Genomic DNA, 57,671 nt, shown 5'->3' on the forward strand with positions numbered 1-57,671 from the left:
TACCTGCTGCGCTCCGGCCATCGGCGGATCGGCTATATCAACGGCGAGCCGTGGCAGGACGCCTCGAAAGACCGTCTCAAAGGCTATCGCACCGCGCTCGCCACCGCCGACCTGCCGTACGCGCCGGAACTGGTGCGCGACGGCGACTGGAGCTCGGGGGTCGGCTTCGAAATGACGCTGTCCCTGATGCGCGAGCCCCATCCGCCGACCGCCATTTTCTGCGCCAACGACCTGGCCGCGCTGGGCGCGATCGAGGCGCTGAAGCAACTCGGCCTGCGCGTGCCCGAAGACGTTTCCGTGCTTGGCTACGACGACCAGGAAATTGCCCGCCACACGCATCCGCCCCTGTCGACGGTGGTGCTGCCGAACTACGAACTGGGGCGCTGGGCCGTCGAAACCTTGCTGCAGGAAGAGCACAACCGCGCGGCCGGCGCACCGGTGCGTCATCGCCTCGTGAAGCTCGACGGACCGCTCGTCGAACGCGGCTCGGTGAGGGTAATTACCGAGGCAGAAAAGCCAATAATTAATATTATTAGTGATTGACCGATAATAATTCCCGGTGGAATAATCGGCACGTCCGGTCAGGGTGAAAGCGCTCGACCGACAGGAGAAACACTAAAAAGCAAATACACCTCACCAGGTACTGGAGGAAGACAATGGCGTCGCTCAACACGCAGTCGCGCAGGCACGCGCGCAAGCAACAGATTCGTCCGCTGGCAGGTTCACTGCTGGCTCTGGCAATCGGGTTCGGCGTCGCCACGGCGCACGCCGACGACGCGCTGCCGAAGTTGCCCAACAAGACGCCGCTGAAGGTCGGCTTCGCGCAGACCGAAAGCAACAATCCATGGCGCCTCGCGGAAACCAGGAGCTTCAAGGAAGTTGCCGCGAAGTGCGGCTGGCAGTTGGTCATGACCGACGCCAACAGTTCGAACGCGAAACAGGTATCGGATATCCAGAACATGATCGCGCAGCACGTCGATCTGCTGGTGTTCCCGCCGCGCGAAGAAAAGCCGCTTGCGCCGGTCGTGCTGCAAGCTAAAAAAGCCGGCATCCCGGTGATCCTGGTCGACCGCGACGTCGATCAGTCGGTGGCCAAGGCGGGCCGCGATTACATCACCTTCATCGGCTCGGACTTCATCGATCAGGGGCATCGCGCAGCTGACTGGCTGGTCAAGGCGACCGGTGGCAAGGCGAAGATCATCGAACTCGAAGGCACCACCGGCGCATCCGCGGCGAACGACCGCAAGAAGGGTTTCGACGAAATCATCGCGAAGAATCCGGGCATGACGATCATTGCGTCGCAAAGCGGCGACTTCGCGCGCGACAAGGGCCGTCAGGTGATGGAAACGCTGTTGCAGGCGCATCCGGAGGTGACCGCCGTCTACGCGCATAACGACGAGATGGCGCTTGGCGCAATCGCGGCGATCAAGGCGGCCGGCAAGCAACCGGGCAAGGACATCCAGATCGTCACGATCGACGGCACCAAGGGCGGCATGGACGCGATCGCGGCCGGCGAACTCGGCGCAAGCGTGCAATCAAGCCCGTTCTTCGGCCCGCTCGCCTGCGACGTCGCCCAGCGCTACGCCAAGGGCGAAAAGATCCCGACGTGGGTCAAGGTGTCGGACCGCTTCTACGACAAGAGCAACGTGCAGCAGAGCATGCAGTACGGCTATTAAAAGCGAACCGTTGCTGTACGCGCAGTTTTGAAGCTCGAGGGCAGTGCCTTGGCGGAATGTCCACGCATTCCGCGCCTCAAAGGCTGTCCCTCGATCACCAAGGAAGTCCCCTTGGTGATCGGGGTTCGGGGGCAGCCTCGCAGGACGTCCCCGCCCCGAATCGGTCTCCTCGGGGGGCGGGTGACGGGAAGGGTTCGGAGCGACGCGTTCGTGGCAGCACGGACCGTCGCTTCGCTTTTATGCGGCGTAACATGATTCGGCGACACCGCCTGCATAGCGCCCGAACGCATGGCCACCGCGGCTCGCACGTGCAACGCTTGCAGCGCACGCAGCACATGAAGCAGCACACGCATCAGGAGGACACCCGTGACGGAATCCGGCAAAGAGACGCCACACGCTCCCCTCACCCGTTCGCCACTGCTGGAGATGCAGGACATCGGCATCAGCTTCGGCGGCGTACCCGCGTTGCGCAGCGCCAATCTGAGCGTGGCAGCCGGCGAAGTGCACGCGCTGATCGGCCAGAACGGCGCCGGCAAATCGACCATGATCAAGATCCTGACCGGCGCCTATCGGCGCGGCTCGGGCAGCGTGCGCTTCGAAGGCCGCGAAGTCGATTTCCGCACGCCGAAGCAGGCGCGCGAAGCCGGCATCAGCACGATCTATCAGGAGATCAACCTGGTGCCGTTCCGCTCGGTGGCGGAGAACATTTTCCTCGGCCGCGAGTCACGCCGCTTCGGCCTGATCGACTGGCGCGCGGTACACCAACGCGCCGCCGCCCTGCTCGACTCGTTCGGCTTGCAGATCGATGTGAAGAAACCGGTCAGCCGCTATTCGACCGCGATCCAGCAGATGGTGGCGCTGGCGCGCGCCGTTTCGTCGGATGCGAAGATGGTCATCATGGACGAGTCCACCTCGTCGCTCGATGAGCGCGAAGTGGAACTGCTCTTCACCGTGGTGCGCAAACTGCGCGACGACGGCCGCGCGGTGATCTTCGTCTCGCACCGCCTCGACGAACTCTATGCGCTATGCGACCGCGTCACGGTGATGCGCGACGGCCAGACGGTCGCGCAAAGCACGATGGCGGAGATGGACAAACTGCAACTCGTCACGACGATGCTCGGCCGCACGCTTGCCGCCGTCGTGCAGGAAGACGCCACGACGCGCGAAGCGAATCTCGCGCGGCGCGGCAAGCAGGCGATCGCCGCGACGCATCTGAGCGCCCATCCGAAAGTGAGCGACGTGTCGCTCGAAGTGCATGCGGGCGAATCGGTGGGTCTCGCGGGCCTGCTCGGCTCGGGCCGGACCGAAACCATGCGTCTGATGTTCGGCGCCGATCCGCTCGAACAAGGCGCGTTGTCGATTGGCGGCGAGACGGTGGCGTTGAAGTCGCCGCAGGACGCCATCGCGCGTGGCCTCGCGTACCTCACCGAGGACCGCAAAGCCGAAGGCATCGTCCCCGAACTCTCAGTGCGCGACAACCTCACGCTCGTCTGCTTGCGCACGCTGGCGAAGAACGGCGTGGTCGACGTGAAGAAACAGCAGGCGATTGTCGACCGGTTCATTGCGTCGCTCGGTATCAAGCTGCGTTCGGCCGACCAGCCGATTCGCGAACTCTCCGGCGGTAATCAGCAGAAAGTCCTGCTCGCGCGCTGGCTCGCGGCCGAACCGTCGCTGCTGCTGCTCGACGAACCGACGCGCGGCATCGACGTCGGCGCCAAAGCCGACGTGGCGAAGATCGTGCGAGAACTGCGCGATGCGGGCCTCGCTGTGCTGCTGTCCGCATCCGAACTCGAGGAGCTGACGGCGGTGGCCGACCGCGCGGTGGTGATCCGCGACGGCCGGACTGTCGCCGAACTGAACGGCGCGGACATGAGCGAGACCGCAATCATGGACGCCATCGCCTACGGCAGTGAAGGCCAGTCGCAACTGGCCGAAGCCGCCCAGACCGCACATATCGAAGACGCGTTGGAGGGCGACCGTCATGGCGCTTAAGTTGCACACTGAGTCGTTGCACACCGAGCCGCTGCAACCCAACACCGCGCCGCCAATGCCGGATGCCGCCGCGCCGCGCGCCACGGCCGCATCGACGGGGAAGCGATGGCGGCACCTCGCCATGCAACGCGAAGTGATCGTGTTGCTCGCGATGGTGCTCTTCAACCTGATCTTCACCCCCCACTTCTGGTCGCTGCAAACCTTCAACGTCAACATGACGCAGGTGGTGACGATCGTGATCGTCGGCATCGGCATGACGCTGGTGGTGGCAACGGGCGGCATCGATCTGTCGGTGGGCGCGTCGATGGCGATCTCGGGCGCGCTCGCGCCGATGTTGTTCCTGAACATTCCAGGGCCGGGCGGCATCGCGCTCGCGTTCGTGCTGCCGGTGCTCGCGGCCGCGGCGTGCGGTGTCTTTAACGGCTTGCTGGTGACGAGGCTATCCGTCCAGCCGATTGTCGCGACGCTGGTGCTGTTCATCGCCGGACGCGGCATCGCCCAGGTCGTCACCGATGGCAGCTTGCAGGCGTTCAACACGCCCGCGTTCCAGTGGATCGCTTTGGGCAAGGTCGCCGGCGTGCCGTTCCAGGTGCTGCTGATGCTTGCGCTGGTCGCCGTGTTTGCGTGGGTCGTGCGCAAGACCTTGTTCGGCCAGTATCTGCTGATCACCGGCGGCAACGAAAAGGCCGCCTATCTGTGCGGTGTGCCGACGGCCACTGTGAAGCTGATCGCTTACACGCTGTGCGCCGCGCTCGCGGGGCTGGCGGGGCTGATCTCGATCTCGGTGAATTCGTCGTCGGATGCGAATGTAGTGGGGCTCGGCGTCGAACTCGATGCGATCGCCGCGGTGGCGGTCGGCGGCACGGCCCTGACGGGCGGCAAGGCGTATATCGGCGGCACGCTGATCGGCGCGCTGATCATCCAGTTGCTGCGCTATACGCTGCTCGCGCACGGCATTCCCGACGCGGCGGCGCTGGTGGTGAAGGCCGGCATCATCGTCGCCGCGGTTTATGTGCAACGGCGCTCACGGTAACCGTAACGCTTCAGGGACACGTACGTCGGACTCGATGCGATGAAAAAGAACCTTCCTATCCTGCTTGCTCTCGTCGCGCTGATCGTGCTCGGCCTCGTGCGCTACGACCACTTCGGCTCGGCCTACAACATCACCTCGTTCTGGCGCTACAACTCGATGTTCGCGCTGATCTCGATCGGCATGGCCTTCGTGATCATCACGGGCGGGATCGACTTGTCGGTCGGCACAGTGGCCGCTTTGGCGAGCGTCGTCGCCGCGTTGACCAGCGCGTATGGCGGCTGGGTCGCCGTCTTGGCCGGCTGCGCAGCGGGCATGGCCGTCGGCGTGCTCAACGGCCTGATCATCACTCGGCTGAAAATCCTGCCCTTCATCGTAACGCTCGCGACCAGCCTCGGCGCGCACGGCGTCGCGCTGCTGCTCGGCAAGAACGATGCGGTGTCGATTGCCGCCGACTCGAACTTCGGCAACTTCGGTCAAGGCGATCTGTTCGGCCTGCCGATTCCAGGCATCGTCGCGGTGGTCGCCGCGGTAGCCGGCTGGCTCGCGCTGCGCAGCACGCGCTTCGGGCGGCATTCGCTGGCCATCGGCGGCAGCGAGGAAGCTGCGCGGCTGATGGGTCTGAACGTCGACCGCACGCTGGTGATGGCTTACGCGGTAAGCGGCCTGCTCGCCGGCATGGCGGGGGTGATCCTGGCCGCGCAATTCGGTGCCGGTCAGCCGAACGAAGGCGTCGGCTGGGAGCTGTTCGCGATCTCGGCGGTGGTGCTCGGGGGCACCTTGCTGACCGGCGGCGAAGGCTCGATTGCGATGACGATTGCCGGCGTGTTGCTGCTCGGGCTGGTGTTCAATCTGCTGAACTTCGAAAACGGCCTAGGGTTCATCAGCCTCTCGGCGTACTGGCAGTCGGTGATTCGCGGCGTGTTTCTGCTGCTGGTGATCGTGTTGCAGGCGAGAGTGTTGAAGCAGCGCGGCAAGAAGCGTGTTGCTGCTGCAGCGTAATCCGCAATGAGCTGGCGGCCCGGCGGGCCGACTGCAGCATGGCATACCGGAGATCCGGGCAATTGCCGCTTCTTGCCGACTGCGCCGGCGTTACCAAAACACAACGCGCGACGCGCCTCGGGCAACACGGGATTGCGGCGGATAGGGAGATAGCAACCTCGCCCGGGCGCCATCCGGAGTGATCACGATGTGACGCGCCACTCTCCGCACATAGACTGGGATTCAGGCTGTTTAAGCGTCCACCAATTCCTGTCTGTGTACCAACACTGCACGCCAAACCGGCGCTAATAAAGGCCGCTGCACATCCCGCCCCTCCACTGCGCCTCTATCAACTTCCACACCGATTGCCCCTGCTTTTGCCAGTTTTATCAGCAGGGTCAATGCTGCGGCGCACGGCGGGTTTCGGTATCATCTTGAAAATGTTGCTTGTGCGACGCGCCTATCCGGCGCATGCCGGGCAACCGATGGCAGCCGCCCTGCGCGGTTTTCGCCCATCGCCGTACCCTTGCTGAAGCGCGGCTGCAGCCACGCCAACGTACTTCGCGGCGCCGATCGTAACGACGCCGGCGCCGACGCTTCCAGGTCCGGTAACCCGCTTCACCACGCTCAACCGCCGCGCCGCAGCCCTCAGGCAGCGGGCGCGGTAAAATAGCGGATTGCGCGTGATTCCCGATCTCGGGTTAGCGCAGCATCGCCCTTGCCGTGCCGGCCGGCTCAAACGACTGGCCGCCTTTGTTTTCGCACTATCCAAGAAGCCATGAGCAACCTGAATTCACAAACCGTCCTGAGCGTCCATCACTGGACCGATACGCTTTTCAGCTTCACCTGCACGCGCGATCCGTCGTTCCGTTTCGAAAACGGCCAGTTCACGATGGTGGGCCTCGAAGTCGATGGCAAGCCGCTGATCCGCGCCTACAGCCTGGCGAGTGCGAACTACGAAGAGCACCTCGAATTCCTGAGCATCAAGGTGCAGGACGGCCCGCTCACGTCGCGCCTGCAGCACTTGAAGGTCGGCGACGAAGTCCTGATCGGCAAGAAGCCGGTCGGCACGCTGATGGCCGACAACCTGCTGCCGGGCAAGACGCTGTGGCTGCTGTCCACCGGCACGGGTCTCGCGCCGTTCATGTCGATCATCAAAGATCCGGACATTTACGACCGCTACGAACGCGTGGTCCTGACGCACACCTGCCGTTTCGTCGACGAACTGGCGTACAAGGAATACATCACGGATCACCTGCCGGCGCACGAGCATCTCGGCGAGCTGGTGCAGGAAAAGCTGCTCTACTACCCGACGGTGACGCGTGAAGCGTTCCAGAACCGCGGCCGCATCACCGAACTGATCGAAACCGAAAAGCTGTTCGCCGACCTCGGCGTGCCGGGCTTCTCGCTCGAAGACGACCGCGTGATGCTGTGCGGCAGCCCGCACATGCTGCGCGACACGCGTAAGCTGCTCGACGACCTGGGCTTCCAGGAAGGCAGCAACAACGCGCCGGGTCACTACGTGGTCGAAAAGGCGTTCGTGGGTTAAGCGGACGCGTGGATTGAGCGGCTAACGCCGCGTACTCAGCAAAAAGGAGCCTTCGGGCTCCTTTTTTGTTGCTCAGTTACAAATTGGCGCCATCGTCCTGACATTTGACGTCAGCATTTTTCCTACAAAACCGGCATTGCAAAACATCAACCATTGCGTGAAATGTACGCGCTAACCCTTGGTGTGCCTGCATTTTTTCTTTTTTTAAGATATCATCGCGGCGCACGATCGGTCGGTTTACATGCCCGCCATGGTACGACCGGCATGTTACTGAATGTAAATTTCGTTACGCCGCACCGTAGCAATTTGTCTGTCGCGCACATCGCGTAAAGAACACCACTGGAGGCCAGAGACTCGCATGCGTTCTTTTGTCTTCGCGCCGCCGATGCGCACCCGCTTCGCTGTCCACACTGCTTCCTGAGAGGGAAAGTCATGGATACGTCGACTGTCGTCCCGTTTAGCCCCCACATTCCGCCTTCGCTTGCCCACGCCGCGCCGCAATCCGCCGCTGAGCGTGAACTTGCGCAACTGCGCGCCCGCGTGCGTGAACTGTCGGCTGAACTGGTTCAGGCGCGGGAAGCTGCCTGCCGCCATGTGGCGCGCGAGCTGCACGACGGCGTGGGTGCCGAGCTGACCGCGACGCGTTTCGCCCTTGCCGGCGTCGAAACCTGGCTGCCCGCCGACGCGCCGCCGCAATGCGCCGCCGCGCTCGCCGTCGCGAATCGTTCGCTCGACGCCGCGTGCGCCGCCAGCCGCCAGGCCGTCGCGGAACTGCATGCACCGTCGCTCGAGGCGGGCATTGTCGGCGCGCTGGCGCATTGGACCGGCGACTTCGCCACACGCACGCAACTGCGCACGAGTTTCGTCTGCCCGGCCGACGTGCGGCTCACCCGGCTGCCCGCCGACGCGGCGCTGGCCGTGTTCCGGGTCGCCCAGGAAGCGCTGAACAATATTGCCAAGCACGCGCGCGCCGAATCCGCCGACGTGCGGATCGAAACCGGCCGCCACCACCTGACGCTGATCGTCAGCGACGACGGCATCGGCATGACACGCAGCGCCCGCAGCCGTCGCGGTCATTTCGGCCTGAGCGGTATGCAGGCGCGCTGCGCCGCCTTCGATGGCACGCTGCACGTCAGCGCCCGGCGAGTCGCCTCTCGTCGCGGCGAGAGCGACAAAGCGTCGCGCGGCACGCTGGTGCGTGCCCGCTTTGCGTGGGAGGCGATGCTGGCGAGCGCACGGGGCGCCGAGCGTCGCGCGCTGCAATCGTGAGCACGCCACCATGAGCCTGCGCATCCTGCTCGCCGACGACCACGCGGTGGTTCGTCAGGGCGTCCGCCAGTTGCTGCTCGACCGCGGCGTGGCGCGCGAAGTCACAGAGGCGCAAAGCGGCGCCGAAGCGCTCGAGGCCGTCGCCCAGCACAGCTACGACGTGGTGCTGCTCGATATTTCGCTGCCCGACATGAATGGCGTCGAAGTGCTCAAGCGTCTGAAGCGCAAAGCGCCGCGCGTGGCCGTCCTGATGTTCTCGATGTACCGCGAGGACCAGTACGCCGTGCGTGCGCTAAAGGCAGGCGCCGCCGGCTACCTGTCGAAAACAGTCGACGCCGCGCAGATGATCGGCGCGATCCAGCAGGTCGTGGCGGGCCGTAAATACGTCAGCCCGGCCATGGCTGAAGCGCTGGCGGACTACGTCTCGTTCGACGGCGAACAATTGCCGCACGAAAAGCTCTCGGACCGCGAATACCAGACGCTTTGCATGCTCGCGTCCGGCAAGCGGCTGACGGATATCGCCATGGCGTTATCGCTCTCGGTGAAGACGGTCAGTGTGTACCGCACCCGGCTGCTCGAAAAAATGAAGCTGCGCAATAACGCCGAGCTGACCTTCTATGTGATGAGCAACCGTCTCGTCGATCTGAATCCGGCGATGGCCGGCTGAAGCCATTTCTCTGCGCTCACTGAATAGCGTGCGATCGTCGCCGAGGCAATCGCGAGAGAGCAATTCCCACCCGGATTGAGGGCGCCTCGGGCGAAAGCTTCGCAACCAGCTTGAAATCCGCAGACAAACGTCACATCCGAATCGCCTCCGCCCGGCATTATCCGCCCTCCCAACAGACGGTAAAGACATCGTCCCAAAATGGTGCAGAGGCGCGGTTCCGTTAAAATCGAGGGTTTCCCCGACATTCGGCGCGCAAGATGCGTGCACAACTGGAGACCCACCGCCAATGTCCCTGTTTCGCAAAAAGAGCGTCGAGCACATGATCGCCGCGAGCGCCCAGAACGCCGGGCTGAAGAAAGCGCTTGGCGCGCTCGATCTGACTTTCCTCGGCGTCGGCGCCATTATCGGCACCGGCATTTTCGTGCTGACCGGCACGGGCGCGGTTCAGGCCGGCCCGGCGCTGATGGTCTCGTTCCTGATCGCAGCGATTGCCTGTGGGTTCGCCGCGCTCGCCTATGCCGAGTTTGCGTCGACGATTCCGGTCGCGGGCTCCATCTATACGTATTCGTACGCGACGCTTGGCGAACTGGCCGCGTGGATCATCGGCTGGGACTTGATGCTCGAGTATGGGCTGGCCACATCAGCGGTGTCGGTCGGCTGGTCGGGCTATCTGCAATCGCTGTTGTCGGGTTTCGGCGTGAGCTTGCCGGTTGCGCTGTCGGCGGCGCCTGGTGCCTTGCCGGGGCACGAAACGTGGTTCAACCTGCCCGCTTTCCTTGTGATGATGGCGATCACGGCACTGTTGTCGCTTGGCGTGCGCGAATCTGCACGGATCAACAACATCATGGTGGCGATCAAGGTGATCGTGGTGTTGCTGGTGATTGGTGTGGGCGTTTTCCACGTGACGCCGGCGAACTGGCATCCGTTCATGCCGAACGGCTGGAACGGCGTGTTCGGCGCGGCGGCGGTGATGTTCTTCGCGTTCATCGGTTTCGATTCGGTGTCTTCCGCTGCGGAAGAAGTGAAGGATCCGAAGCGCGATCTGCCGATTGGGATCATTGCGTCGCTGGGCGTGTGCGCGGTGCTGTACGTTGCTGTGGCGGCTGTGGTGACCGGTATCGTGCCGTCGGCGCAGTTCGCGAATATCTCGCACCCGGTGTCGTATGCCTTGCAGGTAGCGGGTCAGAAGTGGGTTGCGGGCTTTATCGACCTTGGCGCCGTGCTGGGCATGCTGACGGTGATTCTGGTGATGGCTTATGGCCAGACGCGCGTGATTTTTGCGATGTCGCGGGATGGGTTGTTGCCGGCGAAGCTTTCGAAGGTGCATCCGAAGTTTGCTACGCCGTTCTTTACGACGTGGCTCGTGGGGATTTTCTTCGGGCTGATTGGCGCGCTGGTGCCGTTGAATGTGCTGGCTGAGCTGATCAATATCGGCACGTTGGCCGCGTTTTCGATGGTGTCGATTGCGGTTCTTGTTTTGCGCAAGACGCATCCTGAGTTGCCGCGGGCTTTCCGGTGCCCTGGTGTGCCGGTGGTGCCGGTGTTGGCTGTCGCCTCGTGTCTGTTTTTGATGGCTAATCTTCAGGCGGTGACCTGGGTGGCGTTTGTGGTTTGGTTACTGATTGGGATGGTCATTTATTTTGGCTATTCGCGGCGGCATTCCAAATTGGCTCCAATGAAAATTTGAGGTTTTTTGCCTGCGCGGCGCTTTTGTCTGTATGCCTGCGGCGTTGGCCTTTCCCTGATTTCTTATTGGTTTATTAGCGTCGCCCCTGTGCGGGGCGGGCACCTACTTTTCTTTGCCTGCTGCAAAGAAAAGTAGGCAAAAGAAAGCAGCTCAAACCGCTAGCTCTTAAGCGGGTCCCCCGCACAGTTGCGGTAGTGGTGCATCTGGAATCCGTGCCCTCGCACCTTCAGCGTCAGTGACAAACCGCTCATCAGCTCCCACTCCGCACTGCGTGCGTCGCGGATGGGTATGCATGGGAAACCAGGGGCTTCGCTTTGCGCAGCGGGGACCATCGGCTTCGCCTCGGCAAAGTGCTTCCGCACTCAGAGGCGAACCCCACTTCAAATGAAGTGTCAATGTGCCGCACCCGCACCCGCACCCGCACCCGCACCCGCACCCGCACCCGCACCCGCACCCGCATTCTCTCAGCCTCTTAGCCTCTCACTTGTACACTTGCAACGGCAACGGCAACGGCAACGGCAACGGCAACGGCAACGGCAGCTACAGCCGCAGTGGTGATGGAATGGCGAGTCGCGGTACCGGGCAAAACGCGAGAGCTAAAGCGTAGCGGGTGGTTTTATGAAGTGCTCTTCGGCGCGCGCAGCGCCGCCGGAAGTATGACTGCCTTGTCACTGAGGCCGAATGTGCGAGGGCACAGATTCCAGATGCACCACTACCGCAACTGTGCGAGGAGCCCGCTTAAGAATTAGCGGTTTGAGCCGCTTTCTTTTGCCTACTTTTCTTTGCGGCAAGCAAAGAAAAGTAGGTGCCTGCCCCGCACAGGGGCGACGCTAATAAACCGATATCAAATCAAGGAAAGGCCAACGCCGTAGGCACACAGAAACAAGCGCCGAACAGGCATACAAGGGCAGGAAAGCCCAACGCCGCAGGCACACAGAAACAAGCGCCGCACAGGCAACCAGCTCAAGGAAAGCCCAACGCCGTAGGCGCACAGAACCAAGCGCCGCGAAGGCAAACAAACCGATCCTTAACCCCCGCGGCCCTTACTGCGCCGCCACGTCTCCGACGGCAACTCCCCAAACTGCCCTCGATACTCGTTGGAGAAATTCCCAAAATGCCAAAACCCCCACCGCGTAGCGACCTCAGTAACAGACCCGGAACCTCGCAATTCACGCCGCACGTGATCGAGCCGAACCGCTCGTATATACGCTGAAGGATTCACCCCAAGGGTATCCTCAAACGCATATTGCAACGTTCGCCGGCTCGCGTGAAACCGCGCACATAGTTCGGCAACAGACAGCGGGCAATCCGGCGACTCTTCCACCACCTCGCGAATCCCTCGCACGAGCTGCCAATTCCGCGCGGTACGTGCCTCGACATTCCCGTGCGGGTCCGCATGCTGCATGCCCTGCAATGTCTCAGCGAGACCGAAGATCACCGACTTCTCAAACGACGCCGCCACGTCGGCATCATCGAGCAAAGTCGGCGTCGCAGCCACGGCATCGAGCAAATTCTTCAGCACTTCGCGAAAGCCCTGCAATCTCACAGGATCGACATTCACTACGCCAGGCTTCGTGCCCAGCAGCGATGTAATTTCATCGAGCTGCGAGCGCACCCGTTCATCGCCGATCGCACCAGGCTCGATCTCCAGATTCACTACGACGTGCTTATCGGGCGATAGAAACTCAAACCCGCCATCGCCGGAAAATACATGCAGGCCGTCGCGATGACTCGTCTGCCCACACAGCAGTGCATGCCCTTCGAGTTGAAACGGAACGCCCACCGCCAGCTTGGATCGCGCCACCTGGCCGCGTTGATAGACCGTGCGGTTCAGCCGTTCCACCAGCACCCGCACGCCGCCCGCAAAAAACGAACTCACCGAGCCGTCGAAGGCGCCGCGCGAAATCTGGCAATAGCTCTGGTTCCACGCGTCGAGCAACATCGCCTGCTCGTCGATGTTCCGGCAACAGCGAATCTCGACGGCGCTGCTTGTCTGATTGACCGGCTGCATAGCTTCTCCCGATTCTGGTGGCACTCCCCGAAAGCCTCGTGCCGATCAGTGTATGCGAAAAAAAAACCGCGCCGCAGTGTTGAAGCGACCCATCCCGGGCAGTCACGCGCCGCTTCCTGCTCCGTGTCCGCACATATCACGAGCACGGAGGCAACCAGATGCGGCAAGCATCCAGACCTGTCTGTAATGAATTTGTCAGTAACCCGGATTTTTACGGGATTTTTACTTTTTGCCAATTTTGGATAGTCGCCGCTTTTTGCCGCCCCTACTTTGTGCACAAGGCGACGCAATCGAACGCAACGCACTGGACACTAGAACGGGAGTCACGCATGAGCAGATCGGCAGGCAGGCTTGAGGGCAAGATCGCAATCGTGTCAGGCGGCGCAACCGGCGCGGGTGGTGCGGCGTCGCTGCTGTTCGCGCAGGAAGGCGCGCAGGTCGCCGTGGTCGATATCAATACCGATGCAGGCGAGGAAGTCGTGACACGAATTCGCGCGGCAGGCGGCACAGCCGAACTGTTTGCCGCCGATGTGTCGAAGCGCGAAGCGGTGGAAACCGCCGTGGCGAACGTCATGGCGCGCTTCGGGCGCATCGACGTGCTGTTCAACCACGCCGGCAGCATCGTCGTGAAGCCGTTCGTCGATACCACGGACGAAGACTACGACTGGCTCATGAACGTCAACGTGAAAAGCATGTTCATGATGACGCGCGCGGTGCTGCCGCACATGCTCGCCGCGGGCGGCGGTTCGATCGTGTGCACGGCGTCGATCTCGTCGGTGGCGGCCACGCCGCTCGAAGTGCTGTACTGCACGACCAAAGGCGCGTGCGCCATGTTCGCGCGGTCGATTGCCGTCGAGTATCGCGACCGTGGTATTCGCTGCAATGCCGTGTGCCCCGGATTCATCGATACGCCGCATGGGCGCCGTGAAATCAGTGCGCTCGCGAAGTATGGCTTCGATGCGAGCGAGGCGGCGCTGTCGGTGCAGCAGGGCCGTCTGTGCGCGCCGGAAGAAGTCGCGCGCGCCGCGCTCTTTCTCGCCAGCGACGACGCCAGTTTCGTCAACGGCGCACACCTGTACGTGGATAACTGCTTCACGGCTGCGTGAGCCGGTCCTTCGTCGCGCGGTCACGCCTCTGCATCGCTTAGCCGCTTCGTCATAACCCTGTTCAAAGGATCGCGTCATGGACATCAACACGGCCGTGCCGTCGGCGGAGTCCGCCGACAACGACGTCAAACTGTTGCACAAGATGGGCTACGCGCAGGAACTGTCCCGGCGCATGGGGGCGTTCTCGAACTTCGCGGTGTCGTTCTCGCTGATCTGCATTCTGTCGGGCGGCATCACGTCGTTCCAGATGGGCTTGTCAGCGGCGGGCGGGGCGTCGATCGGACTCGGCTGGCCGCTCGGCTCGCTGTTCGCGTTGGTCGTGGCGGCGGCGATGGCGCAGATCGCTTCGTCGTATCCGACGGCCGGCGGTCTCTATCACTGGAGCTCGATTCTCGGCGGCAAAATGTGGGGCTGGCTCACCGCGTGGCTGAATCTGCTCGGCCTCGTGTTCGTGGTCGCCGCGATCAATTACGGGACCTATGATCCGTTCTTTCGCACGCTGATCGCACCGATGTTCGGTGTGAGTCCCGATTCGCTCGGCTGGTGGCAGCAAACGCTCTTTCTGACGGTGATCACCGCTTCGCAAGCATTCCTGAATCATCGCGGCATTCGCATCACCAGTAAGATCACGGACCTGTCGGGCTATCTGATCTTTGTGGTGACGGTCATGCTGGTGGTTTCCCTGCTGGTGTATTCGCCGGTCAAGATCGATCTGTCGCGGCTTTATACCTTCACCAACTTCACGGGTGTCGACGGCGGCGCGTGGCCCAAGCAGACCATCGCCATGGCGTTTCTGTCCGGCCTGCTGCTGACCGCTTATACGATCACGGGCTTCGACGCTTCCGCGCATACCTCGGAGGAAACGCATCAGGCGGCGCGCAATGTGCCGCGCGGCATCGTCGGCTCCGTGTTCTGGTCGACGACCTTCGGCTACGTGATGGTGTGCGCGTTCGTGCTGGTGATGCCGGATATCACCGCGGGGGTGAAGCAGGGCACCGGGTTCTTCGAAGCGATTCTCGCGCCGATTCCGGGACCGCTGCGCATCCTGATCGAATTGCTGATGTTCTTCATTAACTACGTATGCGGTCTGGCAGCCGTCACGTCGACCTCGCGCATGATGTTCGCGTTTGCCCGCGATGGCGGTTTGCCTGGCTCGAAGTGGCTGCGCAAAGTGAATGCGGCTCACCGCACACCGGGCGCGGCGATCTGGACCTCGGCGGTGCTGGCGATCGTGGTGACGTTGTACGGCGATGCATTCACCGTGCTGAGCGCGGGTAGCGCAGTGTTTCTGTTCATCTCCTACGCGATGCCGGTTGCAGCCGGTATCTTCGCCGAGGGGCGTACGTGGAAGGAAAAAGGGCCGTTCCAGTTGGGCATGCTGTCGAAGCCGTTCGCGGTGGCGGCGGTGTTCGGCGCACTCGTGCTCGCCTATGTCGGCATGCAGCCGCCTAATCAGAAAGTGGTGTACGTACTTGTCGGTTTGCTCGCGGTGCTGCTGGCGATCTGGTACGGCGCAGGCGTGCGCAAGAGCTTCGCGGGGCCGCCGATCGGCAAGGTGTCGAAGGAGCGGGAGCTTGAATTGAGCGGGATGGAGGGGCAACTGGGGGAGAGCTAAGCAAGTTGGCTCGTGCGCTTCATGCCCCGAAAAAAAACGTCAGCCGGCCCTGGGGCCGGCTGACGTATTCACATCTACCGCACGAGGTGGCGTTCGCGGGTTAGATACCGGTGTATCCCACCGGGACCGTCGAGTTGGCCTTGGCGACCGACGCGTTGTTCGACACCACATACACCGGCGATTCTGTCAGGTTGAGCGTGAGCGTACCGTTGGTGTAGTTCACGCTCGACGCATTGCCCATCATGTCGATCACTTTCACCGTGCCGCTCGTGCCCGGCGCATCCACGGTGAGGCTATACGGCACGCTGTAGGTCGAGCTGAAGCCGACGCTCGCGTCCCATACGCTATTGCTGTGCGTCCACAAAGCGGTGATCACCGCGCCGTTGCCGACCTGCTGGAACGCGTAGGCGTAGACGCCGGTCGGCGTGCCGTTTACCGCTCCGAGCGTGTGGGTGCCGTCGAGCGTGTGCGTCATGGCGGCGATCGCCATTGCGACCGGCTTCGGACTGATGTTCGTCGCGCCGAATGCGCCTTGCGCGTCGTTCAGATCGAAGAACGTGCCATAGCCGACTTCGCCCGGATAGTCCGCGCCATAGAACACGTAGGTCTGATCCGCCCCTTCACCCAGCGTGATGATGTGCATGCGCGCCGCGACTGCGGCTTGCGCGTACAACACGTTCGAGCTCGGATAGTTCGGACCGTACGAGGTCCCGAGGTCGTAGCTGATGCCGGCTTCCGTCGAGAACAGCTTCATGCCCGGACGGTAATCAGTGGCCATTTCCGCGCGCAGACCGCGCATCTGGCCGCGCAGCGAACCTGAAGCCGTGGACGGATCGGCATCGTAACGCTCAGGCGGATGCGAAGGGGACGTGCCCGCGTCGTAGTAACCGTGCGTGGAGACGGCGTCGATGTATTTGCCGAAGCCGAGCGACGCGATGCGCTGCAGGCGCGTCGTGGTCAGGCTCGGGAACGCATCGGTCGGGCCCATCACCACCGCGTTCGGATCGGTCGCATGGATGCCTTGATAGACGGACTGATAGAGCGCGACGAAGTTGGCGTCCGTGTCGGTCCAGAACTGGTTGGGTTCCCACGTCACCTGATAATAGTTGGCCGACTGCTGCGGGAAATAGGTGGTGCGAATCGTGTTCGATTCCGTACCGACGCGGCTCATGTAGCTCTGGTAATACGAAAGACTGGTTGGCACGCTCGTGTCGTCCTGGAATGCGCCGGTGCTGCTCGCCCACGCGGGAATCCCGTCGAGGCGGATCAGGCGCATCACGTTGCCGGTCGTGTAGAACGGATCGAGATTGTTGGCCGCCGGATTAAACGTGTTCGGTCCGCTCGGTTCCATCGTCGAGAGCTGGCGGTCGTCGATGGTCGACGAGATACCGAGGTCGGCGAGCAGCGGGCCGTTGTCGTTCGCGCCTTGCATGCCGAAGCGGTGCTGCTCCTGATGCGCATAGGTGACGGCAGGCACGACCTGGGCGAGGTTCGGCAGCACGCCGAAGGTCGCGATGCCGACCGGACGCGTGCCGGCCTGCGGCAACTGGCCACCGTTCTGCGCGAGCGTGCCCGTCGCGGCGAAATAGCCGGCGAGCGTCGAGGTGCAGCTGAGCGTGATGGTGTTCGATCCACTCGGTACAGCGGTGCTGCCGCTCGCCGCGACTCTGCCGAGGGTGTCTGTAACGGTCCAGTTCAGGGTGTCCGCGGACGAAACGTTGGTGGTGAAAGCGAGCGGGAAGGTGCTGCCGGAAGCGAAGATCCGTGTGCCGTTCGCGCTGGGCGTGTCGGCGGAAAGGGGGGCGCTGCCGGAGCCTGCCGAGATGGCCGGCGATGTACAAGTGAGTGCCGCGACGGTGCTGCCCGCGCCGTTCACCGTAGCGGTGCCGCCGGTGCTGCTGTTCCCTGCCGCAGCCAGGTTGGACGAGCCGGACGGGCTGGCGGTTCCGTTGAGCTGGGTGGTTGCGTTGCTGCTGGCGCCGTTACCGCCGCCGCCACCGCCGCAGCCCGCGAGTGCCAGGGAAAGTGTTGAGAGTAGGAGTAGTTGCGATTTCATCAATCTCTAACCAATGCGTGAGCTGAACATTCGTTCGCCTCTTCGCGCGAAGCGCGTCGGGAGACGGAGCGAACATCGGGGTTCAATGGCAAGCCGGCCGATGACCGAGGCTCCGACACTTGCCGTCCTGGGCGCGCAACGGTTCGGTTGCGCGACGGTGATGCCTTCCCGGGTTGTGGGCCCCAAACGCATTTCTCTGCAGAGAAATTCATATCGTACAAATCCGTGCCGCTCGTCATGGCGGGTTTGGCGGAATTGGACGACCGGGGAAGGTACGACGAAAACAATCAGCGTCTTGAAGAACCGTGCAATTCACATCGCAGTTCTTGAGTTCACGGCGCCGTTCGACGAACTTTTTACTGTCTTGTAAGCAAGACGGGCCCTGATGGGAAGAATCGACCGCAACAATACGCATGACTATGCTTAAAAGAAGTAACGAGTCGTTACGTATGATCAATAGTGCAGTACTAATTGCATTGATCGCACCAAATAATACGTATGGCGATACCAGTCTTTATCCGCCACATGAAATTGGGGTCGAAAAGATTTGTAATGGATGCCTAACTATGCGAATGGATGTAATCAGCTGAGAAATGGGCGATAGCGCTCATTCCATAGCTGATTGAATCTTGGAGTTGGCGGGAAAATGCTGGACCTTCGGTGTAAGGTTTCCTCGCGATAGTAGCTTCGCGGCGGAACTGTCGCTGTTTTACGAAAGACGAGGCCGCGCCCCGAGAAAAGGGGCGCGCGAGATAAACGATGATGGGGTGTCGATGTTTGTTGGGACCGGTACTTGCTAGTCGGCATGTCCATCCGCCGCGCACAAAGGGCGGTTATCCAGAGAGATAAATCGTGAGAATTCTTCAGTTGGTTTACGCACCGCGGCTATCTGGGGCAGAGGTACTGGTAAAAGGGCTCGCGATTTATCATCAACGCGCCGGCCATGAGGTCTGTATTACATCGCTGCTTCCAGAGCAGGATGATTTCGCCGACATTCACGCGGAGCTTCAGGCCGCCGGCGTCACCTGCCTGTTCCCGAGCATGCATCACGGCAAGCTGGGCAAACTGCTGCACCTGTATCGCGTGGTGCGTCAGTTCCGTCCCGACTTCATCGTGGCTCATGCCACGCTCGCCGCACTCTATGTGCGTCTTCTGCCCGTGCACACGCCGATCGCCTGGGTGATGCACTCTGGCGTCAACGACTTCGAGAACGGCGCGCTCAAACGGGCTGAGCGCCTGCTGTCACGGCGGGCGAGAGCGATCATCGGCGTATCGCAGCAAAATATCGACGACTACCTGCGGGAGATCGGCGAACATCCGGCCATGGTCGTGATCCCGAATGGCGTGGACGCGTCGTTGTTCGCGGCGGACAACGGCACATCGGCACCGGACGCCGCCGTGCCTGCCAAGCAGATTGTTCAGTTAGGCCGCTATATAGAAGGTAAGCGCCAGTTGGACACGATCCGCGCGTTCGAGCGTGTCGTGCAGAGCGAACCCGAGGCGAGCTTGCTGCTGTGCGGCGTCGTCGAGGAGATCCCCTATCACGAGGCGGTGCTGTCGCTCGTTCATCAACTCGGGTTGGACAGCCGCGTGACGGTGTGCGGGCCGCGCTCGGATGTCGCCGCGATCCTTCGCGCCTCGCGTGTCTTTGCCATGCCTTCGCGCTTTGAAGCGCAGAGCATCGGCTTTCTGGAGGCGCTCGCCTCGGGTATTCCTGTCGTCGCGAACCGGATTCCGTCGTTCGGCTTTGCCAGTGGATTTGCCGGCGTCAATCTTGTCGATACGACCGATCCGGAGGTCTATGGCCGGGCTTTGCTCAGGGCGCTCGACATGCCGCGTGCGAACCGGCAACTGGCGGGCTATACGCTGCATGACACGGCAGATCGCTACATGACGATCGCGCGGCAGTTCGTCCGGCCGCTGCGGGTTTCGGCCTGAACTGCGTCGGATCGACCGGCTCGCGCTACTGCGCTAACCGATCGATCCGCACCGTCTCCGAGAACAGCCCTGGCAGTTCACCGAGATCCTGGGCTGGGCCCAGGGCGAAGCCGTTTCCTATCGGATAGCGCGTCAGCGCCGGTGCGCCGCCGGTGAAATAGAAATCGCTGAGCGTCGCGTCGGTTCTTCGATAAAGCACGAGCGCCGCATTACCCTTGTCAAGCACGAAGGCCGGGAAGACATCCGACCACGACATGCCCTGCAATGTCGCTGCCCGGACAGGCACACTGGCTGCATCCGCCGTGTCGAGGGTGGCTACGTCGATGAGCGCGTCGTCGTTCGTGCCGTCGAGATGCGGCGTTAGCAGAATCAGCGTATTGCTCGCCGTGCCATGCACGGCGCCGACCGTCACTTTGACGAAGTCCGGTAGAAAATTCGCCGGCAGTACCTTGCGCTCACCGATTGTCATGCGCGTGCCGTCGTTGGCGATGGGTGTGAGCGCAAGCCGTCCGTCCGCACCGTCCAGCGCAACCAGTGACGCACGGGCTGCAGCCGCCTGCACCGGCAGAAGATTGACGTTCTGGCGCAGGTTTCTTGCCTGGGTCATCAACGTCGGCGCCGAGCCGGCGGAGCCCGTGGACGACACCAGCCAGAGGTCGAGCCCGCTATCGGTTCGCTTCTGCGCGATCAGCACGCCGGTTCGCCCCGTTCCACTGAAATCCGCCGCCACATACTGCTGGGTCAGGTCGGGCCTGAACGCACTGCTGGTCTGGAGCCAGAGACGGGGGGCTTCGAAGTGCTCGCCGGTACTGTGAAGCAACCAGAACGCGGTGCCGCCCTGGCGCGCGGTGATAACCATCAAGTCAGCCTTGCCGTCACCTTCGAAGTCACCGAGCAGGAAGCGGGCGCTGTCGAAGCACAGCGTGTCAGTCGTGCAACTCGGCGCCGTGGCGCGCGGATCGAATGGGACGGTGCTGGCGTACCACAGGGCGGGGCGTGACGCTTTCGCGAGCGACGCCGCATACACGTTGAATCCGGGTCCATCGTGTTGGCGCTGCACGTAGACCGCGGATGTCTCGCCTGTGCCAGCGATGTCGCCAACCATCGCGGTGGCGAGTCGCAGGTCGGTGGCCTGGGTATGTTGCGTGGTTGCCCAACGGTAGCGCGTGGTGAGCGAGGTGCAGCCGCGCATGGTGAGCCGGCCGTCGTTTTCACCGAGGCAATGCCGCAGTGGCGTATAGACGAGGCCGAAGTCCCACGGCGTCCAGCGCTGCGCCATGTCCCATTGATCGCAGGTCTCGGAGGTCAGATAGCCGTCGCGTTCGGCGATGCATTGCGAAGTCGCGACGCTGACGAGCGCTGCGTTCTGCGTATTGCCGGGATAGACGGTCAGTGGATCCCATCGCCATAGTTGCGTCGATGAACCCGTGCACGCGGCGAGTGTCGGCGCCTGGCCGCTGCCCGCGGAGGTCAGACAGCGGTTCGCTGCCGCATTGAAGAGTTGAATGGGACGCGCCTGAAAATCCGTGACGCGGTGATCGCTGCGATCGGCAAAGGCATAGCGGCGCGCGACCCAATTGCCGTTCCACTGGAACTCGCCGAATACCTCCGCAGACTCGTTGCCGTCGACAGAAAAATAGCTGGCAACGATATCGCGCTTGCGCTGCACTTCAGCCGCCGGAACGTTGCCGGGCCAGTCGCCGGTCGGATAGGTGACGTGGTACACGATCGGCACGCTTTTGTTCAGCGTCTGGGCAACGTGGCGTGTGATGCGCGCGGAGTAGATGTGATCGGGGTGCTCGAGAAACGGTACGGTGTCCGGATTGAGCGTGTAGATTTGTGACGCCTCGGCGAGTATCACTTTCAGCGTGGCCGACAACGAGGCCCGATCGTATTGCACACGCACGGAACCGTCGGCGTTCATCGGATAGGTGGAGAGCGTGGCGTGCTGTTCCCACAAAAGACCGAGCGGTACGCGGCCGCCGCGCACGGCGCCGCCGGGCAGCCGGAATTCGAGCAGACGGACCTGCGGCTTCGCCTTCAGCACCATCTGATGCAAGAGCTTGCCGGCGATCGGAATATTCGTTTCGATCCATTCGTCAGGCACCCCCGCCATGCGCGCATAAGCGAGCCGCGAAGCCTGTTCGCGAGTCTGCACATAAGCGAAATTCGCACCGTTGGCGCCGCCGATCAGATGCACGGTCGTGATGCACCAGCCGGCGTCGAGCCGTTCGCTGATAGCGGGGTCCACGAAAAGCAGATCGTCATCGAGGTGGGCGACGACCGTGACCAGGGTGCCGGCGCCGCAATTGGCCGCGCGTGCCGAGCCGGGGAGGAAAGCGAAGAAAAGTAGCGCTAGAAAAGCAATGGATGAATCGCGAACGAGTCTGGCTGCCGATGATCGCATGTTGATTCGAGCCCTGGAGGTGAGCTCGATCATACTGTATCGACGTGGGCCGCCACGTTGGCGAACTCACAGTGGGCATCACTTTGCGCGCCGGCAATGGGGCACGCCGACGCCCGGGGGCGCGAGCGCTGACGGTGACCTTGGCGGCGGTAGCCGTGGCGCTGGCGCTAGCGTTAGCGGAAGTAGGCCTTGGTGTTCTCGTGAACATCGGCGCGCGCGAGCAGCGCCGCAGGTGCGAGCCAGAGATATTCGCTGTGCTGATCGAGCCGGCCGACGGAGACGGTGCTGGTGAACTGCAGCGCATAGGCGAGCACGATGTAGTGCGTCGACACGTCAGGCTCGGCGGCGAAGTTGTCCAGGTAGTGGTGCTCGAAAACGCCTTCGAAGCGGGCCGCCGAGCGCGCCAGTTTCGCGATGCCCAATTCGGCGTCGGCAATGCGTGCGAACGCTGCGTCGAGCGTTTCGTCTTTAAGAATGCGCCCGCCAGGCACAAACCATGTGCCGCGTGCAGGGCGATTGCGACGATGGCCGATCAGCACGCGGCCCTGGGCGTCGCTGACGATCAGATCGATCGCGACCAGCGGCGTCAGACGCACGACGTCCAGGAAATCGATCTCGGTCAGCATGTCATCTCCCGTGGGGCGTGCACCGGTTGAGCGCACGGCGATCCTGAAGGCACTAATAGTCGTGAGGGTGCTCATCGTCCCGGGTGAGGCGATTTGAGACATTCGCCAGCAGCAGGGCGACCAGCACCGCGCCGACCGTCGCGAAGAGAAACGCCCCGGCCATCGCGGCTAGCACCATCATGGTCCATGCGAGGCCGTTCATCTCTCGGCTCCAGCGCGTTGATGTGCATGCGAACCAGCACCCGCCTGGATTCTACGTGCGCGAACAACGGGCTGCCCTGTCACATCACGCCGAAGTATCGGCAGATCGCGACAGCGAGCGCGCTGTCGAAGTGCCTACGGCCGCCACGACGCGCGCGACGCACCACGCGCGGCCCGTCTAGCGAGGAACGTAACCTTCCGGGGTCATGACCGCGTCCTTGAACACGCCGGCGTTGTCGGAGACCACATAGATGGGCGTCGGCGACAGCTTGAGGCTCGCGACACCGTCGCGATACGTCAGGGTCGACGCGTTGCCCATCATGTCGAACACCGTCACTTCGCCCGACGTGCCGGGCGCGTCGACCCTCAGACGATAGTCCGCGCTCTGGCTCGCGCTGAAGCCGGTTTTGGCGTTCCATGCGTCGTTGTCATGCGTCCACAGCGCGGTCACGATCTTGCCGCCGCCGAGCCGGCGGAATGCGTACGCGTAAACGCCTTTTGGCAAATTCCTGAGCGGCCCGAGCGTATCCGTTCCGTCGATGATCCGCGTCATCGCCGCCACGGCGAGCGCGGCAGGTTTGGGGCTGATGTGAGTGGGGCCGTAGGCGCCATCCGGATGATCGAGTTCGAAAAAAATTCCGTAGCCTGGCGCGGTGTCCGGCATGTCCGCGAGGTAGAACACATAGGTCATGTCCGCGCCTTCGCCCAGCAGGATGAGATGCGTGCGCGCCACGACCGCGGCTTGCGCATACAGCACGTTCGCGCCCGGGTAGTTCTTGCCATATGCCTGACCAATGTCGTAGCTGATACCGGTTTCGGTGACGAACAGGGGCGCACCGGGCTTCAGGTACTGATGCAGCTCATGGCGCAGCGCACGCATCGCGGCGGGCAGCGCGCCTGGCACGGTGCCGAGATTCCCCGGGTCGGCGACGCGCTCGGGGGGATGCGACGGCGTCGTTCCGATGTCGTAATAGCCGTGAATGGTCATGCCGTCCATATAGCGGCCGATTCCGAGCGGACCGAGACGGCGCATCTTCTCGACATTGACCTGCACGGAGGCGTACGTTGTACCCATTACCACGGCGTGCGGGTCCGTCTGATGAATGCCCTCCCAGACCGCCTTGTACATCGCGACGAAATTTGCGTCTGTATCGCGCCATGGCAGGCCTCCATCGGCGTCCGGTTCCCACGTCACCTGATAGTAGTTGTCGCGCTGTTTGGGGAAGTAGGTCATCCGCGTGCGGTTGGACTCGGCGCCGACTTTGGCCATGTAGTCCCGCATTTGCGCGAGCGAGGTCGGCGCGTAGCTGTGCGTCTCTTTGCCGGTCGGGCTGGCCCACTGAGGAATCCCGTCGAGCTGGATCAGGCGCATGATGTCGCCGCGCCGGAAGTAGGGGACCAACTGTTTGCTGGCGGGATCGAAAGTGCCCGCGTTTTTCGGCTCCTCCATATACCAGTTGCGGTTGTCGTTCGCCCACGAAAGGCCGAGCGCCGTATAGACCGGCCGATAGCCGTCACCGTCGCAGCAATGCTGCCCGGGCGCAAGGTAGGCGGTGCCCTGTCCGCCGAATCGATGCAGATCCTCATAGGGGAAGCGTACGGCGGGTAACGCAGCGGAGGTGTCAGGCAATACGCCGAAGGTGGCGATGCCCGCAGGGCGTGTGCCGCGCGATTCGAGCTGGCCGTGTGCGCGTTCCAGTGAAGCGGAGACGGCGAAGTAGCCGGCAACGGTCGACGCGCAACTGAGGGTCGATAGCGTGGCGCCCGCCGCAACGGGGAAGCGGCCGCTGGCGCGCACGGCATTCCAGCTGTCGCGGATCTGCCAGTCGAGCGTGTCGTTTTGCGAGGGACGGGTTGTGAAGACGAGCGCGAACGGTTTGTCCGCGGCGAACAGGCGCGTGCCGTCGCTCGGCGTATCCGCTTCCAGCAGATCGCCGTCGGCGGCCGCGCGCACCTGCGAGGTGGGTGCGGCGCAGCGCAGGCCCTGTCCGGGCGGTGCCTTCAATGCAGTGGGCGCGGTGGCTGTCGATTCCGGCGCGGCGGCTGGCGCGGTGCCCGGGTTCGCCGCAGCCGCTCTCGCTGCCGTGCCCGCGTCTGCCGCGCTAACCGCAAACGCGCAACGCTTCTCCACACCGGGCGCTGGATCGCCGAACACACCATTATTGCAATCGGCGCTGTTCGAAAACGTCTTCACTACATGCTGCGCGACTGTGCCGTACAGCACGTCACGCGTGCCGCTGAACCGGCAGGTGCCGTACTCCGCCGCGCAGGGTGTCCACTTCCTGCCGTCGACCGTTAGATCGGCGGGGCTCGTGCTGTCCGGACCGGCTGCAGCCGCAGCCGTGCTGCAGGGGCCGGCGGTGAGGCCCAGCAGGACAAACGCCGCTGCCAAGGCAGCGGCGCGCAGCGCTAACCCGTGAGTGGCGAAGGCGCCGGCGAGTGGTCGCAGCGCGCGATGTTCACGTACATTCGACATGTGTTCCCCGTGTCGTTCGACGTATAAGTTCCGGCGACAAGGCGTCGCTGAATGGCTAGTTGACCAGGTCAGACCCGCCTCAGGCTACCTCGGATCGAAATGTGTTGCGGAAACCGCATAGGCCATTTCCGCAATTGAGTGGCGGAATCATACCGGCTCTCATCCGACAGAATCCGCCATTGGCCCGTCTATTGCCGGGCGGGCTAAAGTTGTCTTATTGCCGTGTTTCACGTTTGAAACATTAATCGTCCTGTTTATATTCTCCAGATCCAATAACAACGAATTAAATAATTTTGTCGCTCCAAAAGTGCTTATATTAGAACCTGTTTTACATGTCTCTGCGGACCGAATATATCGTCAGAAGAAAGCCCTTTGGGCATCTGGTAAAAGCAGCGGCTGGTAGGAGCAGGGCGGCTGCGCTCATTCTGACGACGTGATGGGAAGAAGTTACTTCAAATCTGCGGAATGACGGGCGGATCAAATTGCAACTCAAGCATTTCGAGCGGCGATTGTATGTGTGCCAGCGCACGAAAAAGCGCATTAATTGGCATTAAGATTCGCGGAACGTAAAGTCATTCATATGCAGAATCGGCAATTAATTCACTGAAAAAACAGTAGTGGCGGGATTGTTCTGAAAATGACTGGTTGGCCACCATATCAAAGCGCCAACATGTCTGCAGTTTCGGTCATGGCGGCTAAATGCTTGATGGCAGATGGCTATGATGCACTGCACAGAGCATTCCTCTGTGTTGGCGTTCAAGGTTGAAAAATCGATCCGTTTTATGGTGAGAGGATGACTATGACCTGCGCGAGTCTCGAGTCTGCAATGCTGCGCTGGGTGCATGCACCGAACAAGGGTATGCGTCGCATCGCGATACTGATGTTCAACGACTGCTCGCTGCAGGGCGCGGGCGTGGTTGCCGAGGTGTTTCAGGCCGCGAACGAGCTGGCATCGTCCGGCTCGGGCGGCTGGTTGTATGACGTTTCCTTCCTGTCGGCCGACGGCGGCATGGTGACCTCGTCGTCCGCACTGCGGGTCTGGACCGACGGACTTGACGCGCGGCATTACGGCGGCTTCGACGCGTTGTATGTCGCCGGTGGCAAAGGCGCATTCGCCGCAGCTGGCGACGAGCGGCTGATCGCCTGGTTACGGCGCGTTCGCCGCAATACCGGCATGATCCGGCCGATCGCGGAAGGGCGCGCGCTACTCGAGGCGGCCTATGTGCCGGACTGCAAGGAAAGCGGCGATTTCCACCAGCAGCAGCCGGTGCTGTCGCGCCAGGCCGAGCAGAACGGTGATGCGGGCGACCGGCTTGAATCGATGAGAAGCGCGCTTGCCATGATCAAGCGCGATCTCGGTGGCGCAGCCGCCCGCACGGTGGCGGAGCGCCTGCTGGCCGACTCGTGCTCAAACCTCGCACCGCTGCTTGGCGAAGACGGTGGGTTGAGCCCCGGCGACAAGGTGCGCGCGGCGGCTCGCTGGCTGCAAGAGAATTGTCAGCAGGCCATTTCGATTGCCGATGCGGCTCAGTTTGCCGCGATGAGCGAGCGCAACTTCCTGCGCCGCTTCAAGATGGAAATGGGCATCACACCCTCGAGTTTCCTTTTGCATGAGCGCCTTGCGGTGACCTGCAGCCTGCTGACCGAGTCGGAATTACCGGTGGACAAGATTGCCCGGCGCACCGGCATGGGTAACGGTGACCGCCTCGCGAAAGTCTTCCGCAAGCGGATGAGAATTTCCCCCACTGAGTTCCGGATTCAAAGCCGCCGCATGGTCGGCGGGTAGCGCACGCGGCGCGAGCCGCGCTGACCGCGCCCATCAAGTAGTCGTTTCACGCAGTACTTCGGTAAATATTTCGTTGATCTCACAGAATTATAAGGAATGCGAATATGTTGACTCAGGGAGCTGTGAGCGCTACGTCGGTGAACCCGGACGGCGCCAATGCCGGGACCGCTGGCGCGCATTGCGCGCGCATCGTCCCGGTCATTCTTGCCGGTGGTTCGGGTACGCGGCTGTGGCCGCTGTCGCGTGAAAACTATCCGAAGCAACTGATCGACGTCGTCGGTTCTGACTCGTTGCTGCAGGCGACCGCGCGGCGTATGGACGGATTTCCCGCCGGCTGGAACGTGGACGCGTCGCCGATCATCGTGTGCGGTGAAGAACACCGGTTTGTGATTACCGAACAACTTCTTGAAAACGGCATGGCCGCGCGTCTGATCGTCGAGCCTGCACGGCGTGATACGGCGCCGGCGTTGACGCTGGCGGCGTCGCTCGCGTGCGCTAATGGCGACGACGCGATTCTCATCGTCATGCCGGCCGACCACTCGATTGCGGATGTGCCCGCGCTGCAAGGCGCGCTGGAATGCGCCGCCAGGTACGCGGAACGGGGCGCGATCGCCACGTTGGGCGTGCCGCCCACGCGCCCCGATACGGGCTTCGGCTATATCCGCGTCGGCGCGACATTGCCTGATGGTGGCCATGCGATCGACGGCTTCGTCGAAAAGCCGGCGGAGGAAATCGCCGCGCAGTACGTCGCCGCGGGCACGTACTGGTGGAACGCCGGGCTCTTTGTCGTGCGGGCGCGCGTGTGGCTCGATACATTAAAACGGCTGCAGCCCGAGATGCACGCGGCCTGCGAACGCGCATTCGTGGACGGCCGCACCGAAGGTGCGTATTTCCGTCCGCTGGTGGACGCTTTCCTGAGTTCGCCCGCTGACTCGATCGACTATGCGGTGATGGAGCGTCTGACGGACTTGAGCGCCGCGGATGCCGTGGACGAGGCGGCTGCGACCCACGACGCGGACCCGCAAGCAGGGGCCGGCGCGAATCCGTCGGGCGTGGTCGTGCGACTCGATGCCGGCTGGTCGGATCTCGGCTCCTGGGACGCCGTCTGGGCTGCGATGGAGAAGGACGCCAACGGCAACGCCGGGCGCGGCCGCGTGGCGTTCGAAGGCGCGGTGTCGAGCTATGCGCATTCCGAAGGCCGGCTCGTTGCCTGTGTCGGCACGACCAATGTGGTGGTCGTCGAAACCGCAGACGCTGTGCTGGTGGTCGACCGTTCGCACGTGCAGGACGTCAAGGGCCTGGTATCACGCATCAAGGCGCAGCACGCACCCGAGGCCGATGCGCATCGCAAGGTGCGCCGCCCGTGGGGTTTCTACGATTCCATCGACCACGGCGAACGCTTCCAGGTGAAGCGCATCGTCGTCACGCCAGGCGCGAAGCTGTCGCTGCAATTGCATCACCACCGCGCCGAACACTGGGTCGTCGTGCGCGGCACGGCGCTCGTTACGCGCGGCGAAGAGCAGTTCCTGCTGAGTGAAAACGAATCGACCTACATCCCGCTTGGCACGCGACACCGGCTCGAGAATCCCGGCAAAGTGCCGCTCGAAATCATTGAAATCCAGTCTGGCACCTATCTCGGTGAAGACGACATTGTGAGGTTCAACGACAACTACGGCCGCTGCCCCTAACAGCGCGTCCGGAATCATTTGCGGAAAAGAACGACCGGTAAGAACGAGGTAAGCAAAATGCGCAAGTTTCAGGATTTGCTCGCGCGAGTTTTCGATGTCGCGTTGGTGCTCGTGGGTGCGGCGGTGGCGTCGCAGATCCGCTTTGATTACCTCGCTCAATCCGGGTTCTATTGGGCGCTGGTGATGTTTTCCGCCGCCTTCGCGCTGGCCATCTTTCCAGCGTTCGGCGTGTATGAGTCATGGCGCGGCCGCTCCAAGCTCTCGCTGGCCGGGCAGGTGTCGCTCGCATGGCTGATGGTGCAGGGTAGTGCGCTCGTGCTGATGTATTCGCTGCATCGCATCGACTTCGTGTCGCGGCTGTGGTTCTCGTACTGGACCGCGGTGACGGGTGGCCTGCTGATCGCTTACCGGCTGATCACGCATGTGGTGCTGGCGCGCGCGCGCAGCGCCGGTTTGAACCTGCATCAGGTCGCGATTGTCGGCAGCGGCTCGCAATGCGACGCGATCATTCGCCGGATCGAATCGGAGCCGGGCACGGGTTTTCGCGCCACGGCCGTCTACAACACGCGCCCGGATGTGTCTGCTGTTTCCAGCACGCGAGTGCCTGTCTGCGAGACGGTGGATGCGCTTGCCGACTACATTCGCACCAACGACGTGCACGAGCTTTGGCTCATGTTGTCGCTCGCCGAAGAGCCCCTGATCTGCAAGCTGATCAGCGAGTTTCGTGACGATCTGGTGAATATCCGCTTCATGCCGGACGTGCGCAGCATTGCATTGTTCGATGGCAGCGGCGTGATCGATCTGCTCGGCGTGCCGGCGATCAACCTCGTGGCGTCGCCCCTGTCGGCCAGTTCGATGCTGAAGAAGGAAATCTTCGACCGCCTGTTCGCCGCGGCGGCGTTGATCGGCCTGGCGCCAATCCTGCTCGCCATCGCGATCGCGGTGAAGCTCTCGTCGCGTGGCCCGGTGCTCTTCAAGCAGAAGCGTAAAGGCGCGGACGGCCGCGTCTTCACGATTTACAAATTCCGCTCGATGCGTCTGCATACCGAGCAAAAAGGCACGCTCAAACAGGCGACGCGCGACGATCCGCGCGTCACGAGAGTCGGCGCATTTCTGCGCCGCACGAGCCTCGACGAACTGCCGCAGTTCTTCAACGTGTTGCGTGGCGACATGTCGGTCGTTGGACCGCGTCCCCATGCACTCGAGCACGACGATCTCTATCAGAAAGTGGTCGCCGGCTACATCAATCGCTATCGGATCAAGCCGGGCATTACGGGCTGGGCGCAGATCAACGGCTTTCGTGGCGAAACCGACCGCATCGAGAAGATGGAGCGTCGCGTCGAACATGACCTGTACTACCTGGGGCATTGGTCCTTCGCGCTCGATATGCGGATTATCGGCGCGACGATTGTCGCCGGACTGGTGCATCGAAACGCTTACTAAGTAGTTAACAAGCACGCTGGGCGCTACCTCCCCCGAGGACGATGCCCTGGCGCAAGGAGGAAACACCATGAGCTCGCTTGGTATACGCACGGGAAGTCTCGTGATTTTCACAGTTGCAGTACTGCTTGCCGGATGCGGGATCGTACCGGGTCAGCGGATGGTTACGCCAGCCGCGATTCAGGACACGGGTGGGGACTACAGCACGGAACCCTCGCAGCAACAGCAGATACCGATTACCGATATCAACCTCGCGCTGCTGCGCAAGATGAAGGCGGAGCAGACGACCGCGGCATTGCCGCCGCAGACGCTCGCGCTGTTCGGCAAACCGAGCGCATACAAGGTCGGCCCTGGCGACGTGCTGCAGATCGTCGTGTGGGATCACCCTGAACTCGCCGCAGCGCTTGGCCAGCCGGCGCAGAACACGAAAACGACCGATGCCGCGCCCGGTTTTCTGATCGACGAAAACGGCGACATTCAGTTCCCGTACGCGGGCAATTTGCACGTGGCAGGCAAAGACGTCGCATCGATCCAGAAGGAGCTGCATAAGCGCCTGAGCGTCGTCTATCAGAAGCCGGAAGTGACCGTGCGGGTCGCCTCGTTCCGTAATGCCCAGGTGTATGTCGACGGCGAAGTGCGCACACCGGGCGCGCAATCGCTCAACGACATTCCGATGTCGTTGACGAGCGTGATCAACCAGGGCGGCGGCTTTAGTGCCAACGCGGACCGCAGCCGGGTTGAACTGATCCGCAACGGCGTGACGTATCCGCTCAACGTGGACGACCTGATCAAGCGCGGCCGCAATCCGTCGGACATCTACCTGCAGGCCGGCGACATCGTGCGAGTGGCTTCGCGCGAAGACAGCGGCGTCTACGTGATGGGCGAGGTCAACAAGCCGGCGACGATCCAGCCGATGCGCAACGGTTCGCTGACGCTTTCGCAGGCCATTTCCGATAGCGGCAGCTTCGATTCGAACACGTCGGCGCCGAGGCAGTTGTTCGTGATCCGCAATTCGACAAGCGACTCGCCGCAGGTCTACCACCTCGATGCGACCTCGCCGGTGTCCATGGTGCTCGCCAATCAGTTCGAGCTCCAGCCGAAGGACGTCGTGTACGTCGGTCAAGGCGCATTGGTCCGCTTCAACCGTGTGTTGAACCTGCTGCTGCCGGCGATCAATGCGGCTGTGACGGGTGCTGTCCTGACGAAATAACAACCGTGCAACGTGACCTTGAACCGCCGGGCTTTGTTGGGTGAACAAAATGGCAATTAACTTCGAAAACCGCTATACCGACGTGTCCAGATCGGACGAGCTGCATCTGTCGGACTATCTGCGCACGATCGTGAGGGGCTGGCGCACGATCGTAATGGTGACGCTGATCGCACTCGCGCTGGGGTGCGCGTATGCGTTCCTCGCGCCGCCGACGTATCGCGCGGATGTCCTGTTCCACGTCGAGGACAAGACGGCGAACGCTAACGCGAACGGCAAGGATTCCTTGCCGCCGCTTACCGGCATGTTCGACACCAAGCCCTCGACGGCGGCGGAGATCGAGCTGCTGAAGTCGCGGCTCGTCACCGAGGAAACGGTCAAGAGCCTGCACCTCGACATTATGGCTGCGCCGCGCACTCTGCCGTTCATCGGCGGGATGGTCGCGGGATTGGTGAACGGGCAATGGGGCTTCAGGTTGCCGTCGTTCATCAACCTGTCGGGCTACGCATGGGGTAACGAGAGCATTGCCGTGTCGCGCTTCGACACCACGAAGGAGTTTTACGACACGCCCTTCACGCTGATTGCGGGCGAGGGTGGTTCATACGTGCTGCGCGACAAGAACGGTATCGCGATTCTCTCCGGCCATGTCGGCGAGACCGTGGAAACCGACACCGCCGACGGCCCGATCGCGTTGCACGTCGACAAGCTGGTCGGCGCGCCCGGCTCGCGTTTCGAACTGCAGCGCGCCTCGACGCTGGGGACCGTGGACCGCCTGCAAAAGGCACTCGTGGTCGCCGAGACCACGCTGCAATCCGGCGTGATCCGCACGAGCCTCGAAGGCGGCGACCCCGCACTGACCGCGGCGATCGTCAACAGCATGGCGCGCGAATTCGTGCGTCAGGATGTGGAGAGCCGTTCGACCGAAGCGGAGCACATGCTGGCCTTCCTCGATCAGCAACTGCCTGGCTTGCGCAAGGAACTCGACGACGCCGAGCAACGCTATAACAAGTTCCGCAACCAGCACGGCACGGTCGATCTCGGTGAAGAGAGCCGTCTGCTGCTGCAGCAGGTGGTCGACAACAAGACCAAGCTGCTCGATCTGCAGCAGCAACGCGCGGAGATGTCGCAGCGCTTCACGGCGAATCACCCCGCGGTGGCCGCGCTCGATGCACAGATTGCTGAGTTGCAGAACGCGGCGGCCAGCATGAACCGCAGCGTGGCCGTGATGCCGGATACCGAGCAGACCGCATTGCGCCTGCTGCGCGACGTGCACGTCGACACGGAGCTCTATACCAATCTGTTGAACAGCGCGCAGCAACTCCGGGTGGCGAAAGCCGGCCAGGTGGGCAACGTGCGGGTGGTGGACTTCGCCGAAACGCCTGACGAGCCCGTTCGTCCGAAGCGCGTGCTGGCGATTCTGATCTCGCTCGGCGGCGGCGTGATGATCGGCATCATGCTGACCTTCTTCAAGCGCGCGATGTACGGCGGCGTGGAACGTCCGGACGAACTCGAAGCGGTGCTCGGCGTGCCGGTGTTCGCGATCGTGCCGCGCAGCCAGACTCAGCTGCGTTTGCAGGAAAACGTCATGCTGCGCCGTCGCGGGCTTCATGTGCTCGCGCAGCAGGCGCCGGAAGACATCGCCGTGGAAGGCGTGCGCAATCTGCGGACCTCGTTGCAGTTGTCGCTCGATCACGCCGAGAACAACGTCGTGATGATCACGGGTTCGCGGCCCGACACCGGCAAGTCGTTCCTGTCGGTGAATCTGGCGGCGCTGGTGGCGTCGGCGAACAAGCGGGTGCTGATTATCGACGGCGACATGCGGCGCGGCGATGTCCATTCGCATTTCGGCATCGGCCATCAGCCGGGGCTCTCGGACGTGCTGAGCGGCGGCGATCTTGGGGCCATGATCCAGCGCGACGTGCTGCCCGGACTGGACGTGCTCGCCAAGGGCACGCTGCCCTCGCATCCGTCTGAATTGCTGATGAGCAAGCGCTTCGAAACCATGCTCGAAGAATTGAAATCGCACTACGACATCGTGATCGTCGACACGCCACCGGTGCTCGCTGTGACCGACTCGACGGTGATCGGCAAGTACGCCGGCACGACGCTGCTGGTGGTGCGCCACGGCCGCCATCCGCTGAACGAGATTGCCGAGACGGCCAAGCGCCTCTTCAATGGCGGCGTATCGCTCAAAGGCGTGTTGCTCACCGATGTGCCTCAGGAAGCGGCATTCCTCGGTTCTGGCTATCAGGGCGGTTATTACGGTTACGACAGCATCGCCGGCTAAGGGTTGATGCGGCGGCGGCCCCATGACGGGGCCGGCCACTCGACCGTGCTATGGCACGGACATCGCAAAGTGCAATGAGGAGAGAGCTCCATGAAACGTAAGGTCGCGTTGATCACCGGTATCACTGGACAGGACGGGTCGTATCTGGCCGAGCTGCTGCTCAGCAAGGATTACGACGTACATGGCATCAAACGCAGGTCATCGCTGTTCAATACAGACCGGATCGATCATCTCTATCGCGACCCGCATGACCCCGACCAGCGACTCTTTTTGCATCACGCCGACCTGACCGACTCGACCAGCATTCTGCGCGTGATCCAGCGGGTCGAGCCCGACGAGATCTACAACCTCGCGGCGCAGAGCCACGTGGCGGTGTCGTTCGAGGAACCGGAATACACGGCCAATGCGGACGGCCTTGGCGCCTTGCGAATTCTCGAGGCGATCCGCATTCTGGGGCTGCAGCACAAGACGCGCTTTTATCAGGCTTCCACCTCGGAGCTATACGGCCTTGTGCAACAGGTGCCGCAGTCCGAGACCACGCCGTTCTATCCGCGCAGTCCGTATGCGGTCGCCAAGCTGTTTGCCTACTGGACCACGGTCAATTACCGCGAGGCCTACGGGCTCTACGCCTGCAACGGGATTCTGTTCAATCACGAATCGCCGGTGCGGGGCGAGACCTTCGTCACGCGCAAGATCACGCGCGCCGTGGCGCGCATCGCGGTGGGCATGCAGAAGACCTTGTATCTCGGCAATCTGTCGGCGTTGCGCGACTGGGGCCACGCGCGCGACTACGTGGAGATGCAATGGCGCATGCTGCAACAGGAGCAGCCGGAGGACTACGTCATCGCCACCGGCGTGCAGTACAGCGTGCGTGAGTTCGTTCAGCACGCCGCCGCCGAGTTGGGTGTCACGGTGCGTTTCGAGGGCAGCGGCGTGGATGAGGTCGGCATTGTCGAGAAGGTGGACGGGCGCGAGATCAAGATGTCGCCCGGCGACGTGATCGTGCGTGTCGATCCGCGCTACTTCCGGCCCGCCGAAGTCGAGACGCTGCTGGGCGATCCGTCGAAAGCCCATGCGCAGCTCGGCTGGAAGCCGACTACGCCGTTCAGCGCGCTCGTCAAGGAAATGGTGCGGGCGGACTATCAGATTGCAAGACGTGACGCGCTTGTCACGCTGGCCGGCTTCACGGCACTGGAACATCACGAGTAACGGCGATGAACAAACACGCACGCATCTTCGTCGCGGGCCACCGCGGCATGGTCGGCTCCGCGCTGGTCCGGCGGCTGAATGCCGAGGGTTACCACAATGTCGTCACGCGTTCGAGAGCGGAGCTCGACCTCACGGATCAGGCTGCCGTGAACCGCTTCTTCGAGCAGGAAAAGATCGACGTGGTGCTGCTCGCGGCCGCGCGCGTGGGCGGCATTCTCGCCAACGCGTCGCAGCCGGGTGAATTCATTTACGAAAACCTGGTGATCGAAACCAACGTGATTCACGCCGCGTTTCGTGCTCAGGTCGACCGGCTGGTGTTCTTCGGTTCGTCGTGCATTTATCCGAAGGAATGTCCGCAGCCGATCCGCGAGGCGTATCTGTTGACCTCGCCGCTCGAGCCGACCAACGACGCCTACGCGATTGCGAAGATCGCCGGTCTCAAGCTATGCGAGGCGTACAACCGTGAATACAACACGCAGTACGTCTCGTTGATGCCGACCAATCTGTACGGCCCTAACGACAACTACGACCTGAACAGCAGCCATGTTTTGCCGGCGCTGCTGAGGAAGGCGCACGAAGCGAAAGTGAACGGATCCGCGACCTTGACGGTGTGGGGATCGGGCACGCCGCGCCGGGAGTTTCTGCACGTCGACGATCTCGCCGCGGCGACGCTCTTCGTGCTCGAACACAATGTGACAGAAGGCCTGTTCAACGTCGGGGTGGGTGAAGACCTGTCGATTCGCGAGCTGGCCGAATGTATCTGCAAGGTGGCCGGCTTCGAGGGCGAACTTGTTTTCGACGCCTCCAAACCCGACGGCACGCCGCGCAAGTTGCTTGACGTATCGCGGCTCGCGCAAATGGGTTGGCACGCGACCATTGGCCTTGAAGAGGGCATCGCGTCCACGTATCGGGAATTCGTTGAGTTACACGCTGGCTCGACACCCGCCGCCATGCAGGCCTAGGCGCGCACGGAAGGCCGTGGAGCGCGATTCCGGAATTGAGATTGTAGGGACGCGTGGGGCGTTTCGCGCGAGTCGCGTGCAACGCACACAGGGACGATTTTTCGAGGAGTTGAATAAAAATGACTGCGTCAGTCACGATCTTCCACAACGTCGTATGGTCGCGTCACAAGGGTGTCGTGTTCTCCGCTTTGCATAACATTTCGTCGACCGGCGCGATTCGCTATTCGATGGTGCAGATCGCGGATACCGAACACGATCGTGTCGGCTTTTCAGATGTCGACTATTCGTACCATCGCTATCCGATGCACAAGTTGTTCGACGGTTGCTACGAGGATGTGCCGACGCTGAAGATGATCGCGCGGCTCACCTGGGAGGTCCTGCGGACCAAGTCGGACCTGATCGTTCTGCCGGGCTACCACCGTCCGGAATACTGGGCGATGCTGGCGGCGTGCATCGTGACCGGCAAGCGGCGTGCGGTGTTCTGCGATTCGACCGCGCGCGACCGGCCCAAGAAGCTGCTGACGTCGATTCCGAAGCGCGTGTTCTTCTCGCTCTGTGACGGCTATTTCGGCTTCGGTGAGCGCAGCCGCGAGTATCTGCTGTCACTCGGGGCGAAGGGCGACAAGATTTTCGTGCCGTGTCAGGCCGCCGCATTGCCCGGCTCGTTCTCGCCGGAGCGCGCGCTGGTCGAGCGGGTCGCCGCGCGCGCCGGCAATCCGCCGGTGTTTCTCTATGTGGGCCGTCTCTCGGAAGAGAAAGGCATCGGCACGCTGATCGAGGCGTTCGCCGGCTTGCGGCGGCGTATTCCAGCGGCGAAGTTGCGCATTGTCGGCACAGGGCCGATGGCGGAGAGACTGCACGAGGAAGTAGCCAAGCTCGACCTGGGCGACGCCGTCACCTTCGCCGGCAGTTTGCAGGACGAGCCGCTCACCCGCGAGTATTACGGCGCGACCTGCATGGTGCTGCCGAGCTACAGCGAGCCGTGGGGACTCGTCGTCAACGAGGCGCTCGCGCATGGCTGCCCGGCGGTGGTCAGCGAGAGTTGCGGCTGTGTGCCGGAACTGGTGATCGACGGCGTAAGCGGCTATGCATTCACGGCGGGCGACGTCGCCGGACTGCAGCGCACGATGCTCAAGGCGATGGAGGCGTTCGCCGACGCCGGCGGCACGGCGCGCCGTTGCATGGATGTGATTCGCCGATTCGATCCCCCTACCGCCGCAGCCAATATCGCTCGTGGCTGCGCGCTGATGCTGAGCGACTGAAGCGCCTTACGGCCCCGTTGCGCATGCGCAGCGTTAACACGTTCTGGCAGCCACAATGAAGATCCTGATCTACGGCCTCAACTACGCGCCCGAACTGACGGGAGTGGGCAAGTACACGGCGGAGATGGCTGTGCTGCTGGCCGGCCGCGGTCACGAGGTTCGTGTGGTGTGCGCGCCGCCCTATTACCCTGATTGGTGCGTTGCCGCAGGCTACGTGTCCTGGCGGTATCAGCGCGAGGAGCGCGACGGCGTGACGATCTGGCGCGCACCGCTGTGGGTGCCGGCGCGCCCCAGCGGGCTGAAGCGGATGGTGCATCTGGCGAGCTTCGCGGCCAGCTCGTTGCCGCTGCTCGCCCGGCAGATGCTGTGGCGCCCCGATGCGGCGATGCTGATCGCGCCGACCCTGATGTGCGCGCCTGCTGCACTGGCGCTCGCGCGACTCGCTGGTGCGAGTGCGTGGCTGCATATTCAGGACTTCGAGGTCGATGCGGCTTTCGATCTGGGTCTGCTGAAAAGCTCGCGCGCAGCCCGCGTGGCGCGCTGGATCGAAAGCACGCTGCTGCGGCGCTTCGATACCGTGTCGTCGATTACGCCGCAGATGAGTGCGCGTGCGGTGGTCAAGGGTGTCGAGCCATCGCGGGTCGTGTCCTTGCCCAACTGGGTCGATGTGTCGACCATTTTTCCGCTTGCGCGCGCGAGCGACTACCGGCGTGTACTGGGCATTCCGGTGGACCAGAAGGTGGTGCTGTACTCGGGCAACATGGGCGCGAAACAGGGCATCGAAACGCTCGCCGATGCGGCGGCGTTGCTTGCCACACGGGCCGATGTCACCTTCGTTTTCTGCGGCAGCGGCGCTGCGAAAGCGAGCTTGATCGAGCGCTGCGCGGGATTGACGAACTGCGTTTTTATTCCGCTGCAACCGGTGGAACACCTGAACGAACTGCTCAACCTCGCCGACATTCATGTTCTGCCGCAACGTGGCGATGCCGCTGATCTGGTGATGCCTTCGAAGCTCACCGGCATGTTCGCCAGCGGGCGCGCGGTGGTGGCCATGGCGCGGCACGGCACGGGTCTCTACGACGCGGTGTCGCCGCGCGGCGTGGTCGTGCCGCCGGACAACGTCAAGGCATTAGTGGCGGCAATCACCGTGCTGGTGAGCGATCGCGAACGCCGCGCGGCGCTCGGCCGGGCCGCACGCCATTATGCGGAGCGCGCGCTATCGCCGGAGTCGACGATTCGCACCTTCGAAGAGCGGCTCGCGACGCTGGTTCGTAAGCCTCGCGGCGAGCTTGCGCACGTGGAGCCGCCGTATTTTGATGCCTCGAGATCTTCAACCGCTGTGGCCGGGCGGCGGCGCAAGCCGGCTACAACGGAGGAAGCCGCGCCGGATTGATCCGGCAAGCGGCCATCTCATGAATGGGATATCACCACGGGGATTTGTAGACGGCGTGCTTGCCCGCATCGTACGGATCGGCGTAAGTGGCTTTCGCTGCGCCATCGGGCATCAAGCCGTCGGCTGCATTCGGACCGCCCGGCTGGCCGGCCACGCGCACCTTGCCGTTGGCGGCGGCCTGCGCCTTGTTGCGTTGTTGGCCCTTGCCCACAGCCGGCTGACCGCCTTGCCCTCCCAACACCGTCATGCGTTGTTCGTCGAGCAGCGCGGCCTGCTGGGCGTCGGCGGTATTGCCTTGTTGCGCGTCTGGCGAACCGTAATCGCGCGGCGCGCCGAGCAACTGGGCTTCGCTGTTGCGATGCGCGGCGCCGGGATTGGCGGGTGCCGCCGGGGTGGGGGGGCCGTAGCTGGTCGCAGCCGTAGCGGCAAGGGCCGGTGCAGCGGGCGCGGGTGCTGCGTTCTGCGCGAGCGCCGGCGCGGTGCATGTGCCGATGTAGGTGGCGATGGCGAGAAGCAGCAGGGTGGTGGTACGCGGAAACGAGATGGTCATCGTATGCCCCAGGAAGATGCGGTCTCAATAGAGCTATCGTGCGCCAACCGGCACGTGTGCAGCCGCCAAAACGCTTGCCCGTACGGCCATGAAACCAGGGTCAGTAAGGACTAGTAACATAATGTAACCATGATGCGCGGGCATGTCGATTCCCGTTCGTGGTGTGGAGAAAGATGATGGGTAACGTTGCCGACGATCCGCAGATCGGGCGCATGCCGGAAGTCGACGGTGTTCGCGAGGAGGGCCGTGTCATCGATCTGAGCCGCGCGGGAAAGGGAAACTATTGCGCGAAGCGCGGTGCCCTGATCGAGCTCATCTGGTTTGTCGTTGAAGCCTGCGTGATCAACAACAAGCTGCTGCCGTTTTCCTCGGTCCGGGTTGCGCTGTTACGCCTGTTCGGCGCGAAGATCGGCATGGGTTGCCGCTTCGTGCACCCATTGCGTGTGAAGTCGCCGTGGAATCTGGAAGTGGGCAATAACTGCTGGTTCGGCGTCGACGTCTGGATCTACAACCAGGCGCTGATTCGCATCGGCTCGAACGTCTGTATTTCCCAGGGGACGTTCCTGAGTGCCGGCTCTCACGACATGAGCACCACGATGGATCTGCGCGTGGCGCCGATCGTCATCGAGGATGGCGTCTGGATCACGTCGAAATGTGTTGTGCAGATGGGTGTGACGATCGGCCGGTCGGCCGTGGTGACGCCCTTGTCCGTCGTCCATCGTTCACTCGATCCAGAGGGCGTGTATGGCGGCAATCCCTGTCGTTTTATCAGGAAACGGTTCGATTCCGTGACCTGAAGCACAGATAGAGAACCGCAGCGTTTATACGCTGAGGAGGCCAAGTCGTTGACACGCCGGAATGCCGCCGGACGCAGTGGGATTGTTGTCGATCGATTCTGTTGATCGACGCCCGCGGCGATGCCGATGCTGTGTCCGGAAACGACATGTGCGTGGTTTGCTTGCCAGCCCCGGTTGGATGAGTAGCCGGATTGACGCATTCAGAGATGCGTGAAAAAGATGGGAGTAGGGATGTTCATCGATACTCGTACAGTTGAACACAACACAGTCATTGAAACGACGGTCTGCATTATCGGCGGAGGTGTCGCCGGTATTACGCTTGCGCGGGAGATGTCGAGGGCGGGGGTCGACACCTGTGTGCTCGAAAGCGGGGGCTTCGGGCCTGACGATGAAACCCGCGACCTCTGTCGCGGCGAGAACGCCGGACTGCCCTATTCGTTCGCGGACGGCTCGCGCAGCCGCTACTTCGGCGGCAGCAGTAATTGTTGGGGCGGCTGGTGCCGCCCGCTCGATCCGTGGGACTTCGAGAAGCGCGACTGGATCCCGCACAGTGGCTGGCCGTTCGGCCTCGACGAACTGGCGCCGTACTATGCGCGTACCCATGAACTGCTGAAGCTCGGCCCGCAGAACTTCGATCCTGCCTACTGGGAGCGCGAGATCGGGCGCCATGACGTGCGCCGCATTCCGCTTGCAACCGGCGATATGCGCGATACCGTCGCGCAGTTCAGCCCACCCGTGCGCTTCGGAAAGGCCTATCGCGACGAGCTGTCGCGTTCGTCGCGGGTGCGCGTGTTTCTGTATGCGAATGTCCTGAATATCGACGCCGACGCTCAGGGCACGTCCATTTCGCGGCTCCAGGTGGCGACCCTCAGTGGCCGCAAGATGACGGTGGTCGCCAGGATCTTCGTGCTGGCCACGGGCGGCATCGAGAACGCGCGCCTCCTGCTGGCCTCGAACAACGTGCAGGCGGCGGGCCTTGGCAATGCCAACGATCTGGTGGGCCGCTACTTCATGGATCACCCGCGGATGATGTGCGGCAAAGTGCGTTTTCGTCCGGGCAATGCTCGCAATAAGCTGTACGACATCAAGTATCACTATCAGAATGCCGCCGTGTCGGCGCACGGCACGAAGATATCGTCACAGTTCGCGCCGAAGCAGGAGTTGATGGAGCGCGAGAAGCTGCTGAATTCGCGCGTGTGGCTCTATTCGCGCTGGTTCGGCGAAGGAACCGCAGGGTCCGAAGCGTTGATCCACTGCAAGGAAGCGCTGCTGCAGAAGGACCAGCCGGGCCGCAGCCTGAAGACCGATGTCGCGACGATGATCGCGCACCCGCTGCACACCGTGGGCTACGGTTTGACGCGACTCCTCCAGTGGCCGGTGCTGATCACCGACGTGACGTTGCAGGCCATCGTCGAAGCGGTGCCCAATCCCGATAGCCGGGTCACGTTGTCGGCCGATAAGCGCGACCGGTTCGGCATGCCGCGCGTGAAGGTGGAGTGGCGTCTGGGCGAACAGGTGCAGCGCACCTTCGACAGAACGTTCGCGTTGCTCGCGCAGGAGTTGCAGATGGCCGGCATCGCGGACGTCGAACTCGATGCGCCGCTCGAAGGCCGGCACTGGCCGGCGAAGCTGGAGGGCACGTGGCACCACATGGGTACCACGCGCATGCACGAATCGCCACGTGAAGGCGTGGTCGATCGTGATTGCAAGGTGCATGGGGTGAGCAATCTCTACGTGGCGGGCAGCTCGGTATTTCCCACCGTCGGCGCCAACTTTCCGACCATCACGATCGCCGCGCTTGCACTACGCCTCGCGGGTCATCTGGTGCGGCAACTCGAGGTGCCGGATATCGTCGGCAACGCGCGGGGCGACGCCGCCAACAGTTCGGTGATGTCGAATCAGCCGCAGCAGCCTCAAGCCGGCACCCTGCCGATCGCAGCCTCGACCTTGACGCCGTTGATGAAGGAGCAATGAGGAACGGGCCGGTGACGGTATGCGCCCGGTGGCGTACGGTCACCGGCTCGGTTGAGTGGCTTCGCGCAGCGTGGGAAGCGTGTTTTCACGCGTTTCGCCGGTGCTGCCCTTCGATTCCAGCAAAGCGGTCAACGCGCTGACCATGGTTTCGACCCGGAAGCGTGCTTCGAAAGTACGGACCGCCTGAGCGCGCATGGTGGCGCGCGCGATGTCGTCGAGTTCGAGCCAGCGCAGGAGATTCTTTTCCGTACCGTCGACCGTGTCGGCGGCAACCATTCCCGCACCGTCCGCTTCGATTTCGCGCCACACGTTGACCTTGTCGGAGATCAGCGCCGGCAGTCCACAGCCGAGCGCTTCCGCAACCGCCACGCCGAAGTTCTCCTGATGCGAGGGCAGAACGAACACGTCGCTGGCATGAAACGCGCCCCACTTGAGATCACCCTGCAGCATGCCCGGCAGACTGATGCGGTGCGCGATACCGGCTGCCTGGGCCTGGGCGCGCAGACTGGCCACCCAGCCGGCCTCGTCGGGACCCGCGATGACGAGATGTAGCGACGGGTCGCGGCTGGCGACGCGCGCGAATGCATCGATCAGCAGATCGCAGCCTTTTTTCACGTGCACGCGGCCAAGAAACAGCACGATGCGTTTGTCGCGCAAGCCGGGCACGGCTTGCAGGAAGGCTTCGCGCAAGGGCGCGGCTTCAAGCGGCGGCACGCTCGTGCCGTACGGCACGACCTGCTCATGCGCCCGGTACAGCCAGAACGACTGACGCGCGCGGGCGCGCTCTTCCTCAGTCGTATAGATGACGACGCGTGCGTCGCGCAACACCCGGTATTCGGCCCACGGCCAGTACAGCCACTTCTTCAGATGCTTGAGCGGGTAAGCCTGTTTGAACCACGGGTCGAGCATGCCGTGCACGTACACGTAGTAGGGCACCTCGCTTTGGCGCAGCGCTTTCCATGCCGCGAAGCCGTGGTATTGCCACAAGCCGTGCACGATGACCGCGTCGAAGCGGTTCGCGTTGGCGGCGAGCCACGGCGCGAGTTGTGCGCTGTAGCTGTAGCGGCTGTTGACGGGGCCGAACGCGTGGACCGGAAACGGAAAGGCTGCCAGGTAGGCGTCGCCGGGGGCATCGCAGGTGGCCACTTCGATTTCGTGCCCGGCATCCTGCATCGCTACGCCGCTGCGTCGCACGCCTTCAACCGGGCCGCCGGCGCGGGGATCGATACTGGCAAGCAGATGGAGGATTTTCATCGGGCGAGTTTCGGTCGATTGGGGCGTTGCGTCGACGGGGTGCGCGACACGAGGGCGCCGTACGGGCGGGAGCCGGGCGCGGCGGTTGCCGCGCGGGACATGCCGAGGGCGGTGGCGAGATCGGCACGGCCCATGCCGGGCTGGATTCTGCCCGGCAATTCAGGCATGGCGGCCGGGCGCAAATGCGGTGGAGTCCGCACGCGTTTAATCCGCGCCGGCAGCGCGCGCTGCAATCGCGCGTGCGTGGCAATCATCAGGCCGAGGGCGACGCCGAACACCAGCCCTGAGAACCGCGGCCCGAGCGGATTGCCGCCGATCGACATGGCCGGCAGCCCGGCAAACAGCATGATGGCGCGTCCCAGCACCGGCAGCATGGGCGCGTCCGGAACCACCGAGCGCCAATAGCGATACGAGCAGAAGCAGACCGCCAGGGCGACGAGGGTCGCCAAAGGCATGGCGACGCCGAACAGCAATCCGCCCGCGAAGAGTTGATAGACCCAGAAGTTGTGACCCGCGGCCCATTCGTTGATCGCGTAGAAGTCCTGCTCGCTGATCTGGCCGGCGAGGTCCGGCAGATAGACGGGGGAATAGTGATAGTAGTGGCCGTAGCCTGCGCCGAACAACAGCGTTTCCGGCGACGCCGTCACCTGGTCATACTGATCGCGCATCTCGGCGAGGCGGGTGACGGTGGTCGGGTCCTTGCCGGTGACGGTTTCCTCCGACGCGAAGATACGCTCTGTCCAGTGCTCGGCGATGGCCGGAAAGCTCAACGCCGCGATGGCGGCCACGCCGGCCAGCACGGCGCTGACGATTAGCGTGCGGGCGGCCGCGCGCCAGATCTGCCGGATCGACGGCGCGGACAGCGCCATGGCGAGCAGGAACAGCAATACGGCGCCGACCAGCAAGCTGCGCGTGACGCTCAGCAACTCGACGATCACGGTGCCGGCGAACACAGCGATCGTGAAAAACGAAAAGCGCTTGGCGACGATGAATTCGTGCAGCAGCACGCCTTGCAGCCCGAGCAAGGTCACGGAGATGATGCGGAAGCGGACGTCCTCGAGATCGCCCCCCGGCGCCGCCATGCCAGTCGTCATGCCATAGACGAAGGTGAACACGAGACAGATCACGTTGGCGAAGAACAGGGCTCGCTCGAACTGCGAGATTCTGTATTCGCTCCATGGACGGCAGGCCACCAGATAGCCCAACAGAAACAGCGCGAACGGCAGCACAACGCGCAGGTAGTTGCCCGTGTCGTTATCCTGAATGAACTGGGCGACGATGCTGCCGAACACGCACAGCAACATGCTGAAGGTGACCACCGAGCGCAACCGCGAGCGGTCGCGAAAGCGTGGCGCAATCAGCAAAAGGGCGAGCCCGGTGGCGACTGCCGGCACCACCAGCGCGGTCTGCGCGAAGTGGCCTACGTTGGCGTCGGTCGCTTTATAGTCCAGTGCCAGCGGTAACAGAAAAAACCATATCCAGAGCGTCGCATACTGATGGCGCATTGCTGATTCCTCCCCGTGCTGTCGATCCGCCGTTGGTCTATAGCGGACGGTCTCGCATCGGGTCATTGTGCGGGAAGAACCCCGCCTGGCGATTGCGCGCGGTCGGTTTCGTCGCCGATTGCCTGGGTTCTGGCGACAGTGGCAAGGGCGGTCCCTGCAAGATGCGCGCACACTTCCCCATGTTGTCGGTCAATGCCTTGATGTTGGCGCGCACGCACGCGTGCCGGCACCGAAGATGCAAAAAGGGACATGCGCCCGCGAATGGTGACAGGGGAGAACAACATGAAATTATTTGGCGGGGCGGGACCCGCAACGGGCAGCCGGGCCATCGAGCTGGATTTCGTGCGCGGCATCGCGATTATCATGGTGATGGGCTTTCACTTTCACGCTGTTCATACCAACAACTTCCTGATCCATATCATCGAGTACCCCCTGAAGAACTTTGGGCGTGAAGGTGTCAATCTGTTCTTTACGCTCAGCGGCTTTCTGGTTGGCGGCCTGCTGCTTCGACAGTACGCCGAAACAGGCAACGTCGACGCAAAGCGCTTTATCATCCGGCGGATTTTCCGCATCTGGCCGGCGTATTACATCCTGATCGCCTTTCATGTGCTGGCCGGGCGCCATCCGTGGAATACCTTTCTGGTCCAGAATCTGACCCACCTGCAGAACTATCTGGGTACCTCGATTACCCAGACCTGGAGCCTCGCGGTCGAAGAACACTTTTATCTCGTTCTGCCGGCGCTGTTGCTGATGTTCGCGCGCTGGCGCCTCGGCGCGTGGACGATTGTCGGTGTGCTCACCGGAATCTGCACGGTGGTGCTCACCGCGCGCTGCTTCGCCGTGGCGGGCGGCAACCTGGAAGGGGCATTTGCGTACACGCAATACCGCATCGACAGTTTGCTGGTTGGTGTGATTCTGTCCGCGATCTACTGGATGAAACCAGGCGTCTATCATCAACTTGCGAAGCGCAAGTGGCTGCTGGTCGCCTGCATCGTGATGCTATGCGCGTGGCTCGCCTTTGCGACGCCACACTTCGCGCTCGACGAAAGCATTGGTTATACGATTCAGGCGATCGGTTTCGCCGCGCTGATTGTGTTCGTGCTGGAGTATTCGGGATCGCTCCGTTCGTCGTGGGTATATCGCGGGATTGCCTGGATCGGCCTCTATTCGTACGGCATTTACCTGTGGCATTCGCTTGCGCTCGCCCCCGGCGATATGCTGATTCGCAAAGCGACCGCCATGGGTCTTGCCCCGAGCGTGATCTGGATTGTGGCGCTCGCCGCGCAGTTCGCTTTCGCGATTGCGATTGGCTATGTCACGACCCGCGCGATCGAGTATCCGTTCCTGCGTATGCGCAATGCGATGTTCCCTGAAAAGCGCAGCAGTTCGGTGCGGGAAGAAGTACCTGTTGCGGGCGGCCAGTTGTCCTGATCACCTTCAGCCCGTGCGGCCGGCCCCGCTGCCGCTGGCTGTGGGTTGGCGCGTAGCGCCAGCCTCCGAGGGCTCTTGCCGAGGTGGTCGTGTGTCGAACGGTGTGTTGCCGGATCAGGCCATCTGCTGAAGCAAGGTCTGCTTGAATTGCCGGAGCGTATGCCGCGACAGCAGATCTTCGCGTTCCGCCGGCACGGCTTGCGGCGCGTGCGGCCACGAGGTCATCGTCTCGGTGATCGCACGGCCAATCGAGGCGGAGCTCAGGTCGCTCAGAATCGGTCCCAGCTCGCAACGCCGGCTGAACCAGCCGATCAGTCCGTCTTCGGTTGCAATCACGGGTTTGCCGAAGCGGTATGCCTGCACGAGCACGCCGCTCATTCCATAGTGTCCCTTGTAGCCTAGCCAGACTGCGTCGCAGGCGGAGAACAGATCGCGCTCGACGTCGTTCGTAATGAACGAGTCCAATATCAGCGGTGCGGGCGTGAGGCTGCGCACATGATTACGCATGAAATGGCGCGTGCCCGCGTCCTGCTCACCGGCGACGATCAGCGTGGGCGCATGCTCCAGACGGGTCAACGCGTGGACCAGTTCGTAGATGCCTTTGCGTTCGGTGATCGAACCGTACACCAACAGATAACGTTGCGTGGGGTCCAGTCCGAGCCGCTCGCGGGCCAGCACCGGATTTTCCGCTTGCTCGTCGGGAAACGGGTCCGCAACGTAGGCGATGGCCGCGCTGGACTTCGAGGCGCTGCGCGCCGACCACTCAGGCAAGGTGGGGTCGATCGTCAGCAATGCGCGCAGTCCGGCGGTCCGTACGGCGCGCTTGAAAAGCAGGGCCTTGATCGCATTCACGACCGGTCGATCCGGCGACTTGATGCCGACTTTGTGATGATGGAAGGTCGAGCGCATCGTGATACCGATCCACGGCGTCTTGCCGAACGGCGAGCCGAGAAACGGCAGCCCGTAGAAGAAGTAATCGACATAGGGCACGACCACCAGCCTGATCGGTTGCGCACGGCTGACGACCCGATGCACGCGCTTGAAATAGCGGTGAAAGCGCGAGTACTGGTTCGACTGGCGCAGCAGCCCGCGTGGCCGTTCGTCGGGATCGACGAACGCGATTTGCAGATCCGCGCGGTTCGCAGCGACGATCTGTCTGGCGAGCGGATGGTCTTCGTTGCCGGATTCCGTCGCGAGCATGCAGGGATAGCCCGCTTCCGTGCAGGCCTGCATGGTCCATTCGACATAGCGCCAGCGATGGCCGGTGAGGTTGGGCTCCACAATCAGGACGTAGTCTTGTTCCATCGATGCGGTGGTCGTCAGTGGTCGAATGCGTTGTGAAAAGGCACCCTCGCGCCGCCAGTCTGGGGGCGCTAGCGGAACAACGTTAGCATCGGCGGCGGCAGTGGACCTGTCTATTTGACCCGTTCTGTGGGTCAACGTACTAGTCCGCAATGGGTTCGGCTGAACCGGCCTAGCTGATGGCGGTTGTCGCCGATTCTCTCGCGGTAAGGTCATACATAGTATTCGATGAAAAAGCTCGCCAGCTTGCTGGTGCGACCTCACTATTTTGCGCCAGCGGCGTTTCGCAGCGATGCGTTGAATCGCTGCGTGTGGCCGATTCAGCGGCGCTCCGATTCGACGGAGATACAGCTTGCGGGCGATCAGGCTTCCGGCGTTCTCAATAGCGGCCAGCTTTGGCACGAGCGCGGCGACGTGGGTGCTGTTGCAGCAGTTCACCGTGCGTGGACTCGTAGCAATCAAATTTCTTGCGATCGGCAGGATGCTCGGGCCGTCGGCGATCGGGAGCGTCAGCATCGCGCTACTCGGGGTCGCGATCGCGGAATCCCTTTCCGACACGGGTCTCCCTCAGGCGGTCATCCAGGGGACCAATACGCCGACTCGTTCAGAACTCGCCGCCGTCTGGACCACGCTCGCGACACGCGGCCTGCTGGTCGCGTTGCTGCTGATTGCGCTCGCGCCGGTGATGAACAGCCAGTTTCACCTCGGCAATGCACTCGTACTGTTACAGCTTGCGGCAGCGCTGCCTCTGATTCGCGGCGTTGCATCGCCCGCTTACTTTGTGGTCCAGCGCAATCGCGGCTTCCAGCACATCGCGGGGATCGAAATCGCTGCGGCATTTGTTGATTGCTGCACTGGCCTCGCGTTCGCGTTCGGCGGAGCGGGCGCCTACTCATTGCTAATCGGCATGATCGTCGGCGAAACGCTGAAAAGCACCCTCACGTGGGCGACGATGAAGCCGCGGCCGCCGATTCGAGCCGCGTGGTCGGGGATCGGTCATTACATTGGCTTCAGCCGTTGGATCTGGGCGGGGAGCGTCGTGAATCTGCTGCTCAACCAGTTCGACAAGGTTGTGGTCGGGAAACTGCTCGGGCCGGCGCAACTGGGCGCGTACCAGATGTCGTCAAAGCTCGCGCAGATGTTGCTGACGGACGCGGCGTTTGCGATGGGGCAATACCTTTTTCCGACGTTTTCGGCGCAACACCGGCACGACGCGCGCGTGGCGGCGCGGCTTGTCAAGCTGTACCTGGTTGTCGTCGCCTGCGGCCTGACGATGTTCGTCGTGCTGCTGCGGATGACTGCGGCGCCGCTCTTCGCGTTGATTCTCGGTCCCGCGTGGATGTCGGCGGTCCCGCTCTTCAAAATTTTCGTCATCAACATGGCAATCGGCGCATTGATCGCGGTGCTTGTCGCCTACTTGCGCGCGGTCGGCGATGCGAAGGCGACGACGCACGCGTCGCTGATACAGATGGTCATTCTGTTCGCGATCGTGCCGCCTCTGACGCACTTCTGGGGTGTGACGGGAATCGCGTGGTCGATGACGGTGGGCATGGGCTCGGCAGCCACGTGGATGCTCTATCGAACCTTGAGGCGGCATAACGCGCCTTCTTTCCCATAGACCAGCTGGCGCATCCCAAACGAAGCAACAAACGCGAGCGCCGCGCCGAACACCAGTAGAAGCGCCGGCGCCGCCATCCAGCCTGTCCTCGCAATGAGCACATTGGCGGCAAGCGGCGCTACGCCCATCGACGTCCCCAGCCCGATGTTGATCGCCATTGCTACACCGCTATAGCGCACGCCGACGGGAAATAATTCCGCAATCGCGCAGGCAAACGTTCCGTTCGCAAACGAAGCGACGACCGCAGCGATCAAAAAGATCACACGCAGATCGGCCTGATGACGGGCCAGCGTCAGATAAAAAACCGGCGCGAACAGAGCGGATAACACGGCGCCGGCCCGGAACAGATAGCGTCGCGGCAGCACGTCGCCGATGTGCGCAATCAGCAGCATGCAGGCAGAGATCGCCACGACATGCAGCGTCTGAGCGGCGGCAATCCGTTGCGGTTCATAGTGAAGCAGCCGAAGCCACGCCGGCGCATGCGTAACAATCAGGCCATTGCTGAGCCCGACCAGCATCGACGCAACCATGCCCACGGCAATCGGCCCACGATAATCGCGTAGCAGAACGGACAGCGGTTTTTGCTCCCGCGCATCGCCAGCCCGCGCATAGGCGTCGGTTTCCGGCAAGGTGCGGCGCAGCAGGAAGCTGAATAGTCCGATCACGCCGCCGGCGAGAAAGCCGATGCGCCATCCGAACGTGTCGATCTGCGCCGGCGTAAGCGTGCGTTGCTCCACGAGGTTGATGCCGACGGCGAGCAGCAACGCCATGTTGACCGCAAAGAACACGATGCCGCACGAGAAGCCCGGTTTCATCCGCGCCGTTTCCACCGCATAGACGATCGCGCCCGGCAGTTCGCCGCCGACGCAGAATCCTTGCGTGAGCCGCAGCGCGAGCAGCAGAAAAGGGGCCGCCGCGCCCCACATGCGGTACGCCGGCAGGATCGCGATGAGCAGGGTCGAGAGCGCTGCGACAATCGCCGACCAGGCAAAAACCCGGCGCCGGCCGTACCGATCACCTAGGTGGCCGAAGAAGATGCCGCCTAACGGCCTCGCCAGAAAACCCAGCGCAAATACCGCAAACGACAAAGTCACGGTCGACAGACCCGCGCTGGCGGGAAAGAACGCCCGGCCGATCTCCTGCGCGAAAAAGCCGTAAACGACGACGTCGAAAGTCTCGAGCGCGCCCCCGGTGCTGGTGACGATAATCGTCCAGCGCTGGCGGGCGCGCCTTGTTTCGGTGGGCATCGGGGGCGAACTGCCGGTCATGGCCGATCCCCTGAAATCGCTCGTGGAGCGCACCTCGAGCCCGGACACCTCGCCGCGAGAATTAAGGATTTCTTCATTCAGCCTCCATGGGCGAAACGCTCACGCACAAGCAGCATGTCATCAGGCGTCTCGCTTTAAAACGCCCTTCAGGCTCCCGGTGCATGGGCTCAGGGAATCACTCCCCTGGCCGCTCCATGGAGGCCTTTCCTGAATTAACTTTCCGGAGTTAAGCAAAATGAAAACCCTTCGAATTGTGGCCGCCGGCGCCATCGCCTTCGCCGTTGGCAGCGCTTACGCGCAAGACGCTTCAACGCAAGCGCAGCCTTCCCAGGATTTGGCCACCACCGCGGTAGGCGGCACGCCGTCGACCAGCAGTGAAATGGGATCGCCGACCGGCAAAAGCCGCCAGCAGGTCTACAACGAACTGATCCAATCGCAGCACAACGGTGAAGCAGACCGCATGAAAGATCTATTCAAAGGTGGACAATGAACGACGCATCCGGCGTTGCCTCGCGATCGCCGGATCGCCGGACCTCGGATTCACCGAACAAGATTGTGTTCAGAAGCCGGCCCGCTTCACCACGCTTCTGAACTGCCCGGCCGAAAGATAGCGCTGAAACCAGGGGTTGTTGCGCAGTTCGCACACACGCGACGAGCGTTCGGCAAGCGCAGCCTCGAGCCAATGGAACATTTCGGGCGGTCTGGCGAGTCTGGCGTAGATCTCGGCAAGCAGTAGCGGCGAGATGTAGCCCGTGCGGTGCCTCGCGAGCAGATCTTCCAGAAGCCAGCGTAAGACCGCATCGTGGCCGCCGCTTTCCCACTGGGTGCGGATCGCCTGTGCGCGGGCGTGCGCGCCGCACGAGGCCAGTGCCTCTGTGGTAGCTTCCACGGCTTCCTTGAACAAGCCCTTGATCTCGAATGCCGTGGCCAATAGCTGATAGATGAGCGGCGAGCGTTCGCTCCGCTCGCCGGAAAAATACTCTTTCATCACTTCGTCGTGACGGCCCGACATCACCAGACCGAAGGCCCGTGAGCCCTTGAACGCGAGCGGATCGATCTGTTCGGCGCGCTTCAATTGCGCATGTCCTTCCGGCTCGCGTCCGATCGCCAGCAAAGCCCTCGCGTACAGCCTGCGGGCCTCGGGATAGCTGGGGTTCAGGCGCAGCGCTTCAAGAAACTCTGCTTCAGCTTTTCGCCAGTCCCAGTCGTAGAAGTAGTGAACCGCAGCCATCGCGTGATGGGCCTCGGGCAGCCCAGGATCCAGTTCCAACGCGCGTTCGGCTGCAACGCGGGCGAGGGGCCAACCTTGCTCAGGCGGATAAAGACCGTGTACGGTCGTCGAGCCATGAAAGTTCGACAGGCCGACGTAGCCGAGCGCGTAGGTCGGATCGAGCTCGACTGCGCTCTCGAAGTAGGCTCGGCTGCGAAAAAAATCCTCGCCGCTGATGGCGTGGTGCGCGGAAAACCCCGCATCGAAGTGCACGCGCCGGTACCAGAAATACCGGCCACGCAAGTAAGCGTCGTGAGCGGCCGGGTCGATGGGCAACCGCCTTGCAAGCATCGTCTGCTGTTGTTCGGTTAGGGTCGGCGCCACTTCGGCGACCAATGCCGCGCCGATCTCCTTCTGGATATCGAGCACGCTTCGCGACATCGGCTCGTAAGCATGGCTCCAGACCTGCACCTGATCGGCGCACCGGATCAACTGGGCGAGGATTCGGAAGCGTTCACCTTCCTGAGTCAAGGAGCCCTCGAGGACATAGTCCACCGCGAGCTCGCGCGCGATCTCGGCAATGCTTTTTTCGGTGCGGCGGTATCGGGCGGCGGTGGTCCTCGCGATGACCATCAATCGGCCAGGCTTGAGCGCGCCGAGCGTGGCGGACGTTTCAGCCGCTAACGCATGGCAGAAGCTGTCCTGCGCCGCGTCGCCGGTCATGTTTGCAAAAGGCAGGACGATCACGCGAACGGCGGGCGTTGGGCCTGGTTGGGATTCGGCGGGTGAAGGCGCCTCGATTCCATCCAGCCGGTAGCCTTTGCCCTTGACTGTCTTGACGTACTGCGGGTTCACCGGATCTTCGTTCAGGGCGATGCGGATTTTCCGCACCACGGTGTTCAAGCCGTTCTCCGTGTCACGAAAAGAATTCACCCCCCACAAGGCCCGCACGATCTCCGCGCGTGGGACGAGTTCTCCTCCTCGCGCCGCCAGAAGGATGAGCAGTTCCATCGGCTTGTGTTCGAGACGCACTTCCTCGCCGGCCCGGCGCAGCTGGTAGCGGTCGACGTCGAGTTCGAAGTCGGAGAACCTGACGAGTCCGGGCGTCTTCATCTGCTCTCCAGTGTTATCGAACTCGCGGGTTACTTCGGACTTTATATTAGGTCACCTGAAGCGCCTCTGAGGGCCTGTACACCTTCCGTATCCAGGCACGATCGGTCAGTTTGACGAATACGACGGCCATTGCCGCGGCGGCTGACCCGTACGTCAGTCCGGGTGTAGCGATCGCCTGGATTGATCGCATTCGCATAATCGACGGCTATTTTCTCGTTCGAGTGGGCGTATTAGCTTGCAGTGAATGCCGCACATGAAAGCAATTAGAAATTAAATTGATATGTTTTTGTCATGAAGATTGCCGCCTGAATTCGACACGTGCCGCTACTGATCACCAGACCGATCCGAACTCGTGATTCGCCGAATTATGGTGAAAAATAGGTGGCACTTCCCGAGTCGCCTGAGTGCCTGTAAAGTCATACAGCGTTTTCGCGGCAGGCCCAAAAATATAGGCGCCGCGCATATAGCCACAACGATGTCCCGAGCAGTTTGCAAAATCAGTTTTGTAAAACAGGCGTCAAAAGGGGATTCACATGTCAGTTGGGAACTCGGTCGTTGACACGACCACGAGCAGCACCAAATACAAAGTCATCAAGTGGTCGATTATCGGGCTGTGCATCGCTATCGGTGCGCCGCTCGCGATCCTGCTGGTCAAAGGGATGGTCGGCCTGATCATCGCGGCGGTGATCGGGCTTGCGGCGATCAACTTCGGCCCCGTTCTCGCCATGAAGTTCGCGAACCAGAAAGTCAAGATGTTCGTGAACGAAGCGACGTCGAACCCAATCGAGACGCTCTACAACGAACTGGCCGAAAAGCAGGAAGGCGCAGAGCGGTTCAAGAAGAGCATTACCGACTTCCGCACCGAAGTGAAAAACTTCGAAGACAAGACCGCGCAGTTCAAAAAGCAATACCCCGAAGACGCGGCGCGTTTCGAAACTCAACTCGCGACGATGAGAAAACTGCTCGCTTTTCGTGAGGGGCGCTATAAGCAGGTGCAGGACGAACTCAAGCGATTCTCCGACGCAATCGATCGCGCCAAAGCGCTGTGGGACATGTCGCAATCCGCGCAACGCATGAACAAGATTGCCGGCATGCAATCCAGCGACACCTTCGCGCAAATCAAAACGGATGCCGCGCTCGACTCCGTGATGAACTCGGTGAACAAGGCATTTTCCGAAATGGAAACGTCGCTGATGGAAAGTGCGGAAGTGCAGCAAGCCACGGCCGCCACCGAAATGGGCGCGCTCAGTCCGCCCGCTCAGCAACTCGGCTCGCCCACGGCACCCAAATAATCAGGCGCGCACCGCTCGACCACTCAACTCGATCGAAAAATAATGAAGAAAATTCTGGGTTCGATTCTTTTCCTGATCTTGCTGGCTGCCGGTTGGTATATCCACGAAGGCGGCTTCAAAACCCCTAATTACGGCCAGAGCGCCGACAAAGATGCTGCCGCGGTGAATGGGATAGACACCGGCAACAGCAGCAGCGCCGACGTCAAAACGCCGGCCCCGAGCAACCCGGACGGTTTCGTGCCCAACAAGGACACGCTGAAGTCGATATTGAGCAACGGTGTCGTTCGTGTCAGCGTCGAGAATCCTTCGCGGCCGTTTTACTCGGAAGACGACGGCAAGCCGCAAGGCTTCAATGTCGACTTCGCCAATCTCCTGTTCGCCCAGAAGGAATTCACCTCGGGCGACCATCCGGTCATTACGGTCGACACGCATCACGGCGTGGACACGTATCCGGCGGTTCCCGATCAACTGACGAAAACCGACAAGCAAGGCAACACCGTCGTCGACGTCGCCATGGACGGCCTGACATTCCCAGACAACACACCGGGCGGCGTCGTCTATTCGATTCCCTATGTTGAGGACTTCGGCTATTCGTTGATCGTCGCCAAGGGTTCGGCAGTCCGCTCCGCAGCCGATCTCGCGGGCAAAACGGTCGGCGTGCTGCAGGGCGACCCGGACGTGAAGGCGTTTGTCGAGAAAGCGTTCCCGAATAGCAAAATTGTCGAGCTGTCGGATGCGAGTATCGAAGGGCAGCGATCCTGGATGTCGCACTTCCTGGACGAGCATCAGGTCGACGCAATCGTCTACGACTATCCATTCGGCGTATCGGAGATCAAGGGCACCGACCTGACGTTCGCGGTCACGAAGCTGGACGGCTCCAACCTTTCGTACAAAATTGGCGTGCGCAAGGAAGACAGTGCGCTGCTGATCTACCTGAATTCCGCGATCGCGAAGGTCAAGCAGTCGCCGGCCTATCTGGACCTGTTGCGTAAATATTTCATCAGCGACCAGGTGCTGACGACGGCCGCGACCGGTGGTGAGAAGACCTACGTGGTCCGCTCGGGTGACACGCTGAATGGGATTGCCGCGAGTCAGTTGGGAAGTGGCGCGCGATTTGTCGACGTGCAGAAACGCAATAACCTTCCGAACCCCAACCTCATCCTGATCGGTCAGCACCTGATCATTCCAGTGCGCTGACGCCGTAGATTTTTTGCCGGGCGCCCAAGGCCCGGGGTGAACAAAACGCCTTGACCGGGGGTGCGAGCGCATCGCGCCCCCGCTGTCCCTGTCCCGACGGGCTCGCGTGCACGGGCCCGCCGCAAATCCGCCACTTTTGCATCCATTTCAACCCCCGCTGCGTAAATCCCCTCAAGGACGCGCAAACCCCGCCACACCCAACTAACCGATCGCGCGCCCCCAAGATCAGGAGGCGCGCTCATGACCCACCCCGCACCGACCTCACCCCTGCCGCGGCGGGCCCCGGGTGCCGGCCCCCGCCGAAACCCCGCCACTTTTGCACCCATTCCACCCCCCGCTGCGTAAACCCCCTCAAGGACGCCCAACCCCCGCCACACCCAACTAACCGATCGCGCGCCCCCAAGATCAGGAGGCGCGCTCATGACCCACCCCGCACCGACCTCACCCCTGCCGCGCGGCTCGCGGGTCGCGGTTATCGGCGCTGGCATCTCGGGTTTAGCCAGTGCCTATTTGCTGGCGCGCAACCATCAGGTCACCCTGTTCGAATCGGCGGGCTATGCGGGCGGCCACACCAACACCGTGGACGTCACGCTCGAGGGCCACACGCATCCCGTCGACACGGGCTTTCTGGTTTTCAACGATCGCACCTATCCGAACCTGCTCGCGCTGTTCGCCGAACTGGGCGTCGAGTCGCACCCGAGCGAAATGACCTTCTCGGTCTCACTCGACGAAGGCCGCCTCGAATGGGCCGGCACCAACCTGAACACCGTGTTCGCGCAACGCAGCAACCTGTTCTCGCCGACCTTTATCGGCATGCTGCGCGACATCTTGCGTTTCAACGGCAGTGCGCAGCGCAATCTCGAGCTCGCCATAGAAACGCGCGCGTCGATGGGGGAACTGCTGACGGCCGGTGGATATGGCGGCGCGTTCCAGCGCCACTACCTGCTGCCGATGGCCGCGGCGATCTGGTCGAGCGCGACCGCCGATATCCTCGCCTTCCCGGCCACCACGTTCCTGCGCTTCTGCCTGAACCACGCACTGCTGCAGGTGAACCGGCGGCCGCAGTGGAAGACGGTGGTGGGAGGAGGGCGCGAGTATGTGCGCCGCATCGTCGGCACGCTCGACGATGTCCGCATCGGGACTGCGGTTAGAGGCGTGCGGCGCGATGCCGACGGTGTCGATGTGCTCACGGACAACGGCACGGAGCGTTTCGACGCGCTGGTGCTCGCCACCCACGCGCCGACTTCGCTGCGCCTGCTGGACAACGACGCCGATCAGGACGAGCGCAGCGTACTGAGCGCGGTGCGCTGCCAGCCGAACGTCGCCGTGTTGCATACGGATACGAATCTGCTGCCGCGTCGTCGGCGCGTGTGGTCGGCGTGGAATTATCTGGGAAGCCGCGGCGTCGATGGCACGCATCTGGTGTGCGTCAGCTATCTGGTCAACCAGCTCCAGCCGCTGCCGTTCAGGACGCCGCTCGTCGTCACGCTCAATCCGGTGACGCAGCCCGCGCCGGGCACCGAGCTGCGCCGCTTCGTCTACGACCATCCGCTGTTCGATCTGCCCGCCATCGACGCGCAGCACCGTCTGCCGTCGCTGCAAGGCAAGCGCCGCACCTGGTTCGCGGGCGCATGGACGGGTTACGGGTTTCACGAGGACGGTCTGAAATCGGCCCTGCGCGTCGCCGCCGATTTCGACGCATCGCCGGCATGGGCCACGCTATGAATCCCGCTCGCGCCAACGTCGATCCGGCCGCCTGGCTTTTGACGGGCCAGGTGATGCACGAGCGTCTGCGGCCGAAGCACCACCGCTTCACGTATCCGGTGTTCTACGTGCGCTGCGATCTGGATCGTCTGGCGTCGCTCGATAGCGGATGGTTCGGCATCGACCGCTGGCGTCCGCTCAGCCTTCACACACGCGACCACGGTCCGCGCGATGGCAGCGATCTCGCCATATGGATGCGCGCGCAACTATCGGTGGCGGGTATTGAAGAAGCGGACGGCAAGATCTGGCTGCAAGCTTTCCCGCGCGTGTTCGGCTATGCGTTCAATCCGGTCAGCTTCTGGTTTTGCGACGATCACGACGGCCATCTGCGTGCGCTGTTGGCCGAGGTGCGCAATACCTTCGGCGATCGCCACAGCTATCTGCTGAGCGCTGCGGGCAATGCGCCGATCACGGTGGATACAGCACTGACATGCCGAAAAGTGCTGCACGTGTCGCCGTTTTGCCGCGTCGAGGGGCGCTACGAATTTCGCGTCAGGGAGACGCCGAACAGTGCGTTGGTTTCGATCGATTACGAAGACGCTGACGGGCTTCTGATCCGTACGGCGCTGGGTGGCCGTCTAAAACCCTTAACGTGCTCGACAGCGCTCGCCGCGCTGATCCGTCAGCCGCTGCTGACCGTTGGCGTCGTTGCAAGAATTCATTGGCAGGCGCTACGCCTCGCCCTTAAAAAAGCGCCGTTCTACGGCAAAAATCCCACGCCGGTTCGCACCGCCGACGTACCCATCGATCATGCCGCAGCCGGCCAACCGTCCGCCGCTGCGCGCCCCATTTCGTCCGATTGAGGAGATGCAGCCATGGCGCTTTCAAGAACCCTGAGCGGACACCGAACCGTTCCCGCGTCAGGCCGCCTGTTT

At 62.5% G+C, this 57,671-nt stretch carries 43 protein-coding genes (2 of these 43 cut by a window edge); 31 read left to right on the forward strand and 12 right to left on the reverse strand.

Annotated features, from left to right (window positions below; translation table 11 throughout):
• From GNZ12_RS06970 to GNZ12_RS07010, 9 genes are all read left to right on the forward strand, one after another.
• Positions 1-543 carry the 3' portion of a LacI family DNA-binding transcriptional regulator gene (locus GNZ12_RS06970; RefSeq protein WP_172309705.1) on the forward strand. 510 nt of this gene lie to the left of the window's left edge, so 543 of the gene's 1,053 nt are visible here — the last part of the coding sequence; its start codon lies beyond the left edge, outside the window; it ends in the stop codon at positions 541-543.
• A 113-nt stretch (positions 544-656) separates the two neighbouring features.
• Positions 657-1,676: an ABC transporter substrate-binding protein gene (locus GNZ12_RS06975; RefSeq protein WP_172309651.1), complete on the forward strand. Its 1,020-nt coding sequence runs from the start codon at positions 657-659 to the stop codon at positions 1,674-1,676.
• Between the two features lie 426 nt (positions 1,677-2,102).
• A complete protein-coding gene (locus GNZ12_RS06980) occupies positions 2,103-3,668 on the forward strand; it encodes a sugar ABC transporter ATP-binding protein (RefSeq protein WP_216673127.1) in 1,566 nt (521 codons plus the stop codon).
• A 55-nt stretch (positions 3,669-3,723) separates the two neighbouring features.
• Positions 3,724-4,701, forward strand: a complete 978-nt coding sequence (locus GNZ12_RS06985) for an ABC transporter permease (RefSeq protein WP_407947684.1) — start codon at positions 3,724-3,726, stop codon at positions 4,699-4,701.
• 39 nt (positions 4,702-4,740) lie between these two features.
• Positions 4,741-5,700 (forward strand): ABC transporter permease, encoded by a 960-nt coding sequence (locus GNZ12_RS06990; RefSeq protein ID WP_172309654.1) that lies wholly within the window; start codon positions 4,741-4,743, stop codon positions 5,698-5,700.
• A gap of 757 nt (positions 5,701-6,457) precedes the next feature.
• On the forward strand, positions 6,458-7,228 hold the full coding sequence (locus GNZ12_RS06995; RefSeq protein WP_074285705.1) for a ferredoxin--NADP reductase: 771 nt from the start codon (positions 6,458-6,460) through the stop codon (positions 7,226-7,228).
• Positions 7,229-7,660: 432 nt separating this feature from the next.
• Positions 7,661-8,497, forward strand: a complete 837-nt coding sequence (locus tag GNZ12_RS07000; protein WP_172309655.1) for a sensor histidine kinase — start codon at positions 7,661-7,663, stop codon at positions 8,495-8,497.
• Positions 8,498-8,507: 10 nt separating this feature from the next.
• Entirely contained in the window at positions 8,508-9,164 is a 657-nt protein-coding gene (gene rqpR, locus GNZ12_RS07005) for a response regulator transcription factor RqpR (RefSeq protein WP_172309656.1), read from the forward strand.
• 286 nt (positions 9,165-9,450) lie between these two features.
• Positions 9,451-10,851, forward strand: coding sequence for an amino acid permease (locus tag GNZ12_RS07010; RefSeq protein ID WP_172309657.1), 1,401 nt, complete (start codon positions 9,451-9,453; stop codon positions 10,849-10,851).
• 1,027 nt (positions 10,852-11,878) lie between these two features.
• On the opposite strand, the gene GNZ12_RS07015 is transcribed toward GNZ12_RS07010, so the two are convergent.
• A complete protein-coding gene (locus GNZ12_RS07015) occupies positions 11,879-12,862 on the reverse strand; it encodes a helix-turn-helix domain-containing protein (protein WP_172309658.1) in 984 nt (327 codons plus the stop codon).
• Between the two features lie 329 nt (positions 12,863-13,191).
• Here GNZ12_RS07015 and GNZ12_RS07020 point away from each other — a divergent pair, with 329 nt between their 5' ends.
• Positions 13,192-13,968 (forward strand): SDR family NAD(P)-dependent oxidoreductase, encoded by a 777-nt coding sequence (locus tag GNZ12_RS07020; RefSeq protein ID WP_172309659.1) that lies wholly within the window; start codon positions 13,192-13,194, stop codon positions 13,966-13,968.
• 76 nt (positions 13,969-14,044) lie between these two features.
• Positions 14,045-15,583, forward strand: a complete 1,539-nt coding sequence (locus tag GNZ12_RS07025; RefSeq protein ID WP_172309660.1) for an amino acid permease — start codon at positions 14,045-14,047, stop codon at positions 15,581-15,583.
• A 100-nt stretch (positions 15,584-15,683) separates the two neighbouring features.
• On the opposite strand, the gene GNZ12_RS07030 is transcribed toward GNZ12_RS07025, so the two are convergent.
• The gene (locus GNZ12_RS07030) at positions 15,684-17,639 is read right to left on the reverse strand and encodes a glycoside hydrolase family protein (protein WP_172309661.1); all 1,956 of its coding nucleotides are present in this window, start codon (positions 17,637-17,639) and stop codon (positions 15,684-15,686) included.
• Between the two features lie 852 nt (positions 17,640-18,491).
• On the opposite strand from GNZ12_RS07030, the gene GNZ12_RS07035 reads away from it, so the two are divergent.
• Entirely contained in the window at positions 18,492-19,577 is a 1,086-nt protein-coding gene (locus GNZ12_RS07035; RefSeq protein ID WP_172309662.1) for a glycosyltransferase family 4 protein, read from the forward strand.
• A gap of 25 nt (positions 19,578-19,602) precedes the next feature.
• Here GNZ12_RS07035 and GNZ12_RS07040 read toward each other — a convergent pair whose 3' ends face one another.
• The 4 genes from GNZ12_RS07040 to GNZ12_RS07055 all read right to left on the reverse strand — a co-directional run bounded on the left by GNZ12_RS07040 (position 19,603) and on the right by GNZ12_RS07055 (position 25,287).
• Positions 19,603-21,984, reverse strand: a complete 2,382-nt coding sequence (locus tag GNZ12_RS07040) for an RICIN domain-containing protein (RefSeq protein ID WP_172309663.1) — start codon at positions 21,982-21,984, stop codon at positions 19,603-19,605.
• A gap of 173 nt (positions 21,985-22,157) precedes the next feature.
• Positions 22,158-22,610 (reverse strand): GDP-mannose mannosyl hydrolase, encoded by a 453-nt coding sequence (locus tag GNZ12_RS07045; protein WP_172309664.1) that lies wholly within the window; start codon positions 22,608-22,610, stop codon positions 22,158-22,160.
• A gap of 52 nt (positions 22,611-22,662) precedes the next feature.
• Positions 22,663-22,812 (reverse strand): hypothetical protein, encoded by a 150-nt coding sequence (locus tag GNZ12_RS07050; protein WP_172309665.1) that lies wholly within the window; start codon positions 22,810-22,812, stop codon positions 22,663-22,665.
• Between the two features lie 177 nt (positions 22,813-22,989).
• Positions 22,990-25,287: a hypothetical protein gene (locus tag GNZ12_RS07055; RefSeq protein ID WP_172309666.1), complete on the reverse strand. Its 2,298-nt coding sequence runs from the start codon at positions 25,285-25,287 to the stop codon at positions 22,990-22,992.
• A 799-nt stretch (positions 25,288-26,086) separates the two neighbouring features.
• Here GNZ12_RS07055 and GNZ12_RS07060 point away from each other — a divergent pair.
• The 9 genes from GNZ12_RS07060 to GNZ12_RS07100 all read left to right on the forward strand — a co-directional run bounded on the left by GNZ12_RS07060 (position 26,087) and on the right by GNZ12_RS07100 (position 38,521).
• On the forward strand, positions 26,087-27,073 hold the full coding sequence (locus tag GNZ12_RS07060) for a helix-turn-helix domain-containing protein (protein ID WP_172309706.1): 987 nt from the start codon (positions 26,087-26,089) through the stop codon (positions 27,071-27,073).
• 104 nt (positions 27,074-27,177) lie between these two features.
• Complete coding sequence (locus GNZ12_RS07065; RefSeq protein WP_172309667.1) at positions 27,178-28,761, forward strand: sugar phosphate nucleotidyltransferase; 1,584 nt, start codon at positions 27,178-27,180, stop codon at positions 28,759-28,761.
• A 57-nt stretch (positions 28,762-28,818) separates the two neighbouring features.
• A complete protein-coding gene (locus GNZ12_RS07070) occupies positions 28,819-30,204 on the forward strand; it encodes an undecaprenyl-phosphate glucose phosphotransferase (RefSeq protein WP_172309668.1) in 1,386 nt (461 codons plus the stop codon).
• 67 nt (positions 30,205-30,271) lie between these two features.
• Positions 30,272-31,411 carry a polysaccharide biosynthesis/export family protein gene (locus tag GNZ12_RS07075; protein WP_172309669.1) on the forward strand — a complete coding sequence of 380 codons (1,140 nt, stop codon included), beginning with the start codon at positions 30,272-30,274 and terminating at the stop codon, positions 31,409-31,411.
• Positions 31,412-31,460: 49 nt separating this feature from the next.
• A complete protein-coding gene (locus tag GNZ12_RS07080; protein WP_172309670.1) occupies positions 31,461-33,695 on the forward strand; it encodes a polysaccharide biosynthesis tyrosine autokinase in 2,235 nt (744 codons plus the stop codon).
• Between the two features lie 90 nt (positions 33,696-33,785).
• A complete protein-coding gene (gmd, locus tag GNZ12_RS07085; protein ID WP_172309671.1) occupies positions 33,786-34,904 on the forward strand; it encodes a GDP-mannose 4,6-dehydratase in 1,119 nt (372 codons plus the stop codon).
• Between the two features lie 5 nt (positions 34,905-34,909).
• Positions 34,910-35,866 carry a GDP-L-fucose synthase family protein gene (locus GNZ12_RS07090; protein WP_172309672.1) on the forward strand — a complete coding sequence of 319 codons (957 nt, stop codon included), beginning with the start codon at positions 34,910-34,912 and terminating at the stop codon, positions 35,864-35,866.
• Positions 35,867-35,985: 119 nt separating this feature from the next.
• A complete protein-coding gene (locus GNZ12_RS07095; protein WP_172309673.1) occupies positions 35,986-37,128 on the forward strand; it encodes a glycosyltransferase family 4 protein in 1,143 nt (380 codons plus the stop codon).
• Between the two features lie 55 nt (positions 37,129-37,183).
• On the forward strand, positions 37,184-38,521 hold the full coding sequence (locus tag GNZ12_RS07100; RefSeq protein WP_172309674.1) for a glycosyltransferase WbuB: 1,338 nt from the start codon (positions 37,184-37,186) through the stop codon (positions 38,519-38,521).
• Between the two features lie 31 nt (positions 38,522-38,552).
• On the opposite strand, the gene GNZ12_RS07105 is transcribed toward GNZ12_RS07100, so the two are convergent.
• Positions 38,553-39,071 carry a hypothetical protein gene (locus GNZ12_RS07105; RefSeq protein ID WP_172309675.1) on the reverse strand — a complete coding sequence of 173 codons (519 nt, stop codon included), beginning with the start codon at positions 39,069-39,071 and terminating at the stop codon, positions 38,553-38,555.
• Positions 39,072-39,247: 176 nt separating this feature from the next.
• On the opposite strand from GNZ12_RS07105, the gene GNZ12_RS07110 reads away from it, so the two are divergent.
• Together GNZ12_RS07110 and GNZ12_RS07115 are read left to right on the forward strand one after the other, a co-directional pair.
• Positions 39,248-39,868 carry an LbetaH domain-containing protein gene (locus tag GNZ12_RS07110; protein WP_172309676.1) on the forward strand — a complete coding sequence of 207 codons (621 nt, stop codon included), beginning with the start codon at positions 39,248-39,250 and terminating at the stop codon, positions 39,866-39,868.
• A 231-nt stretch (positions 39,869-40,099) separates the two neighbouring features.
• Complete coding sequence (locus tag GNZ12_RS07115; RefSeq protein ID WP_172309677.1) at positions 40,100-41,842, forward strand: FAD-dependent oxidoreductase; 1,743 nt, start codon at positions 40,100-40,102, stop codon at positions 41,840-41,842.
• Between the two features lie 39 nt (positions 41,843-41,881).
• On the opposite strand, the gene GNZ12_RS07120 is transcribed toward GNZ12_RS07115, so the two are convergent.
• Together GNZ12_RS07120 and GNZ12_RS07125 are read right to left on the reverse strand one after the other, a co-directional pair.
• Complete coding sequence (locus tag GNZ12_RS07120) at positions 41,882-43,096, reverse strand: glycosyltransferase (RefSeq protein WP_172309678.1); 1,215 nt, start codon at positions 43,094-43,096, stop codon at positions 41,882-41,884.
• Entirely contained in the window at positions 43,093-44,601 is a 1,509-nt protein-coding gene (locus GNZ12_RS07125) for an O-antigen ligase family protein (protein WP_172309679.1), read from the reverse strand. Before GNZ12_RS07125 ends, GNZ12_RS07120 begins: the two co-directional genes overlap by 4 nt.
• Before the next feature lie 282 nt (positions 44,602-44,883).
• Here GNZ12_RS07125 and GNZ12_RS07130 point away from each other — a divergent pair, with 282 nt between their 5' ends.
• A complete protein-coding gene (locus tag GNZ12_RS07130) occupies positions 44,884-46,032 on the forward strand; it encodes an acyltransferase family protein (protein WP_172309680.1) in 1,149 nt (382 codons plus the stop codon).
• Between the two features lie 114 nt (positions 46,033-46,146).
• Here GNZ12_RS07130 and GNZ12_RS07135 read toward each other — a convergent pair whose 3' ends face one another.
• On the reverse strand, positions 46,147-47,337 hold the full coding sequence (locus GNZ12_RS07135; protein WP_172309681.1) for a glycosyltransferase: 1,191 nt from the start codon (positions 47,335-47,337) through the stop codon (positions 46,147-46,149).
• Positions 47,338-47,686: 349 nt separating this feature from the next.
• On the opposite strand from GNZ12_RS07135, the gene GNZ12_RS07140 reads away from it, so the two are divergent.
• Entirely contained in the window at positions 47,687-48,952 is a 1,266-nt protein-coding gene (locus tag GNZ12_RS07140) for an oligosaccharide flippase family protein (protein WP_172309682.1), read from the forward strand.
• Here GNZ12_RS07140 and GNZ12_RS07145 read toward each other — a convergent pair.
• The gene (locus GNZ12_RS07145) at positions 48,910-50,220 is read right to left on the reverse strand and encodes an MFS transporter (protein WP_172309683.1); all 1,311 of its coding nucleotides are present in this window, start codon (positions 50,218-50,220) and stop codon (positions 48,910-48,912) included. The genes GNZ12_RS07140 and GNZ12_RS07145 overlap by 43 nt on opposite strands.
• A 235-nt stretch (positions 50,221-50,455) precedes the next feature.
• On the opposite strand from GNZ12_RS07145, the gene GNZ12_RS07150 reads away from it, so the two are divergent.
• Positions 50,456-50,710 carry a DUF4148 domain-containing protein gene (locus tag GNZ12_RS07150; RefSeq protein WP_172309684.1) on the forward strand — a complete coding sequence of 85 codons (255 nt, stop codon included), beginning with the start codon at positions 50,456-50,458 and terminating at the stop codon, positions 50,708-50,710.
• Positions 50,711-50,779: 69 nt separating this feature from the next.
• Here GNZ12_RS07150 and GNZ12_RS07155 read toward each other — a convergent pair whose 3' ends face one another.
• Positions 50,780-52,543 carry a winged helix-turn-helix domain-containing protein gene (locus tag GNZ12_RS07155; RefSeq protein ID WP_172309685.1) on the reverse strand — a complete coding sequence of 588 codons (1,764 nt, stop codon included), beginning with the start codon at positions 52,541-52,543 and terminating at the stop codon, positions 50,780-50,782.
• Between the two features lie 533 nt (positions 52,544-53,076).
• Between GNZ12_RS07155 and GNZ12_RS07160 the strand changes: the two genes are divergently transcribed.
• The 5 genes from GNZ12_RS07160 to GNZ12_RS07180 all read left to right on the forward strand — a co-directional run.
• Positions 53,077-53,835, forward strand: coding sequence for a hypothetical protein (locus tag GNZ12_RS07160; RefSeq protein WP_172309686.1), 759 nt, complete (start codon positions 53,077-53,079; stop codon positions 53,833-53,835).
• A 42-nt stretch (positions 53,836-53,877) separates the two neighbouring features.
• Entirely contained in the window at positions 53,878-55,032 is a 1,155-nt protein-coding gene (locus tag GNZ12_RS07165) for a transporter substrate-binding and LysM peptidoglycan-binding domain-containing protein (RefSeq protein WP_172309687.1), read from the forward strand.
• Positions 55,033-55,452: 420 nt separating this feature from the next.
• Entirely contained in the window at positions 55,453-56,757 is a 1,305-nt protein-coding gene (locus GNZ12_RS07170) for an NAD(P)/FAD-dependent oxidoreductase (RefSeq protein WP_172309688.1), read from the forward strand.
• On the forward strand, positions 56,754-57,599 hold the full coding sequence (locus GNZ12_RS07175) for a DUF1365 domain-containing protein (RefSeq protein WP_172309689.1): 846 nt from the start codon (positions 56,754-56,756) through the stop codon (positions 57,597-57,599). Before GNZ12_RS07170 ends, GNZ12_RS07175 begins: the two co-directional genes overlap by 4 nt.
• Before the next feature lie 12 nt (positions 57,600-57,611).
• On the forward strand, positions 57,612-57,671 hold the 5' end (the start) of the coding sequence (locus GNZ12_RS07180) for an SAM-dependent methyltransferase (RefSeq protein ID WP_172309690.1). The gene runs 1,152 nt beyond the window's last position; the window shows 60 of its 1,212 coding nt (coding positions 1-60); it begins with the start codon at positions 57,612-57,614; the stop codon falls past the right edge of the window.

The sequence above is a fragment of the Paraburkholderia solitsugae genome (assembly GCF_013177695.1).
GTDB classification, from domain to species: Bacteria; Pseudomonadota; Gammaproteobacteria; order Burkholderiales; family Burkholderiaceae; genus Paraburkholderia; species Paraburkholderia solitsugae.

Excerpts from the sequence above, each read along its gene's own strand:
- GNZ12_RS07145 (WP_172309683.1), bottom strand. The coding sequence starts at position 50,220 with ATGACCGGCAGTTCGCCCCCGATGCCCACCGAAACAAGGCGCGCCCGC.
- GNZ12_RS07060 (WP_172309706.1), top strand. The coding sequence starts at position 26,087 with ATGACCTGCGCGAGTCTCGAGTCTGCAATGCTGCGCTGGGTGCATGCA.
- GNZ12_RS07115 (WP_172309677.1), top strand. The coding sequence starts at position 40,100 with ATGTTCATCGATACTCGTACAGTTGAACACAACACAGTCATTGAAACG.
- GNZ12_RS07100 (WP_172309674.1), top strand. The coding sequence starts at position 37,184 with ATGAAGATCCTGATCTACGGCCTCAACTACGCGCCCGAACTGACGGGA.
- GNZ12_RS07045 (WP_172309664.1), bottom strand. The coding sequence starts at position 22,610 with ATGCTGACCGAGATCGATTTCCTGGACGTCGTGCGTCTGACGCCGCTG.
- GNZ12_RS07075 (WP_172309669.1), top strand. The coding sequence starts at position 30,272 with ATGAGCTCGCTTGGTATACGCACGGGAAGTCTCGTGATTTTCACAGTT.
- GNZ12_RS07175 (WP_172309689.1), top strand. The coding sequence starts at position 56,754 with ATGAATCCCGCTCGCGCCAACGTCGATCCGGCCGCCTGGCTTTTGACG.
- GNZ12_RS07125 (WP_172309679.1), bottom strand. The coding sequence starts at position 44,601 with ATGCGCCATCAGTATGCGACGCTCTGGATATGGTTTTTTCTGTTACCG.
- GNZ12_RS07135 (WP_172309681.1), bottom strand. The coding sequence starts at position 47,337 with ATGGAACAAGACTACGTCCTGATTGTGGAGCCCAACCTCACCGGCCAT.
- GNZ12_RS06985 (WP_407947684.1), top strand. The coding sequence starts at position 3,724 with ATGCCGGATGCCGCCGCGCCGCGCGCCACGGCCGCATCGACGGGGAAG.
- GNZ12_RS07130 (WP_172309680.1), top strand. The coding sequence starts at position 44,884 with ATGAAATTATTTGGCGGGGCGGGACCCGCAACGGGCAGCCGGGCCATC.
- GNZ12_RS07010 (WP_172309657.1), top strand. The coding sequence starts at position 9,451 with ATGTCCCTGTTTCGCAAAAAGAGCGTCGAGCACATGATCGCCGCGAGC.
- GNZ12_RS07040 (WP_172309663.1), bottom strand. The coding sequence starts at position 21,984 with ATGCGATCATCGGCAGCCAGACTCGTTCGCGATTCATCCATTGCTTTT.
- GNZ12_RS07030 (WP_172309661.1), bottom strand. The coding sequence starts at position 17,639 with ATGAAATCGCAACTACTCCTACTCTCAACACTTTCCCTGGCACTCGCG.
- GNZ12_RS07000 (WP_172309655.1), top strand. The coding sequence starts at position 7,661 with ATGGATACGTCGACTGTCGTCCCGTTTAGCCCCCACATTCCGCCTTCG.
- GNZ12_RS06980 (WP_216673127.1), top strand. The coding sequence starts at position 2,103 with ATGCAGGACATCGGCATCAGCTTCGGCGGCGTACCCGCGTTGCGCAGC.
- GNZ12_RS06995 (WP_074285705.1), top strand. The coding sequence starts at position 6,458 with ATGAGCAACCTGAATTCACAAACCGTCCTGAGCGTCCATCACTGGACC.
- GNZ12_RS07025 (WP_172309660.1), top strand. The coding sequence starts at position 14,045 with ATGGACATCAACACGGCCGTGCCGTCGGCGGAGTCCGCCGACAACGAC.
- GNZ12_RS07150 (WP_172309684.1), top strand. The coding sequence starts at position 50,456 with ATGAAAACCCTTCGAATTGTGGCCGCCGGCGCCATCGCCTTCGCCGTT.
- GNZ12_RS07020 (WP_172309659.1), top strand. The coding sequence starts at position 13,192 with ATGAGCAGATCGGCAGGCAGGCTTGAGGGCAAGATCGCAATCGTGTCA.
- GNZ12_RS07095 (WP_172309673.1), top strand. The coding sequence starts at position 35,986 with ATGACTGCGTCAGTCACGATCTTCCACAACGTCGTATGGTCGCGTCAC.
- GNZ12_RS07015 (WP_172309658.1), bottom strand. The coding sequence starts at position 12,862 with ATGCAGCCGGTCAATCAGACAAGCAGCGCCGTCGAGATTCGCTGTTGC.
- GNZ12_RS07090 (WP_172309672.1), top strand. The coding sequence starts at position 34,910 with ATGAACAAACACGCACGCATCTTCGTCGCGGGCCACCGCGGCATGGTC.
- GNZ12_RS07065 (WP_172309667.1), top strand. The coding sequence starts at position 27,178 with ATGTTGACTCAGGGAGCTGTGAGCGCTACGTCGGTGAACCCGGACGGC.
- gmd (WP_172309671.1), top strand. The coding sequence starts at position 33,786 with ATGAAACGTAAGGTCGCGTTGATCACCGGTATCACTGGACAGGACGGG.
- GNZ12_RS07110 (WP_172309676.1), top strand. The coding sequence starts at position 39,248 with ATGGGTAACGTTGCCGACGATCCGCAGATCGGGCGCATGCCGGAAGTC.
- GNZ12_RS07165 (WP_172309687.1), top strand. The coding sequence starts at position 53,878 with ATGAAGAAAATTCTGGGTTCGATTCTTTTCCTGATCTTGCTGGCTGCC.
- GNZ12_RS07080 (WP_172309670.1), top strand. The coding sequence starts at position 31,461 with ATGGCAATTAACTTCGAAAACCGCTATACCGACGTGTCCAGATCGGAC.
- GNZ12_RS07160 (WP_172309686.1), top strand. The coding sequence starts at position 53,077 with ATGTCAGTTGGGAACTCGGTCGTTGACACGACCACGAGCAGCACCAAA.
- GNZ12_RS06990 (WP_172309654.1), top strand. The coding sequence starts at position 4,741 with ATGAAAAAGAACCTTCCTATCCTGCTTGCTCTCGTCGCGCTGATCGTG.
- GNZ12_RS07155 (WP_172309685.1), bottom strand. The coding sequence starts at position 52,543 with ATGAAGACGCCCGGACTCGTCAGGTTCTCCGACTTCGAACTCGACGTC.
- GNZ12_RS06975 (WP_172309651.1), top strand. The coding sequence starts at position 657 with ATGGCGTCGCTCAACACGCAGTCGCGCAGGCACGCGCGCAAGCAACAG.
- rqpR (WP_172309656.1), top strand. The coding sequence starts at position 8,508 with ATGAGCCTGCGCATCCTGCTCGCCGACGACCACGCGGTGGTTCGTCAG.
- GNZ12_RS07105 (WP_172309675.1), bottom strand. The coding sequence starts at position 39,071 with ATGACCATCTCGTTTCCGCGTACCACCACCCTGCTGCTTCTCGCCATC.
- GNZ12_RS07050 (WP_172309665.1), bottom strand. The coding sequence starts at position 22,812 with ATGAACGGCCTCGCATGGACCATGATGGTGCTAGCCGCGATGGCCGGG.
- GNZ12_RS07120 (WP_172309678.1), bottom strand. The coding sequence starts at position 43,096 with ATGAAAATCCTCCATCTGCTTGCCAGTATCGATCCCCGCGCCGGCGGC.
- GNZ12_RS07055 (WP_172309666.1), bottom strand. The coding sequence starts at position 25,287 with ATGTCGAATGTACGTGAACATCGCGCGCTGCGACCACTCGCCGGCGCC.
- GNZ12_RS07070 (WP_172309668.1), top strand. The coding sequence starts at position 28,819 with ATGCGCAAGTTTCAGGATTTGCTCGCGCGAGTTTTCGATGTCGCGTTG.
- GNZ12_RS07170 (WP_172309688.1), top strand. The coding sequence starts at position 55,453 with ATGACCCACCCCGCACCGACCTCACCCCTGCCGCGCGGCTCGCGGGTC.